At 68.3% G+C, this 57,671-nt stretch carries 40 protein-coding genes and 1 pseudogene (1 of these 41 running past the window's edge); 23 read left to right on the forward strand and 18 right to left on the reverse strand.

Translation table 11 applies throughout. The features are described 5' to 3' along the window. The coding region (locus VGP60_RS37865) for an amino acid adenylation domain-containing protein (protein WP_327553029.1) at positions 1–2,688 on the forward strand (2,688 nt) is incomplete at its 5' end. After that, positions 2,681–9,931 carry a non-ribosomal peptide synthetase/type I polyketide synthase gene (locus tag VGP60_RS37870; protein ID WP_327553030.1) on the forward strand — a complete coding sequence of 2,417 codons (7,251 nt, stop codon included), beginning with the start codon at positions 2,681–2,683 and terminating at the stop codon, positions 9,929–9,931. The genes VGP60_RS37865 and VGP60_RS37870, both read left to right, overlap by 8 nt. A 183-nt stretch (positions 9,932–10,114) precedes the next feature. On the opposite strand, the gene VGP60_RS41855 is transcribed toward VGP60_RS37870, so the two are convergent. Further along, positions 10,115–10,705, reverse strand: a complete 591-nt coding sequence (locus tag VGP60_RS41855; RefSeq protein WP_414640467.1) for a transposase — start codon at positions 10,703–10,705, stop codon at positions 10,115–10,117. On the opposite strand from VGP60_RS41855, the gene VGP60_RS41860 reads away from it, so the two are divergent. Next, entirely contained in the window at positions 10,692–10,967 is a 276-nt protein-coding gene (locus VGP60_RS41860) for a hypothetical protein (RefSeq protein ID WP_414640468.1), read from the forward strand. The two genes, VGP60_RS41855 and VGP60_RS41860, sit on opposite strands and share 14 nt — an antisense overlap. A gap of 126 nt (positions 10,968–11,093) precedes the next feature. Next, on the forward strand, positions 11,094–11,306 hold the full coding sequence (locus tag VGP60_RS41865; RefSeq protein WP_414640469.1) for a hypothetical protein: 213 nt from the start codon (positions 11,094–11,096) through the stop codon (positions 11,304–11,306). 58 nt (positions 11,307–11,364) lie between these two features. Here VGP60_RS41865 and VGP60_RS37880 read toward each other — a convergent pair whose 3' ends face one another. The 8 genes from VGP60_RS37880 to VGP60_RS37915 all read right to left on the reverse strand — a co-directional run bounded on the left by VGP60_RS37880 (position 11,365) and on the right by VGP60_RS37915 (position 20,806). After that, complete coding sequence (locus tag VGP60_RS37880) at positions 11,365–11,583, reverse strand: MbtH family protein (RefSeq protein WP_327553031.1); 219 nt, start codon at positions 11,581–11,583, stop codon at positions 11,365–11,367. A gap of 2 nt (positions 11,584–11,585) precedes the next feature. Continuing rightward, on the reverse strand, positions 11,586–12,536 hold the full coding sequence (locus VGP60_RS37885; RefSeq protein WP_327553032.1) for a Gfo/Idh/MocA family oxidoreductase: 951 nt from the start codon (positions 12,534–12,536) through the stop codon (positions 11,586–11,588). A 28-nt stretch (positions 12,537–12,564) separates the two neighbouring features. Continuing rightward, positions 12,565–13,944 (reverse strand): NDP-hexose 2,3-dehydratase family protein, encoded by a 1,380-nt coding sequence (locus tag VGP60_RS37890; protein WP_327553033.1) that lies wholly within the window; start codon positions 13,942–13,944, stop codon positions 12,565–12,567. Positions 13,945–13,976: 32 nt separating this feature from the next. Then, positions 13,977–15,233 (reverse strand): class I SAM-dependent methyltransferase, encoded by a 1,257-nt coding sequence (locus VGP60_RS37895; protein ID WP_327553034.1) that lies wholly within the window; start codon positions 15,231–15,233, stop codon positions 13,977–13,979. A gap of 126 nt (positions 15,234–15,359) precedes the next feature. Continuing rightward, positions 15,360–15,962: a dTDP-4-dehydrorhamnose 3,5-epimerase family protein gene (locus VGP60_RS37900; RefSeq protein ID WP_327553035.1), complete on the reverse strand. Its 603-nt coding sequence runs from the start codon at positions 15,960–15,962 to the stop codon at positions 15,360–15,362. An 18-nt stretch (positions 15,963–15,980) separates the two neighbouring features. Continuing rightward, positions 15,981–17,270, reverse strand: a complete 1,290-nt coding sequence (locus VGP60_RS37905) for a nucleotide disphospho-sugar-binding domain-containing protein (protein WP_327553036.1) — start codon at positions 17,268–17,270, stop codon at positions 15,981–15,983. A 40-nt stretch (positions 17,271–17,310) separates the two neighbouring features. Beyond that, a complete protein-coding gene (locus VGP60_RS37910; protein ID WP_327553037.1) occupies positions 17,311–18,531 on the reverse strand; it encodes a DegT/DnrJ/EryC1/StrS family aminotransferase in 1,221 nt (406 codons plus the stop codon). Positions 18,532–18,625: 94 nt separating this feature from the next. Then, positions 18,626–20,806: a molybdopterin-dependent oxidoreductase gene (locus VGP60_RS37915; RefSeq protein ID WP_327553038.1), complete on the reverse strand. Its 2,181-nt coding sequence runs from the start codon at positions 20,804–20,806 to the stop codon at positions 18,626–18,628. A gap of 354 nt (positions 20,807–21,160) precedes the next feature. Here VGP60_RS37915 and VGP60_RS37920 point away from each other — a divergent pair, with 354 nt between their 5' ends. From VGP60_RS37920 to VGP60_RS37935, 4 genes are all read left to right on the forward strand, one after another. Beyond that, the gene (locus VGP60_RS37920) at positions 21,161–22,636 is read left to right on the forward strand and encodes a multicopper oxidase family protein (protein WP_327553039.1); all 1,476 of its coding nucleotides are present in this window, start codon (positions 21,161–21,163) and stop codon (positions 22,634–22,636) included. A 340-nt stretch (positions 22,637–22,976) separates the two neighbouring features. Beyond that, positions 22,977–24,551 carry a 4-hydroxyphenylacetate 3-hydroxylase family protein gene (locus VGP60_RS37925; protein ID WP_327553040.1) on the forward strand — a complete coding sequence of 525 codons (1,575 nt, stop codon included), beginning with the start codon at positions 22,977–22,979 and terminating at the stop codon, positions 24,549–24,551. 108 nt (positions 24,552–24,659) lie between these two features. Continuing rightward, positions 24,660–24,944 carry a phosphopantetheine-binding protein gene (locus VGP60_RS37930; protein WP_327553041.1) on the forward strand — a complete coding sequence of 95 codons (285 nt, stop codon included), beginning with the start codon at positions 24,660–24,662 and terminating at the stop codon, positions 24,942–24,944. Between the two features lie 33 nt (positions 24,945–24,977). Continuing rightward, positions 24,978–25,745 carry an FkbM family methyltransferase gene (locus VGP60_RS37935; RefSeq protein WP_327553042.1) on the forward strand — a complete coding sequence of 256 codons (768 nt, stop codon included), beginning with the start codon at positions 24,978–24,980 and terminating at the stop codon, positions 25,743–25,745. A 183-nt stretch (positions 25,746–25,928) separates the two neighbouring features. Here VGP60_RS37935 and VGP60_RS37940 read toward each other — a convergent pair whose 3' ends face one another. The 4 genes from VGP60_RS37940 to VGP60_RS37955 are packed head-to-tail and all read right to left on the reverse strand — an operon-like array spanning position 25,929 to position 33,091. After that, the gene (locus VGP60_RS37940; RefSeq protein WP_327553043.1) at positions 25,929–27,296 is read right to left on the reverse strand and encodes a condensation domain-containing protein; all 1,368 of its coding nucleotides are present in this window, start codon (positions 27,294–27,296) and stop codon (positions 25,929–25,931) included. A gap of 36 nt (positions 27,297–27,332) precedes the next feature. Further along, complete coding sequence (locus tag VGP60_RS37945) at positions 27,333–28,220, reverse strand: phytanoyl-CoA dioxygenase family protein (RefSeq protein WP_327553044.1); 888 nt, start codon at positions 28,218–28,220, stop codon at positions 27,333–27,335. A 57-nt stretch (positions 28,221–28,277) separates the two neighbouring features. Beyond that, positions 28,278–29,894 (reverse strand): tyrosine 2,3-aminomutase, encoded by a 1,617-nt coding sequence (cmdF, locus tag VGP60_RS37950; protein ID WP_327553045.1) that lies wholly within the window; start codon positions 29,892–29,894, stop codon positions 28,278–28,280. Between the two features lie 20 nt (positions 29,895–29,914). Beyond that, on the reverse strand, positions 29,915–33,091 hold the full coding sequence (locus VGP60_RS37955; protein ID WP_327553046.1) for an amino acid adenylation domain-containing protein: 3,177 nt from the start codon (positions 33,089–33,091) through the stop codon (positions 29,915–29,917). Between the two features lie 260 nt (positions 33,092–33,351). Between VGP60_RS37955 and VGP60_RS37960 the strand changes: the two genes are divergently transcribed. The 9 genes from VGP60_RS37960 (at position 33,352) to VGP60_RS38000 (ending at position 46,643) form a co-directional block, all read left to right on the forward strand. After that, positions 33,352–36,459 (forward strand): amino acid adenylation domain-containing protein, encoded by a 3,108-nt coding sequence (locus VGP60_RS37960; protein ID WP_327553047.1) that lies wholly within the window; start codon positions 33,352–33,354, stop codon positions 36,457–36,459. 127 nt (positions 36,460–36,586) lie between these two features. Then, positions 36,587–38,185 (forward strand): methyltransferase domain-containing protein, encoded by a 1,599-nt coding sequence (locus VGP60_RS37965; RefSeq protein ID WP_327553048.1) that lies wholly within the window; start codon positions 36,587–36,589, stop codon positions 38,183–38,185. Between the two features lie 239 nt (positions 38,186–38,424). After that, positions 38,425–38,988 carry a dihydrofolate reductase family protein gene (locus VGP60_RS37970; RefSeq protein WP_327553049.1) on the forward strand — a complete coding sequence of 188 codons (564 nt, stop codon included), beginning with the start codon at positions 38,425–38,427 and terminating at the stop codon, positions 38,986–38,988. A gap of 227 nt (positions 38,989–39,215) precedes the next feature. Continuing rightward, positions 39,216–40,808 (forward strand): MFS transporter, encoded by a 1,593-nt coding sequence (locus VGP60_RS37975; protein ID WP_327553050.1) that lies wholly within the window; start codon positions 39,216–39,218, stop codon positions 40,806–40,808. A gap of 193 nt (positions 40,809–41,001) precedes the next feature. Beyond that, a complete protein-coding gene (locus VGP60_RS37980) occupies positions 41,002–41,577 on the forward strand; it encodes a YceI family protein (RefSeq protein ID WP_327553051.1) in 576 nt (191 codons plus the stop codon). Positions 41,578–41,783: 206 nt separating this feature from the next. After that, entirely contained in the window at positions 41,784–43,097 is a 1,314-nt protein-coding gene (locus VGP60_RS37985; RefSeq protein WP_327553052.1) for an extracellular solute-binding protein, read from the forward strand. 72 nt (positions 43,098–43,169) lie between these two features. Then, complete coding sequence (locus VGP60_RS37990; RefSeq protein ID WP_327553053.1) at positions 43,170–43,922, forward strand: SDR family oxidoreductase; 753 nt, start codon at positions 43,170–43,172, stop codon at positions 43,920–43,922. A gap of 61 nt (positions 43,923–43,983) precedes the next feature. Then, positions 43,984–45,204 (forward strand): acyl-CoA dehydrogenase family protein, encoded by a 1,221-nt coding sequence (locus VGP60_RS37995; protein WP_327553054.1) that lies wholly within the window; start codon positions 43,984–43,986, stop codon positions 45,202–45,204. Positions 45,205–45,248: 44 nt separating this feature from the next. Further along, entirely contained in the window at positions 45,249–46,643 is a 1,395-nt protein-coding gene (locus VGP60_RS38000; RefSeq protein ID WP_327553055.1) for an FAD-dependent oxidoreductase, read from the forward strand. Positions 46,644–46,957: 314 nt separating this feature from the next. Here VGP60_RS38000 and VGP60_RS38005 read toward each other — a convergent pair whose 3' ends face one another. Next, positions 46,958–48,139 carry an acyl-CoA dehydrogenase family protein gene (locus tag VGP60_RS38005; RefSeq protein ID WP_327553056.1) on the reverse strand — a complete coding sequence of 394 codons (1,182 nt, stop codon included), beginning with the start codon at positions 48,137–48,139 and terminating at the stop codon, positions 46,958–46,960. Between the two features lie 175 nt (positions 48,140–48,314). Between VGP60_RS38005 and VGP60_RS38010 the strand changes: the two genes are divergently transcribed. Next, complete coding sequence (locus tag VGP60_RS38010) at positions 48,315–49,433, forward strand: glycosyltransferase (protein WP_327553057.1); 1,119 nt, start codon at positions 48,315–48,317, stop codon at positions 49,431–49,433. A gap of 94 nt (positions 49,434–49,527) precedes the next feature. Then, complete coding sequence (locus VGP60_RS38015) at positions 49,528–49,710, forward strand: hypothetical protein (protein ID WP_327553058.1); 183 nt, start codon at positions 49,528–49,530, stop codon at positions 49,708–49,710. A 25-nt stretch (positions 49,711–49,735) separates the two neighbouring features. On the opposite strand, the gene VGP60_RS38020 is transcribed toward VGP60_RS38015, so the two are convergent. Both VGP60_RS38020 and VGP60_RS38025 read right to left on the reverse strand, forming a co-directional pair. Continuing rightward, positions 49,736–50,638 carry a putative sugar O-methyltransferase gene (locus VGP60_RS38020; protein ID WP_327553059.1) on the reverse strand — a complete coding sequence of 301 codons (903 nt, stop codon included), beginning with the start codon at positions 50,636–50,638 and terminating at the stop codon, positions 49,736–49,738. Between the two features lie 275 nt (positions 50,639–50,913). Continuing rightward, positions 50,914–51,474: a dihydrofolate reductase family protein gene (locus VGP60_RS38025; RefSeq protein ID WP_327553060.1), complete on the reverse strand. Its 561-nt coding sequence runs from the start codon at positions 51,472–51,474 to the stop codon at positions 50,914–50,916. Positions 51,475–51,571: 97 nt separating this feature from the next. On the opposite strand from VGP60_RS38025, the gene VGP60_RS38030 reads away from it, so the two are divergent. Continuing rightward, positions 51,572–52,057, forward strand: a complete 486-nt coding sequence (locus VGP60_RS38030) for a helix-turn-helix domain-containing protein (RefSeq protein ID WP_327553061.1) — start codon at positions 51,572–51,574, stop codon at positions 52,055–52,057. Positions 52,058–52,065: 8 nt separating this feature from the next. Here the strand turns inward: VGP60_RS38030 and VGP60_RS38035 are convergent, their stop codons facing one another. After that, positions 52,066–52,575: a helix-turn-helix domain-containing protein gene (locus tag VGP60_RS38035; RefSeq protein ID WP_327553062.1), complete on the reverse strand. Its 510-nt coding sequence runs from the start codon at positions 52,573–52,575 to the stop codon at positions 52,066–52,068. A gap of 16 nt (positions 52,576–52,591) precedes the next feature. Further along, positions 52,592–53,686: an acyl-CoA dehydrogenase family protein gene (locus VGP60_RS38040; RefSeq protein WP_327553063.1), complete on the reverse strand. Its 1,095-nt coding sequence runs from the start codon at positions 53,684–53,686 to the stop codon at positions 52,592–52,594. Positions 53,687–53,822: 136 nt separating this feature from the next. Between VGP60_RS38040 and VGP60_RS38045 the strand changes: the two genes are divergently transcribed. The 3 genes and pseudogenes from VGP60_RS38045 to VGP60_RS38055 all read left to right on the forward strand — a co-directional run. Next, complete coding sequence (locus tag VGP60_RS38045; RefSeq protein WP_327553064.1) at positions 53,823–55,052, forward strand: acyl-CoA dehydrogenase family protein; 1,230 nt, start codon at positions 53,823–53,825, stop codon at positions 55,050–55,052. 8 nt (positions 55,053–55,060) lie between these two features. Further along, positions 55,061–55,767 (forward strand): annotated as a pseudogene (locus VGP60_RS38050) (LLM class flavin-dependent oxidoreductase). A gap of 14 nt (positions 55,768–55,781) precedes the next feature. Then, positions 55,782–57,671: the 5' portion of a long-chain-fatty-acid--CoA ligase gene (locus VGP60_RS38055; RefSeq protein WP_327553065.1), read on the forward strand. It continues 144 nt past the right edge of the window; 1,890 of the gene's 2,034 nt are visible here — the first part of the coding sequence; it begins with the start codon at positions 55,782–55,784; the stop codon falls past the right edge of the window.

The raw sequence follows: 57,671 nt of genomic DNA on the forward strand, positions 1-57,671 counted from the left end.
CAGGACTCCCCCAGCGCGCAGTATTCCGCCTTCGCCCGTGCCCAGGTCGCCGAGCGGGCGAGCACCGCGCACGGCGAGGGTGTCGAAAAATGGGCGAGGGCGCTCGACGGCGCGCCGGCCTTCCTGCCGCTGACCCCGCCGCTGCGGAGCGGTCCGCCGGGGTCCGTCCCGATCCCGCTGGCGCCCGGCGCGCTCGAGCGGCTCCGGAGTGTCCAGATCGAACACGGCGTGTCCTGGTTCATGGTGGCGGCGACCGCGCTGGCGGCGTTGCTCCACCGCTGGACCGGGCAGCCGGACGTCACCTTCGGCCTGCCGGTGGCCAACCGCGACGGATTCGCCGACGTGCTGGGCCCGTGCCTGAACACCGTCGTGGTGCGCTCGGAACACGACGAGGGCGCCACGCTCACCGATCTCCTGCGCGCGATGCGGGGCACCGTGCTGGACGCCTTCGACCACCAGCGTGTGCCCTTCGAGGACGTCGTCGACCGGCTGAGGCCGCCACGCCGTCCCGGCTGGATCCCGTACGCCGACGTCACCTTGGCGGCCACCTCCGCGGCCAACGAGACCGCGGAAGTGGGCGGGTTGGACCTCAGCCCGATCCCCCTCGACCACGACGGTGCCGGGTACGCCGCCAAGTTCGCGCTGACCGTCGGCTTCGAAGAGAGCGACGGGCAGCTGCGCGGCACGATCCTCCACCGGGGCGACCGTTTCACCGGCGGCGAGGTCCAGCGGATGGCAGGCTGGCTCGGCAAGCTGGTCGACTCCTTCGCCGAGGTCGCCGACCAGCCGGTGCGGACCCTCGACCTGGTCGGCCCGGGTGAGCTCGCCGAGCTCACCCGCTTTGAGCAGATCGCCCCCGCCGGGGCGGTGACCTCGGCTCCGGCCATGTTCGCCCAGTCGGTCGCGGCCACACCCGGCGCCCCGGCGATCCGTCACGCCCACGGCGTCATCAGCTACGCCGAACTGGACCAGCGCGCGGAGACGATGGCGGCGGCGATACGGACTCACGTCCGCGGCGAACGCCCGGTCGTGGCTCTGCTGCTGCCCCGCGGCCCGGAGCTCGTGGTCGCGATGCTCGCCGCGTGGAAGGCCGGGTGCGTGTTCTGCCCGCTGGACCCGGTGTACCCGGCCGCGCGCGTCCGGTTCATCCTCGATGACCTCGAAGCCTGCGCGGTGGTCACCGACGATCCGGCGGCACTGCGCGAGGCGAATCCCGGTGGTGTCGCGGTGATCGACGTCGCCGGGATTCCCGCCGGGCACGGGTCGGCCCCGGCCGCGCTGCCCGATCCCGAGTCGACCGCGTACGTGCTCTACACCTCGGGCACCACCGGGGAGCCGAAAGGCGTGGCGTACAGCCACCGCAGCCTCGGGCACGTGACCCGGTGGCATATCGACACCTTCGGCGTCGGGCCCGCCGATCGGATCAGCCAGATCCACAGTGTCGCCTTCGACATGGCCGAGTACGAGATTTGGCCGGCGCTGTGCTCCGGCGCGGAACTCCTGCCGTACGAACCGCCGCTGGTCGTGCCCGAGCTCGTCGCGTGGCTCGGCGAGCAGGACGTCACCATGTTCTTCACCCCGACCCCGCTGGCCGAGACGCTGTGGGCCGACGGCACCGCGCTGCCTTCGCTGCGCTGGCTGATCTTCGCGGGTTCGCCGCTCACCGGGCAGCCACCGGCCACCGGCTACGGGATCTGTGACGCCTACGGGCCGACGGAAACCTACATCACCACGACCCATGTCCTGGACCGCTCGACGGCGACCGCGCTCAACTGTGTCGGCCGTCCGGTCGACGGCGTCCGGCTCTACGTTCTGGACAGTGCGGGAAACCGTTGTCCCATCGGCATTCCGGGCGAGATCCAGGTGGACGGCGCCACCGTGTCGCAGGGTTACTGGCGGCGCGAAGACCTGACACGGCAACGCTTCTCGGCACTGGGACCCGACGGCGAGCCCGCCTGGATGTACCGCACCGGCGACCGCGGCCGCTGGCTGCCGGACGGCACGGTCGAGTACCTCGGACGGCTCGACCGCCAGCTCAAGGTCCGTGGCTACCGGGTGGAGCCCCAGGAGATCGAGTCTCAGCTGCGGCGCGATCCCCTGATCCGCCAAGCCGTCGTGCGCACCTTCCCCGACGACACCGCGCAGCTCGTGGCGTACCTGGTCGCCGAGGACAGCGCGCAGGCCGATTCGTCGGTGGTGCTCGCCAGGATCAAGCAGCAGCTGCCGGAGTTCATGGTGCCCGACGCGCTGGTCTGGCTGCCCGAGCTGCCGATGAACTCCCGTGGCAAGCTCGACACCGGCCGCCTGCCGCGGCCCGGCCGCGACGACATGGCGGGCCGGACCGCTTTCCAGGCCCCGGAAGCCGGGCTCGAACAACGGATCGCCGGGGTGTGGGCCCGGGTGCTCGGGATCGGTTCGGTCGGCGCACACGACAACTTCTTCGACCTCGGCGGCAACTCCCTGCTGCTGGCCACACTGCATTCGCGGCTGCAGGAAGAGCTGTCGGTGTCGCTGCCCATCCGGGAGCTGTTCGAATACCCGACGGTGCAGGCCCTCGCCAAGGCGCTCGGTTCGCCACTGCGCGAGGAGAAGTCCACCGCGGCCGACGCCAAGGATCGTGCTTCACGTTCGCGGGCACGTAAAGCGCGGCCGACACGTTCGGCGAAGATGGGGACGAGCGATGAGTGACAACGACAGCACGGCGGTGGCGATCGTCGGCATGGCTTGCCGGCTGCCCGGCGCGAACAACGTCGGCGAGTACTGGCGGAACCTGCGCGGCGGCGTCGAGGGCATCAGCCGGTTCGCGCCGGAACAGCTCGTCGCGGCCGGGGTGGAGCCCGCGCTGGTGCGCCACCCGCGGTACGTGCCCGCCAGGGGGATCATCGAAAACGGCGAGCTCTTCGACCGGGCCTTCTTCGGCTACAGCCCCGCCGAGGCGGTCAACATGGACCCGCAGCAACGGGTCTTCCTCGAGTCCTGCTCGACCGCGCTCGACGACGCGGGCGTGGATCCGGACCGGTTCGGCGGGTGGATCGGGGTCTTCGCGGGCTGCGACATCGTGAACCCCGAACTTCCCGCGCCCGGTGGGGACGAATTCGCCCGGCTGGTGGGCTACGACAAGGATTTCCTCGCCACCCGGGTCGCCTACAAGCTCGGGCTGCGCGGACCGGCGATGACCGTCCAGTCCGCCTGTTCGACGTCGCTGGTCGCGATCCATCAGGCGGCGCAGAGCCTGCTCGGCTACGAGTGTGACGCCGCGCTGGCGGGCGGTGTCGCGTTGTGGCTCCCGCAAGCCACCGGCTACCTCTACGAAGAGGGCTACATCCAGTCCGAGGACGGACACTGCCGCCCGTTCGACGCGCGCGCGACCGGGACCGTCGGCAGCAGCGGGGTCGGCGTGATCGTGTTGCGGCGCTTGGAAGACGCGGTACGCGACGGTGACCGGATCGTCGCGGTGCTGCGCGGCTCGGCCCTGAACAACGACGGCCGCGAGAAGATCGGCTACAGCGCGCCGTCGATCGCGGGCCAGCGTGAGGTCATCCAGTTCGCGCACGCCCAGGCCGGGGTCGACGCGGCGGACATCGGCTATGTGGAAGCGCACGGCACCGGGACGAAGGTGGGCGACCCCATCGAGGTCGCCGCCCTCACCGCGGCCTTCCGCGAGTCCACCGAGCGCACCGGTTTCTGCCTGCTCGGCGCGGTGAAGAGCAATATCGGGCACACCGGCTCGGCGGCGGGCGTCGCCGGGGTGATCAAGACCGCGCTGATGCTGCGGCACCGGGAGCTCGTCCCGACCCTGCACTACGAAACGCCCAACCCCGGGCTGGAGCTGGAGACCTCGCCGTTCCGGATCGCCACCGAACTGCGGCACTGGACACCGGAAGGCCCGTTGCTGGCCGGGGTCAGCTCGTTCGGCGTCGGCGGCACGAACGCCCACGCGGTACTGGAATCACCCCCTTCATCCACTGTGGACAGAGACAGGAGCGGGCCGCGTGTCTTCTGCGTTTCGGCGGCCACCCCCGTCGCGCTGCGCGAACTGAAGGAGAACCTGGCCACCCACCTCGAGGACAGCGGTGACGCCATCCCGCTCGACGACGTCGCGTGGACGCTGGCCGCCGGACGAAGGCGTTTCCCCCACCGCAGCACGGTCGTCGCCACCGACCGGGCCGAAGCCGTGGAGGCATTACGCGCCGGCACTCCGGCGACACGGGTGGCGACCGGCAACGACGTCGCGTTCCTGTTCCCCGGCACGAGTGTGCTCAAGTCCGGTTTCGGCGGCGCGGCACACCGGCTGCTCCCGGTCTTCCGCGAGGTCTTCGACGAACTCGCCGCGGAGGCGCGAAGCCGGCTCGGGATCGACCTGTCCACCGTGCTGCGCCCGGACGCCGATCCCGCCTGGCTGAAGGAGATGACCCACCAGCAGCTGAGCCTGTTCGCGCTGGGATACGCCCTTTCCCGGCAGTTCTGGGAGTTCGGCCTCGAACCGGTCGGCATGCTCGGGCACAGCGCGGGCGAACTCGTCGCGGCGACCGTGGCCGGGCTGTGGACCCCGTCGGACGCGCTCATGCTGACCCACGAACGAGGACAGCTGCTCAAGGCGGTCGCTCCGGGGCTGATGCTGGCCGTGCCGGGCGCGCCGGAGGAGGTCCGCGAACTGCTCGCCGAGCGGGCGGATCTCGCGCTCGCCATTGAGACACCAAGTTATTCGGTGGTCGCCGGGCCCGCCGAGACCATCGAGGAGCTGCGTGCCGAGGGGATCAGCGACAGGCTGCTCGACCTGGACGGCGCCTACCACACCGCGGCGGTCCGCCCGGCCGCCGAACAGCTGGGCCACGTTGTCCGCGCGACCCCGAACACCCGGCCGGTATTGCCGTTCCTGTCCAATTTCACCGGTGGCTGGGCGAATCCCGACCGGGTCGTCGAACCCGGCTACTGGGTCGACCACGCCAGCAGCACCGTCTGGCTGTCCCGGTGCATCGACACGCTGCTCGACGGTTCGGCGCGCGTGTTCCTGGAGCTCGGGCCGGGCCAGACGATGACACGGATGCTGCGTGGCCACCGGGCGTGGACCGCGGAGCATCTCGCCGTGCCGCTCGCGGGACGCACCGGGGAGACCGAAGAGGCCGGCTTGCTCGCGGCGCTGGGACGGTTGTGGGAGCGCGGGATCGACGTCGGCCTCGAAAACCTGACCACCGGCACCCCGCGACGCTGCGCGCTGCCCACCCATCCCTTCGCCAAGACCGACTGCTCGCAGCCACGCCGGAACCCGCGATCCACCGGTGACGGCCGGAAGTTCGACGCGCTGGTCACGATCGGCGCGGCCGAAGGCTGGACTTCGCGGCTGGCGGAGGACGGCGTCGAAGTCGTGTCGGTTGCCCAGTCCGAAATGGACAATGCGGTCGACGAAGTCGTCCAGGACGCGGCTCTGGCGCCGGGCATCGCGGTCGTGGTTCCGGACAGCCCCGGTGAAGACTTCGCCGCGGCTCTGGCACGGCTGACCGAACGCTGCGGCTCCCACGGGGTACGGCTTGTCCTGATCGGTGCCGAATCCGGCTTGGCCGGACAGCTGCGCGCACCCGGGGTCACCGTGCTCGACGTCGGTGCCGGGCCCTCACCCGAGCGGCCGCCGGCGATACCGGCGCGAGGCGGGGTGCACGCCTGGACCGGCGGCCGGTGGTGGGCGCTCGAAGAAGAGGAAGCCGCGTATATCACCGAAATCCTCGCCGCGGAAGAACCCGGCGAGGACTTGGACGACACCTATTCGGCGCCGCGGAACGACGCCGAAGCGGAGATCGCCGGGCTCTGGCAGGAGCTCCTCGGCATAGCGCGGATCGGGATCCACGACAACTTCTTCGAGCTGGGCGGTCATTCACTGCTCGCCACCCAGCTCGCGGCGCGGCTGCGGGCGCGGTTCGACACCGAGATCCCGATCGACGCCGTCCTGGACAACCCGACCGTGGCCGAGATGGCCGTCGCGGTGCTCGACAACACCGTCACCGGACGGACCACGATCGTCGCGCGACCCGTGTCCGAGGCTCCGTTGCCCGTCGCGTTCGTGCAGCGGCGGCTCTGGTTCCTCGATCAGGTGGATTCCCAGTCGGCGTACCTGGTCCCGCTCGCGTTGCGGCTGACCGGCGAGCTCGACGAGCATGCGATGGCCGCGGCGTTCACCGAGATCGTCCGTCGGCATGAGGTGCTCCGGACCGCCCTGCCGGAGGTGGACGGAGGCCCGGTCCAGGTGGTGCTGCCCGCCGCGCCGGTGGAGCTGCCGGTGGCCGAGGTTCCCGGCGGGAGCGAGGAGGCGTTGTGGCGACTGGTCGACGAAGACCTGGCGCGGCCGTTCGATCTCGCGGGCGGACCGCTGTTCCGGGTCAACCTGTTCCGGCTCGACGCGACCCACCACATCCTGCTGATGTGCGGGCACCACATCGTCTTCGACGGCTGGTCGCTCGACGTCATCAGCTCGGAGCTCAGCGCGCTCTACGAGAGCTTCAAGCACGGCCTGCCGTCACCCCTCGGTGAGCTTCCCCTGCAGTACGGCGACTTCGCGGTGTGGCAGCACGAACAACTGGCGTCCGCGATCGACTCGGACATCGACTACTGGCGCACCCGGCTGGCCGGTGCGCCGCCGAGTCTCGACCTGCCTGCCGACCGGCCCCGGCCCCGCGTGCAGACCTACGCCGGGGCGGCGGCCACGCGGCTGCTCCCCCCGGAGCTGGCCGAGCGGCTGCGAGAGCTCAGCCGGGAGAACCACGTCACGCTCTACATGACCCTGCTCGGCGGGTTGCAGGCCCTGCTGCACCGCTACAGCGGCGCGGAGGACATCTGCGTCGGCACGCCGGTGGCCGGGCGCACGCAGGTCGAGCTCGAGAACCTGGTCGGGTTCTTCGTGAACACCCTGGTGCTGCGGACCGGACTCGACGGCGGCACGCCGTTCACCGAGCTGCTCGCCCGGGTGCGGGAGACGGCGTCCGGCGCCTTCGCGCACCAGGACCTGCCGTTCGACCGGCTGGTCGAGGAGCTCAACCCGCCGCGTGACCCCAGCCGAAACCCGCTGTTCCAGGTGATGTTCAACCTGCTGAACATGCCAGACCACGAACTGCGCATGGACGGGCTGGACGTGGAATTCCCGCAGCTGGGGACCAGCGCGTCGCAGCTGGACCTGGCGCTCGACGTCCACGACACCCCCCGCGGCCTGGACTGCCGGCTGGAGTACAACACCGACCTGTTCGACGGCGAGACCGCGGACCGGTTCCTCCGGCATCTCGAGACCCTGCTGTCGGCCTTCGCCGCGGCGCCCGGGCAGCCCATCGGCCAGGCCGATCTGCTCTCGGCCGCCGACCGCCACCAGCTCCTGATCGGCTGGAACGACACCGCCGCCGACCTGCCGACCGGCACCGTGGTGGAGCTGTTCGAGTGGCAAGCCCGGCAGACGCCGTCCGCGCTCGCCGTCGTCGCCAAGGACGCGACGCTGACCTTCCGGGAGCTCGACGACCGGGCGAACCGGCTCGCCCGGTTGCTCGTCTCCAAAGGGGCACGGGCGGAGCGGTGTGTGGCGCTGGCTTTGCCGCGCTCGGCGGACTTCGTCGTGGCGATCATGGCCGTGCTGAAGACCGGGGCCGCCTACCTGCCGATCGACCCGGACCTCCCAGCGGACCGCATCGCCCACATGATCGGCGACGCCTCCCCCGTGCTGGTCGTCACCACCGCCGCTTCGTCCGGCGGGATTCCGCTCGAAGGCGCGGCGCGGCTGTTCCTCGACGACGCCGAGACCGGCTCGCGGCTGGGCGCGCTCGCGTCGCACGATCTCACGAACACCGAGCGGCCCATCCCGTTGTCCCCGGAGAACCCGGCTTACCTGATCTACACCTCGGGGTCCACCGGCGTCCCCAAGGCGGTCGTTGTCGAGCACCGCAGTGTGGTCAACCTGTTCCACGCCCACCGGCAGACGCTGTTCGAGCCGGCCGCCGTGGGCGGGGCGCAGGTCCATGTCGCCATCACGGCTTCGTTCTCGTTCGACACCTCGTGGGACGAGCTGCTGTGGCTGGTGGGCGGGCACGTGCTGCACGTCATCGACGAGGACACCAGGGCCGACACCGACGCGCTCGTCACCTACGTGACCGAGAACCGCATCGACTTCCTCGACCTGACCCCGTCCTACGCCGAGCCCCTGATCGCGGCCGGCCTGCTCGACGAGCACCGGCGTCCGCCGGCGATTCTCTCCGTCGGTGGTGAGGCGATCGACGCGAAGCTGTGGGAAACCCTTGCCGCCGCGCCGAAAACCGCGGCGTACAACTACTACGGGCCCACCGAATGCACGGTCGACACGCTGTACAGCCCGATCGTCGCGGGAAGCCCGGTCTCATTGGGCACCCCACTGCTCAACACGGCCGCCTACGTCCTCGACGCCGGTCTGCGCCCTGTGCCCCCCGGCGTGGCCGGTGAGCTGTACCTCGCCGGCGCGGGGTTGGCCCGCGGCTACCTCGGCCGCCCGGAGCTCACCGCCGCGCGGTTCGTCGCCGATCCGTTCGGCGAGCCGGGTACGCGGATGTACCGGACCGGAGACCTGGTGCGCTGGCAGAACGGCGGCACGCTCGACTACCTTGGCCGCACCGATCACCAGGTGAAGATCCGGGGCTTCCGGATCGAAACCGGCGAGATCGAGGCCGTGCTGGCCCGAGACCCGTCGGTGGACCAGGTTTCGGTGATCGTGCGGGAGGACCGGCCGGGAGATCCGCGTCTGGTCGCCTACGTGGTGCCCACCACCGGAGCGACCGTCACCCCGGGTGTGCTGCGGGAGTCGGCGCGGGAATCCCTGCCCGGCTACATGGTGCCCGTCGCGTTCGTCTCGATGGCGGCCATGCCGTTGACAACGAGCGGGAAGCTCGACCGCAAAGCCCTGCCCGCGCCCGAATTCACCGCGGAGGCCGCTTCCCGCGAACCGCGGACCGTGCGGGAAGAAGCGCTGTGCGGTCTGTACGCGGAAGTCCTCGGCCTCGAACGCGTCGGCGTCGACGACGGCTTCTTCGAGCTGGGCGGGCATTCCCTGCTGGCCGCCAGGCTGGTGAGCCGGGTCCGCTCGGTGCTCGGCGTCGAACTCGCGGTGCGGACGCTGTTCACCGCGCCGACGCCGGGAAGCCTCGCCGCGGAGCTCGACCGCACGACCGGCTCGGACATCGGCATCGAGGTGCTGCTGCCGCTGCGGGTCTCCGGGAACTCGGCCCCGCTGTTCTGTGTGCACCCCATTTCCGGGCTCGGCTGGTGCTACGCGTCCCTGCTGCCGTATCTGCCGGACCGTCCGGTGTTCGCCCTGCAGGCCCGCGGCACCACCCGGCCGGACCAGCGGCCACAGGACCTCGACGTGCTCGTGGAGGACTACCTGGCACAGATCCGCGAGGCCCAGCCCGAGGGCCCGTACCATCTGCTCGGCTGGTCGGCGGGCGGGAACATCGCCCACGCCATCGCCTGCCGTCTCCAGGCCGGCGGGGAACAGGTGTCGTTCCTGGCGCTGCTGGACTCCTATCCCCGGCTCGGCGCCACGTCCTGCCGGTCCGAAGACCTGGACCGGCAGGACATCGTGCTGACCCTCGCCGAAGACCTCGGCGTCGACCTGGACGAGCCGTCCGCCGCGGAGCTCGCCTTGAAGTCCACAATGGACGAAACACTGGTGCTGTCGCTTGTGGACACGGCCGTGCATACCCAGCGACTCATCGCCGAGGCTGAGCCGGGACACTTCGACGGCGACGCCGTCCACCTCACCGCGACCCGCGGGCGCCTGCCCGGCTGGCCGGAACCCGAGGCGTGGCAACGTCATATCACCGGCGACTTCACCGAACACCACGTCGACTGCGCCCACCCGGAGATGCTGCGCCAGGGCCCGCTCAAGGAGATCGGCCCGCTCATCGCCACCACCCTGAAACGCATCCGCTGAGGCCAGCGTGCCGCTAGCTGCCATGAACGACGCGTTACGGTCATTGAGCCTGGATCCACCGGTGGTTTGTGTGGTGGTCTTGCTGGTGTGGTGTTGATCTTGTGTGGGTGTGTGGGCGTGGGTGGGTGACCCGGCGTCGCACCGGGGTGTCCACTGTGGTCTCCGGGTCGTAGGGGCGGTGGGTCAGGCTGTTCGGGCTGTGGCGGTGAATAGGTCTTGGTAGTGGTGTTGCCAGGGCCAGTTCGTCGGTAGTCGCAGGGTGATCCGGCGGGCGGTGCGGGTGACGCGCGCGGGCACGGTGATCAAATGCCGGCGCAGGGTCGCGGTGCGGGCTTTGGCGTGAAACGTGCTGGCCAGCACGCCTGCGGCGCGCAGCAGGTTGTGGGTGAGGACCGCGAGGGTCAGCCAGGCCTGGTTGGCGGCGAACCGGCCGGAGGGGAAATGCGCCAGCGCGGAGTCGTGCAGGTCGGCGAAGACCTGTTCGACGATCGCGTGTCCGCGGTGCTGTTCGTCCGCGGTCATCAGGTCGAATCCGGTGTCGGTGAACACCGCCTGGTAGATCCAGGTGCGGAACAGTTCGCCTTGGTCGTTGGTGGTGAATCGGGGGGTGCGGCGCACCAGCAGTCGTGCGGTGACGGCCCGTCCGGGGTTCTCGGTGGTGTTGGTGAACGCGGTGTGGGTGATCAGTTCCCCGGTCTGCGGGTCGGGGATGGGGTGGCGGTAGTCGACGTGGCTCCACGCGTCCTCGTCGATCGTGGCGATGGCGGTGTTCACTGCGGTGTTTTTCTGGGCGGTGACGGAGAAATACGCTCCTGCGGTGCGGATCGCGGTGATGTTGCCGCGGCAGTTGCGCGGTGAGGATCACCGGGGCGCAGATCGGGCTGGACAGGGTGGCGATGAGGTGGTTCAGGCTGCGGATCCCGTTGTAGGCGAACCCGGCGCCGTCTTTGTGGTGGCCGTAGATTTCGGTGATTTTGGCGTCGATGTCGAGGAACGCGAGCTGGTCGGCGCCGGGCAGCAGCGGCATCTGCTGTGAGAGTCGGACGAGGGCTTCTCCTGCGACGGAGGTGAGCTGGCGGGTGTGGCCGTGGGTGAATCCGCGTAGCCAGGATCCGCAGGTTGAGGGTGCGCGGAGTCGGTGGAACAGTCGTGGCATGGCGCCGTGGCGGATGAGGTCGAGGTCGTCGATGCTGTCGGCGCCGGCGGCCATGCCCGCGATGATGGACAGGGCTTTGGCGTCGCTGTTCGCGCCGACGGGGATTCCCAGGTCGACGCGGTGGTTGATCAGGTCGGGCAGGTCGATGTTTTCGGTCAGCCGGATCAGGGGGACCAGTCCGGCGCAGGACACGAGAGTGTCGTCGGTGAACTGTGCTGATACCGCGTTGGTGAGTGACACGAACGCGCCGTTCAGGGCAGCATTCCGAGACGAGCCATCAATAGTGCGTGGCGTCCATTCGGACGGAGAGGGAGCGCGGGCGCGGGTCGGTCCAGTGGGTGCCGATGTAGTCCACACAGGACTCCCGGCCGGACGCGCCGTGGGCGACGGCCCAGCCCGTGGGGACATCGATCGCGGACGGCCACAGGCTGTGCTGGCCTTCGTCGTTCACGAGGACCAGGAAGGTCCCGGTCTCGTCATCGAAAACGTTCGTCATCTTCAACTCCCGTGGTTTGACGCGGCTTGGATGAGACGGGCGAGGGTCCGGGCGTCGCTGAGCAACGGGGCGTCGAACTCCCGTGATCCGGTGTTCACCGCGTGAACGACTCCGGAGAGGAATATCCGCATGCTGTCGGCGGGGAGCACACTCCTGATCTCGCTCTCCCCCCGGGAATCGACCCGGATGTCCACGATCATGTCCGGCAACGCCGAAAAGGGACGTTCGAACTCGACGACGACACCGCGCCCTAGCAACTGAAGCGAGTTCCGATAATGGGTCGTGAAGCCGAACTGCCCGACGATGGTCTTCCCTCCCGGATAACCCGCCAACACGCTGTAAGAGGTCTCAAGACCGTCAGCGGTGCGATCTCCCACGATCACGTCCACCCGTTCCGGCTCCACGCCCCACAGAATCCGGCCCAGTGACGCCATGTACGGCCCGGTGTCGAGCAGGGCGCCCCCGCCTTTCTCGCGATCGTGCCGAAAGTCGCCGGTGGGCACGGGCGGGGTGAACACCGCCACGACCTTCGTGATCTCCGTATCGAGATCCTCGACGAAGGACGAAGCCGCGGAAAACATCGGGTGGAACGTATAGTTCGTCGCCTCCGCGAGCACGCGGGAATGCGACCGGGCGAGTGCCACCATCTCCTCGGCCGCGTCCAGGCTCAGGAAACCCGGCTTGTCCACGACCACGTGGTGCCCGCGATCGAGCGCGTACCGGACAGCGGGCGCGTGTTCGCCGTTCACCAGCGAAACGTAGACCAGGCAAGGGTCCTCGACGTCCAGGGCCGCACGCCACTCGGCGTGTACCCGTCCCAGCTTCGGAAGCGAGCCGGCGGATTCGGCATGAGAGCTCGCGAGGTTCATCGTCTTGATCTCGTCCATGGCCGCGACAGCGGGCAGCACCCGGCGCCGCGCGAATCGTGACAGGCCGATCAGAAGTAGTTCCATGGCTCTCGTGGGTTCGCTGGTGGCCTTCTCAGAGAAGGCAGGCCATGAGGCTCCGCGCCTCGACGTTGACGTAGTAGCCGAAATGCGTGAGCCGGTTGAGCAGACCGAGCGTCATCCACCGGTAGTTGTCCGGCGCGTTGACGGGGTGGCCTTCGGGGATTTCGATCACGACATGCCTGGTGTCCGCCCGCTGGAACCGGCCGCCGTCCTCCGACTGCACGGACTCCAGCCGCACCCGGGAAACCGCCGCGGTGAGGTACTCCACGAGCGGTGGAAGAGCCACTCCCCGCGTGTAGCCCGGTGCGAGCTGGATCGTCGCGGCGAGTTCGAGCCGGTCGGTGGAGCCCGGCTGGACCATCGCCTGGACCAGGAACTGGAGCACGCCCGAACGACGCTGGCAGACGAAGGCGACGAGGTTGCCGGGAACGGGTTCGAGCATCGGCTGCGACCACGTGCCGACCTCCCGGCTCGTCGCCTCCACGGAGAGGCCGATTATCCGGAAGTAGTCACCGTCGCGATGCCGGATACTTCCGCCGTCGCAGACCCAGCCGTCCATCTCCCGCAAGCCGATCCGCTTGACGTCCAGCGTGAAGTTCTCCTTCTGGTCGATGATCCAGGTCATCTCGGCGGCGAAGTCGGCGTCCGAACGCCGCGAGCGGTGTGACTCGATGACCTGGGCGTGGAACTCGTCGTCCAGCGGGCCGTTGCCCTGAGGGACCTCGGCGCCCGCGTAGGAGATGCACGCCAGCACGGTGCGGGCGTTCATGTTCACGTTCCCGAGCGCGAGTTGACGCCGCACCTGGCCGAGAGTGAGCCACGCGAAGTCGTCCCCGATCGGGAACTCCTCGTCCGGCGGGAGCTCCACGATCATGTTGCGGTTCCGCTTGTGGAGATACCAGGACGCGTGCTCCGAAAGCAGTCTGTCCACGAGGACGCGTCCGCGGGTGGGCTTCAGGAAGTACTCCAGGTACGGCGTGGACCGTCCACCGTGGATCCGCTGGTAGTTGCTCTGGGTGGCCTGCACGGTCGCCGCGTACTGGACCAGGCTGGTGTTGCCCGGCTCCATCTTCACCTGCATCAGGAAGTGGTGTACCCCGTTGATCCGTTTTACCAGGATCCCCAGTATCCCGATGTCGGGTTGCACGATGATCGGCTGGCACCACCGCGAGGTCGGCCCGAAGTTCGTTCGAACGGACAGCCCCTCGATGGTGAAGAAGCGCCCTGAGGAGTGGACGAGACGATCGTCCACCCGCCAGTCGGCCAAGCTCTCCAGCGGGACTTCCTCCACCTTGTACGACGAGGATTCGTACCGTTCCTTGAGAAAGAAGTCGGGATCAGGGGTCTCCGGGCTGATCGCCGCCAAGGCCGATGCCAAGAAGTCGTCAGCGTGGCTTGCCGAACTTGACATGCTGTTCCTCTCCTCGGGTGGGCGATCCGGGGTCAGACCGCGGAGATGGACGGCAGCGGGAAGACCAGTTTTCCGCCGCCCGCCAGGAACTCCTGCTCCCGCTCGACGAACCCGCCACTGTGGACCCACGGCAGCACCAGCAGCTGGTCGGGCCGCAACGCCTTGGCGTCTTCCTCGGAGACGATCGGGATACCGCTGCCGGGAGTGGTGGCCCCGTGCTTCTCCCGGCTGACCTCACCGACGCAGGGCAGGTCGTCGGTGGTGATCCCGCAGTACTGCAGGATCACGTTGCCCTTGGTCGACGCGCCGTAGCCGACGGTCAGCTTGCCGGCCGCGCGCGAATCGTCGAGGAAGGTGCGCAACTTGTCGCGGTGTTCGCCGACGCGGCGGGCGAACGCCTCGTACGGTGCCGGGGTCTCCAGTTCGAGTTCGGCCTCCCGCCGGCGGATCCGCTCGATCTCGGCGGTGTCGACCTTGTGCCCAGCCGGGTCCTTGACCAGCGTGACGCACAGGCTGCCGCCGTTGACGTCGGTGATCTCGGCCGTGGTCAAGGTGAGCCCGACGCGCTGCGCCATCCACTCGATCTGGCGCAGCGTGTAGTACTCGAGATGCTCGTGGCACACCGCGTCGTAGGCGGGGATCTGGAGCAGCGGAAGCGCGTAGCTCATCTCGATCATCCACACACCGTCGTCGGTGAGGACGTCGCGCACCTCGGCCATGAACCCGAGTGGGTCGGGCAGGTCGTAGAACATCGCGATCGAGGTGACGATCTTGGCCTTGCGCTCGCCGTACTCCCCGGCGAACGCCGCCTTCGAGAAGAAGTCCGGGATCAGGCCGATGTCGTCGGGGTAGTACTCGCGCCACTTCTCCCCGGTGGGATCGATGCCCACCCTGGTGAGGCCGTCGGCCGGGTACGCGCGCAGCAGGGTCGCGTCGTTGCTGCCGATGTCGAGGACCAGGTCGGTGCGGTCCAGGTCGACCAAGCCGGTGAGCTGCTCGACCTTCCGGCGCAGGTGGTTGATCATGAAGGGCCGGACGCTTGAGCGGTAGCCGTAGTGTTCGCCGTACATGAGCGAGAGGTCGGCGGTGTGCCGCATCTGAATCAGTCCGCAGCCGCCCGGGCCGCACCTGACGAGTTCCAGCGGCGCGGTCGGCACGTTCTGGCCGGGGCGGGGGAAAATACCGGTCAGCGCCTGCGTTCCCAGGTCCAGCACGGACAATAGGTCGCGATTCCCGCAAATGCGGCACTCGGTGCACTCGATGACGGCCGTATCTTCGGTGATGGTCACAATGCCTCCGCTTGGTTACCATTCGAGTTCGGCCCCGAGACGTCAGCGGCTCACTCGAGACGACACTCGCTACTGAGCATGGCCTCGAACGAGACCGCGGTCACCTTCTGAATTGCGTGCCTGAGGTCAGCGCCACAAAGCCGCTTCCACTTCTTTGCACTTCTCGTACACCGGGAGCATTCCCCGTTCTTCGGCCTCGGCGAGAGTGGGCGCCACCCGGTCCCGCTCGGACATTATCGGCTCGACATCCCTCGGCAGCGGGAGTCCGAGATACGGGTCCAGCATGGAGAGCGCGAGCTCGTTCTCCGGCATGTACTCCCCCGAAATCATGTAGGACATGACGGTGCCGTCCCGGTAGGAGACGAACGCGTGTCCGACGCCGACCGGGAAGTAGACCGAACGGAAATGCCGCGGACCGACCTCGACTGCGTCCCATTTACCGAAGGTCGGCGAACCCACGCGAATATCCACCACGATATCGAGCGCCGCCCCCTGCGGGCAGTAAACGTATTTGGCGCAGCCCGGTGGCGCCACCGTGAAATGGACGCCCCGGACCACGCCCCGGCGGGATCGGCTGTGATTGGTCTGTGCCACCGCGAACAACGGCCGGCCGGTCGCCTCCAGAAAGGGGGTCTGCTGGAAAGGGGAGACGAAGAGCCCACGATCGTCGCGGGAAATGTCCGGGGTGATTTCGAAGGCACCGTCGACGGAAAGCTCACGTATGCGCACCAGGTCTCCAAGGACGAATCAGCGGCGTCCACGATGTTCGACGGTCAGTTTCTCGATGGCCACGACGATGTCGTTCGGCGTCGGTATCGCAGCGGCCTCCGCACGAAGGCGAGCGGCGTTCTCGCCGAACTCCGGATCCTTCAGCACCCGCAGGAGACTCTCCCGCAGCACCTCCGGCGTCAACCGCCCCGGATCGCTCACGTACACGCCCGCGCCCTGCTCCTCCAGCCCGTTGGCGACAGCCAGCGGGCCCCACCACTTGTCCTTCCCGACCTTGCCTGGCACCAAAAGCTGCGGGACGCCGTGTTCGAGCGCCGAGATGAACGTGCCGTGGCCGCCGTGGTGGACGATGGCCGAACAGGTGGGCAGCAACGCCGTCATCGGGACGAAGTCGATCGCGCGGACGTTGTCCGGCAGGCTCGGCAGCGCCGCCAGCTGCTCCTGGCTGAGGGTGACGACGACCTCCACGTCCAGATCGGCGACCGCCTGCAGGAGGTTGCCCGCCGACGGACCGGCGTTCAACTCCCGGTACGACAGGCCGAGGGTGATGCAGACGCGCGGGCGTTCGGGCTCTTCGAGCAGCCAGGCCGGCAGCATCGCGGGGCCGTTGTACGGCACCGGGCGCATCCTGAGGTAATCGATGCCGGGCGGCTGCCAGGTCCACGACGGCATGTCGCTGATCGACCACTGGCCCAGCACCATCTCCTCGTCGTAGTCCAGGCCGTACCGCTCGAGGATCGGCTGCAGGCAGTCCCGGATCGGGTCGCCGAGACCCTGTTCCCTGGCCGCGGTGCGCAGCTGGACCAGCGCGTCCGTGCCGAACACGAAGCGGGCGTGCGCGGCACCACAGGCCCGCGCGACCAGCGGACCGACGAAGGCCATGGTCATCCCGTCCCAGATCACCAGGTCCGGTTTCCAGCCGCGCGCGTAGCGCACCGCGTCTTCGATCAGGGAATCCGGGCTGAAGCTCAGGAAGTGGTAGCGCGCCAGCAATTCGAGCTCGGTGTACACATCCGCGTCGGTGTATTCACTTTGGACCGATTTCCGACGCTGCTCGAACGGACTGTCGACGGCCACCGGCTGCGTGCTCTCGGCCACCGCGTCGGCCACCATCGCGCCCACGTCGAGCTCCTCGCCGATCGACACCGCGGTGAGGCCGGTGCCCGCGATGTCGTCGGCTGTCAGTCCCACGGGGTCGAGCTGACCGGCGACGCGCACGTGGTGCCCCGCCGTCTGAAGCGCCCAGGCCAACGGGGCCATCGCGTACAGATGGGTCTTGCTCGGACAGGTCAGAAAGAGGACTCGCATTGGCTTTCTCCCAGTTACGGCGTTCTGATCCGGCGGCGGCTCAAGCGGCACGGCGGTGCGTGCGGCGCTCCACGGCGACCCGGAGTTCCCTGGCCACCCGTCGCACGTCCTCTTCGCTCAGCGCCTGATGCAGCGGGAGAAGCAGGATGGTGGCCGCGGCCTCGTCGGTTCCCGGCAGGACGACGTCCGCTCCGTAGAGCGGGACTTCGTGCAGCGGCGGATAGCGGAAAGTGGTGTAGACGCCTTGCGCCAGCAGGTCTTCGGCCACCGCGTCCCGGATTTCGGCGTCGAGCCGCACCCAGTAGAAGTAGTTCGTCGAGACGTGGCCGTCAGGCGGCTCCGGCGGGAGCAGGACGCCCTCGCAGCCGGACAGCAACCGGTTGTACTCGGCCGCGATGGCCCCGCGCCGGGAGATGAAGTCGGGCAGGCGGCGGAGCTGGACGCGGCCGATGGCGGCGGTGACGTCGTTGCCGATCAGCCGACGGCCGAGGTCGTGGACGGTCAGGTCCCACCACCGGCGCGGGTCCTTGGCCGCGGTGGCGAAGGCGCCTCGATCCTCTAAGCCGTGGTAAGCGAGGCGGTGGGCCCGGCGCGCCAGCTCGGGGTCGCGGACGTAGATCATGCCGCCGTCGCCGGTGGTGATGATCTTGCGCGAGTCGAAGCTCCAGATCCCGATGTCACCGAAGCTGCCGCAGGCCTTGCCGTCCACACTCGAACCCACCGAGCAGGCGGCGTCCTCGATCAGCGGTATCCCGCGCTCCTCGCACAGCGCGGTGATGGCGATGATGTCGCCCGGCTGACCGCCGTAGTGCAGCACCGTCACCGCCTTCGTCCGCGGCGTCAGTGCCGCCTCGATGTCGGCGACGGAAGGGTTGAGCGTGTGGGGGTCGACGTCGAAGAAGACGGGGCGCGCGCCGCGGGCGGCGACGGAGTTGGCGTTGGCCACGAAACTCACCGAAGGCAGCAGGACGTCGTCACCGGGCCCGACGTCGAGCAGCTCCATCGTGAGATGCAGCCCGGAGGTGGCGGAGTTGATGAAGAGGACCGATTCCGGCGGCACGCCGAGATGGTCGGCGAACTCCTTCTCGAACGCCTGCGTCCGTGGCCCGTATCCCAGCCAGTTGCTGTCGAACACCTCGCCGATGGCTTCGAGTTCTTCGGCACCGACGCTCGGCTGGAACATGTGGATCATCGTGCGTCCTTTCAGCCGGGCGGATGCCTGGTCGTTCTCCGTTTTCATCTTCTCGGACAAGCGTGTCATAACGGCGATCACCCGAATTCCTCAATCATGCTCGGTGTTCCGGCACCGCCATCCATTCCGAACGCGGACGTCGGCCTCCTCCGTCACCGCCGAGTCAGTCAGTGTCGGAGACAGCGAAGAGGGTGACCGCCACTCCGTTGAACACCGCGTTACCCGACGGGACGTCCACGACCGTTTCGTCGGTGAGCGTGTTGGCGTTGACACCGGCGTGCGCCGCCGCGACGGACTGCGCGGTGCCGGCGTGGCCCCAGCCGTGCGGCAGGCTCACGACGCCGGGCATGATCGTGTCCGTGGGCTCGACCGGCACGGTGAGCTCACCGGCGGCGGACCGGACGGTGACGCGGTCACCGAGGCCGAACTCGGCCACGTCCCGCGGATTGACGTGCAGGGTGCACCGATTGCTCCCGCCGACGAGGGCGGGCACGTTGTGCAGCCAGCTGTTGTTGGACCGCAGCTGTCTCCGTCCGATGAGGACGGTCTTGGGCGCGGGGTCCGCCATCCGCCGCCGCAGGCGTTCGACGTCCTCGATCAGCGCCGCGGGCGCCAGCTCAACCTGGCCGGACTCGGTGGTGACCAGTTCCTTCGCCCGCGGTTCCAGCGGGCCGAGGTCGATACCGTGCGGTTCCGCCCGCAGTTGCGCCAGCGAAAGGCCGTAGGGGCCCAGTTCGAGCAGCGCGTCCAGCAACAGCTCCGGTCCGCTTTCGCCTTCGAGACCAGCCCGCAGCTCGGCGACGTCCCGGCCCTCGAAGGGTGAACCGGGCGCCTCGGTCGCCCCGCGCAGGATGTGGTCCAGCATCATCTCGTCGAACATCGCCGGATCGGCGTCCGCGCCGGCACCGGTGGCGATCAGGATGAGCTTCGCCATGATCTCCGCCTCGGAGCGCTGGTCCGGTCCCAGCGGCAGGATCTGTGGGGAGAACCTGGTGTAGTTGCGCACCATGATGGTCTGCACCAGAAAGTCGTAGTGCGGCATCTGCAGCATGCGCGGCGGCGGCAGGATGACGTCGGCGTGCCGGGTCGTCTCGTTCAGGTAGGGATCGACGCACACCATGAAGTCGAGCTCGCCCAGCGCCCGTTCCAGCCGCGGCCCGTTGGGTGCCGACAGCGCGGGGTTTCCCGCCACCGTGATCAGTGCCCTGACCTGTCCCTCACCGGGGGTCTCGATCTCGTCGGCGAGAGTGGCCACCGGCAGCTCGCCGAGCGCCTCCGGGAGCTCGCGTACCCGGCTTTTCCAGTTCCCCTGGGTGTAGGGCTGTCCGGTGCGGAAGATCTCGAGCGCGGCGGTCTTGGTGAACATCACCCCACCCGGGCGGTCGAAGTTGCCGGTGAGGATGTTGATCACGTCGACGAGCCACTGCCCCAGCGTGCCGAATTCGACGGTACTGGTACCGATACGGGCGTAGACCGCGGCGGTGGGCGCGGCCGCGAGCTCACGCGCCAGCCGCGCGATGTCGCCGGCCGGGACTCCGCACACCCGCTCGACGGCGGCCGGGGTGAACTCCTCGGCGACACCCCGCAGCTCCGCCAAACCCGCCACGTCGATGCCGATGGTGGTGAGGTTCTCGGCGAACAGGGTGTGGACGATGCCGAACAGCAGGCAGACGTCGGTGCCGGGCCGGACGAACAGGTGCTCGTCGGCGAGCGCGGCTGTCCTGGTCCGGCGCGGGTCGACGACGACCAGCTTGCCACCGCGGGCGCGTAAAGCCTTGAGGCGCTTGGGAAAGTCGGGGGCCACGCACAGTGAACCGTTGGATTCCACCGGATTCGCGCCCAGTACAAGCAGATAATCCGTGCGGTCGAGGTCGGCCACGGCGACCGCCATCGGGTCGCCGAGCATCAGCCCGGACGCGACGTGCTTCGGCATCTGGTCGATGGTGGCGGCGGAGTACACGTTGCGGGTGCCCAGCACTTCGGTGAGGGGACGGCGATAGGCGAACCCGGCCATCGTGTGGAAGGTCGGGTTGCCGAAGTACACCGCCACCGCGTCACGGCCGCGGGCTTCGAAGACCTTCTTCAGTCCCTCGTCGACCAGCCGGAAAGCCTCGTCCCAGTCCGCCTCGCGCCACTCGCCGTTCTCCCGGACCATCGGAACGCGCAGCCGGTCCGGATCTTCGTCGAGTGCCCCGAGACTGGCGCCCTTCGGGCAGAGGAATCCTCGGGAGAATGGATCTTTCTCGTCACCCCGGATCGACGAAACCAGCCCGGAATCGTCGAGTTCCAGTCGAAGACCGCAGGCGGCCTCACAAAGTGGACACGTACGGTGCGCTGTTCGCATGGGTGCTCCCCGAATTGGCCGAGCGGCCATCATGTCGGGCCTTCACGACAAAGGGGAATATCGAGAAATGCTCTTTACTCACTGTCCCCTTTCAACCGCAAAGGGTAATGAGCACAAACAGAGATAGCCCTGCATACCGCCACCATGGCAGGATCGACGGGCCTCACGCGAAAGGCGTGCGGCAACTTCGTGGAACGATGTCCGGCACTGGGGCTGTAGTGGACGTCGCTACCTGACTACCCATTACACACGCCGCATCACCCTGAGCTTCTCCTGGATTTCGCGTGTGTTTGGAAAATCTCCACCGTTGGTTTTTTTCTGGATTACACGCGTATTTGGAGAATGGGGGCTTCAATGCTGAACAGACGTAAGGCACTCACGCTCGGCGGCGGTCTGCTCGGTGGGGCGTTGTTCCTGCCTGCCTGCGGGACGAGCCAGGCGGCGATGATCCGCCCGGCGGGACACGCCACTCAGGGCACTTTGCTTCAGCAGCACCACGGATCGGTGCTGTACACCGGTGCCGACGCATCGACCGGTGCCGCTTACTCGGTGCCGATGCCGGTACCGCAGGTACTGACCCCGTTGGAGAGCAAGGACAACACCGACATCTACCGGATCGCCATCGAGCAGGCGAACGTCCAGATCCTGCCCGGTCTCACCACCCAGATGCTCAGTTACGGCGGCCGGTTCGGCGGGCCGACCATCCGCGCGAGGACCGGGAGGCGCGTGCTGGTCACCTACCAGAACCGGCACACCGAACCGGTCAACGTCCATCTGCACGGCGGACACGTGCCCGCCGCCAGTGACGGCCACCCGACGGACCTGCTCCAGCCCGGCCAGTCGCGGACCTACGAATATCCGAACAGACAGCAGGGCGCCACGCTGTGGTACCACGATCACAGCCATCACACCGAAGCCGAGCACGTCTACCGTGGCCTGCACGGTTTCTACCTGATCGAAGACCCGGCGGAGGCGTCGCTGCGCCTGCCGGACGGGGAGTTCGACGTCCCGATCATGCTCCGGGACGCCCAGTTCGACGAACGGGGCACCTTGGTCTACGGGGACCCACGGCTGCGCAACGTCATCCTGGCCAACGGGAAACCGCAGCCGTACTTCCAGGTCGCCGCCCGCAAGTACCGCTTCCGGTTTCTCAACTGCGCCAACGAACGGACCTTCCGGTTGCGGCTCGGCGGGGCGGAGATGATCCAGATCGGTTCCGACGGCGGTCTGCTGCCGGCCCCGGTGATCCGGAGCGACATCGGGCTCGGGCCCGGTGAGCGAACCGAGATCGTGGTGGACTTCTCCCGCAACAAACCGGGCGATCAGCTCGTGCTCGCCGACGAAACCGGGCCGGTGCTGCGGTTCGACGTGACACGTCCGGTCGCCGACCACAGCCGGGTGCCCGCCGCGCTCCGCCCGCTGGCCGCGCTCCCGGCCACGAAGACCAACCGGGAGGTATCGCTGAGTTTCGACCTCTCGGGCGACCCGGTGGGTCTGGTGAACGGCAGGCCGTACGACCCCGACCGGGACGACTTCGTGATCAGGCGGGGCACTTCGGAAATCTGGCGGGTCACCAACGGCGATGGTTCCTTCGGTTTCGAGCACAACTTCCACCTGCATCTCGTGCAGTTCCGGATACTGGATCGCGACAGCCAGCCACCCACCCTCGACGACGCGGGCCTCAAGGACACCGTGCCGATCCCGGCGGGCAAATCCGTCCGGCTACAGGCCACGTTCGACAGCGACTACCTCGGGAGATACGTGTACCACTGCCATTTCCTGGAGCACTCCTCGGTCGGGATGATGGCCCAGATGAAGATCGTCCCCTAGGTCGTGTCTGGTGAATCTGTTCGATGGGCTTCGTGATCCAGGTGGTTCCTGGCGGTGCGGGGGATTTGCCCTCGTACCGGGTCCGTGCCGTCAGGGGCCGCCTGGGCGCGGAGACCGCGAACTTGATTTGCCAGACACGACCTAGATCGTGAAACCGGCGCGGGGGCGGCGAGTACTCCTCGCCGCCCCCGTTTTTCCGTTCGCACCAAAGGATATCGGCCGCCGCTCCGGGTAAGCATCTTCGCACCGGAGGAGATGCCACCTGGAGGCCGCGGTGAAAGGCTGGACGTCCGAGGAACTTCCACGTGCGTGCTGTTGGCAGGAATGAGGGAACAATCTCGTGACGGGCGAACAGGACATCCCAGCCGGGACCCGGCCGTTGAACGGCGCCGAATACATCGAGAGCCTGCGTGACGACCGCGAGATCTATCTCTACGGCGACCGCGTCAAGGACGTCACCACCCATCCGGCGTTCCACAACCCGGTCCGCATGACAGCGCGCCTCTACGACGCCCTGCACGACCCGGAAACGCGGGACGTGCTCACCACCCGGACCGACGCCGGCACCGGCGGCTACACCCACCGGTTCTTCACGACCCCACATAGTGCCGAGGACCTGGTGGCCGATCAGCAGGCCATCGCGAAATGGGCGCGGATGAGCTACGGCTGGATGGGCCGGAGCCCGGACTACAAGGCCGCCTTCCTCGGCACCCTCGGCGCGAACGCGGAGTTCTACGAGCCGTTCGCGGACAACGCGCGCCGGTGGTACCGCGAATCGCAGGAGAAGGTCCTGTACTGGAATCACGCGATCGTGCATCCCCCGGTCGACCGGAACCGTCCGCCGGACGAGGTCGCCGACGTGTTCATCCACGTGGAGAAGGAGACCGACTCCGGGCTGATCGTCAGCGGCGCCAAGGTGGTCGCGACCGGGTCCGCGCTCACCCACTACAACTTCATCGCCCACTACGGTCTGCCGATCAAGGACCGGAAGTTCGCGCTGGTGGCCACGGTCCCGATGGGCGCGCCGGGAGTGAAGCTGATCTGCCGCACCTCCTACTCGGCGACAGCCGCGGTCATGGGCAGCCCATTCGACTATCCGCTGTCCTCCCGGCTGGACGAGAACGACACCATTCTCGTGCTGGACAAGGTCCTCATCCCGTGGGAGAACGTGTTCATCTACGGCGACCTCGGCAAGGTGAAGATGTTCACCGGGCGCTCGGGGTTCGTCGAGCGGTTCACCTTCCACGGCTGCACCCGGCTGGCGGTGAAGATCGAGTTCATCGCCGGGCTGCTGGCCAAGGCACTGGAGCTCACCGGCACCGAGGATTTCCGCGGGGTGCAGAGCAGACTCGGCGAAGTGCTGGCCTGGCGCAACCTCTTCTGGGCGCTTTCCGACGCGTCCGCGCGCAACCCGATCGAATGGAACAACGGCGCGGTGCTGCCCAATCCGCAGTACGGGCTCGCCTATCGGTGGTTCATGCAGATCGGCTACCCCCGGATCCGCGAGATCATCATGCAGGACGTCGCCAGCGGCCTGATCTACCTCAATTCCAGCGCCGAGGACTTCAAGAACCCGGAGATCCGGCCGTACCTGGACAAGTACGTCCGCGGTTCGGGCGGGGCCACCGCCGTCGACCGGGTGAAGCTGATGAAGCTGGTGTGGGACGCCGTCGGCACCGAATTCGGCGGCCGGCACGAACTGTACGAGCGCAACTACTCCGGCAACCACGAGAACACCCGGCTGGAGCTGCTCTTCTCCCAGATCGCGGGCGGCCAGGTCAACGGGTACAAGGCGTTCGTCGACGAATGCCTCGGCGAGTACGACCTCGACGGCTGGACTGTGCCGGATCTCGCCACCTTCCCCGACCTGACCCGGCTGCGCGAGGACCTCCTCGGCGGCGGCTTCGCTGCCTGAGCCTTGCTTTGTCAAGACACGGCGTCGAACCGCAAAGGTAGAGACGTGAGCCCGGACGTTTCGCCGGGATCATAAATCCCAAGAACCGGCGAGGAAAAGGATTCCGACATGACGAACGAAGATCGGCGAGGCGACCTCTCCACCGCGGCCGAGCACATCGAGCAAATCTGGAAGGACGTGCTCAAGGTACGGGAGATCCCGACCGACGCGACCTTCTTCGAGTTGCGGGGACAGTCGATCTCGGCTGTCCGGATCGCGGCACGGATCGAGGACGAGCTCGGCGTGCAGATCGACATGGGCGACCTGTTCGAAGACCCCGACCTGGCTACCTTCACCCGTGACGTGGTGGCGAAGCTGGCGGGTTCGGCGATCCCGGACAGCCGGACGGCCTGACGCGGTGAGCGTCCCCAATCCGAGGAGATGAAGATGGCACTGGTGCGGCGGCGACTGCCGAACGGCCTTGAAGTGACCCAAGTGGACCCCGGCGAAGCCGCACTGCTCTATCGGGAGATCTTCGTCGAGGAATCCTATCTGTGGAACGGTTTCCCGTCCTCGGTCCCCGAGGTCGTCTTCGACATCGGCGCGAACATCGGGCTGGCCTCGATCTTCTTCAAGCAGCGTTACCCGGACGCCCTCGTGGTCGCCGTCGAACCGGGCCCCGACACCTTCCTCGCCCTGCGGCAGAACATCGAGCAGCACGTGCCGTCGGGTGTGGTCCGCAATGTCGCGGTCGCCGACCACGACGGTGTCGCCAAGTTCGGCTACTACCCCGGCGCCTCCGCCGAATCCGGCCTCTACCCCGACCAGGCCGGGGAAACCGCGCTGGCGAAGAAGCTGCTCCTGCAGAGCGGTTTCGCCGAGTCCGACGCCGAGCGGTTCTCCCAGGACCGGCACCGGCTGTCCTATGTGGAATGTGAAACGGTCACGCTGTCGACACTGATCCGCGAGACCGGGGTCGACCGGGTGGACCTGCTGAAGATCGACGTCGAGAAGTCCGAGATGGATGTCCTGGCCGGCATCGAGAAAGCCGATTGGGCCAAGATCCGGCAGCTCGCGCTCGAGGTCCACGACATCGACGGCAGGCTCGCGCAGGTGTTGACCATGCTCCGCGGGCACGGCTTCCGGGTCGACACCTGCCAGGAGAACCGGCTCGCCGATACCGACATGCACATGCTCTTCGCCACCCAACCCTGACCGGCCCCCGTTTCCCGGCAATGCGCTGAAGGCCACTATGACGGCGTCCCCACGCGAGGGACTCTAATGCCCCCATGGTGGCCTTCAGCGCATTGCCATGGGGGAAGAACGCTATGAAGGGTCCCTTCCTCTCGAAAATTAGAGGAAGGGACCCTTCATAGCGTTGTCCCACCAAGGGGACGCTCAGTACAGCGGTGCGTCCGGTGCGGTGACGATATCGTTCAGCACCTTGAAGAACTCCCCAGCCATCTCGCTCATCCGGCCGTCGCGGAACAGGCCGCTGGTGAAAGCCAGGTTCGCCAGGATGTCCTCGGCCGGGCCGAGATGCAGGCACCACAGCATGCCGTCCGGCACGTAGGAGCCCACGTCCTGCGAGAGCTCCCGGCGCCAGATCGCGGTGTACTCCAGGTCGCCGATGAGCTCCCGCTCCATCACCAGCGGCGGCTGCACGACCTGGAACACCACGGGGGCGCGGTCGTCCTCCATCGCCGACGCCATCAGCTCCGGCACGTCCTGCAGGAGCAGCAGGAGCGGCAGTTCCCGCGAATACGCCTCCAGGCAGGTCTTCCTGACCCGGCCGACGACGTCACGGAAGCTTTCGGCGCCGGCGAGGTCGGTCCGCAGCGGGACGAAGTTGAAGAACGAACCCACTGTCTCCTGGAACCGTGCCTTGTCGCGGCCCGGCATGAACGTCGGCACGACGATGTCGGTCTCGCCCGTCATCCGGTGCAGCAGTACCGTGAAGGCCCCGAGCAGGACCATGAACGACGAGCTGCGGGTGGCGGCGGCGAGCTCCTCGGTCTTGGCGCGCAGCCCGGCGTCGGTGGCGAACCGGTACCACGAGGTGTCCGGCCAAGAGTCCGCCGAGCACGGCAGATCCGTTGGTACACAAGTGATCCGTGCGCCGCTCAGCTTGGTCCGCCAGTATTCACGGGCCGCCTGGACACTCTCACCGGTCGAGCCTGCCAGCTGGTCGGCCGCGTATTCCCGGTACTGGCGGAACTCGGGCAGGCTCTGCCCGAGGTGTCCTTTCCGCGCCGCGTAGCCGGTAGCCAGGTCGCGGATGATCAGCTGCATCGACCACGAGTCGATCGCCGCGTGATGGGCGTCGAGGATCAGCACTGAGTCCTCGTCGTCGAAACGGCCGAGAATCGCCTTCAGCAACGGGTTCTCGCCGCTGCCGAAGGTTTCGGCCTCCAGTTCGTTGAGCAACTCCTGGATGGCGAGCTCACGGGCGTCGGGGGCGATACCCGTGAGCTCGCGCACCTCGAGCCCGGGTGGGCTCGGTGGCAGGATGTCCTGGTAACGCACTTCGGTGGCGCGGACGATCGTGGTACGGAGCGCTTCGTGCCGCACGACCACGTCGTGCAGCGCCCCCCGTAGCGCCTCGATGTCGATGCTTCCCCGGATTCGCCAGCCGTCGACGTGGTGATAGCGGGGACCGAACGGGCCCACCTCGTCACCCTTGTCGAACAGGCACAGGAACTCCTGTTGCAGGGAAAGCGGAGCTCGGTCCGTGACGCCGGGCGCCACGGTTTCGGTGATACTCATGACCCTCGACCGTCCTTTTCGGATTTTCGACCGTTTCTAGTTGAGCCTGCTCGACCCGTGCCGGTCGGCCGCGGCGCGCGCCTGCTCCAGGTCGTCGTACTCCAGGACCATGTGCGGGTCCTGCATCTCGTACCAGCCGAGCCCCGGCGGGCAGCTGTCGTAGCCGAGCAGCCGCCGCACCTCCTCCGGGAGTTCCAGCACCGTCTCCTTGGGTACCGCGAGGTACTGGTTCTCCTCCTGGCGCAGGTTGCCCAGGTCGTACGACACGGTGAGGCTGAGCCGCGGCTCGTCGGTGGTGTTCGCCCCACCGCTGTGATAAACGCCGCCCAGCCAGATGAGCGCCGACCCGGCGGGCATCGCCGACGGGAAGCTGTCCGAGTACTTCGGCGGCGTCTCGTCGTCCCAGTGGTGGCTGCCCGGGATCACCAGTGTGGCGCCGTTTTCGGCGGTGAAGTCGGTCAGCGAGAGCATCAGCTGCACTCGGCTGGTGGGGCCGGGGTGCCGGCGCAGGTGGAGCCAGTCGTCCCGGTGCAGTGGCTGCTTTCCCTGCCCGGGATCGATCTGGATCGCCTGCGTCGCACTGATCTGGATGGTCGGGGTGATCTCGATCCGGGATTTCCCGACCCACATGTGCACCGGTTTCTGCATGACCGCCCGTGCCGCCCCGAGGTAGAGCGGCTGGGTCACCACCGGCGTCAGATGGCGGGTCCGGGCGAACAGCGAGTTCACCCGCCGCGTCCGGTGGCCGTCGTAGCCGGTTTCGCAGTGGTTGGCGCCTTTCAGCGCTGGCGCGAGGTCGTTCCTCAGCCCTTCGAGGGTGGCGTCGTCGACGAAGTTCTCGATGATCACCGCCCCGTCCCGCTCCAGGATCTCGACCACTTCACCGAGATCCGTGCCGGGCGTAACCCTGGCCAGACCTGCCATGTTCGTCACCTTTCCCTTTCGAATCCCTGGCGGATCCCGGTTCGGACCCGGCGGGCCTCAGCGCAGCTCGAGGTCGTTGAGGCCCGCGGCCTGGAGGAACTCCCCCCGCGCGATCGCGGCCGCGACCCGCTCGATGTCGTCCGACATGTACCGGTCCTGGTCCAATGTGGACACCTGCTTCCGGATGAGATCGAAGGTCGCCTTCGCCACCGGGCTGAGCCGGTCGTAACGTCCGGAGAGGTCGACGGCCTGTGCTGCGGCGAGGAACTCCACCGCGAGGATCACGTTGTTGTTCTGCAGCACCCGGCGCGCGTTGCGGGCCGAGATGAGCCCCATGCTGACGACGTCCTGGTTGTCGCCGTTGGACGGGACGCTCTGGGTGCTGGCCGGGCCGATGGTCCGGTTCTCCGCGACCAGTGCCGTGGCCGGGTACTGCGCCCCGGCGAACCCGCTGTTGAGCCCCGGCTCGCCCTTGACGAGGAACTCGGGCAGCCCGTAGCTCAGGTGCCGGTTCAGCAGGCGGTTGGTCCGCCGCTCGGACAGCACACCGAGCTGGGTGAGCGCGATCGTCACGAAGTCCATGGCGAAGGCGATCGGCTGGCCGTGGAAGTTCGCGCCGTGGAAGATCTCCTTGCCCTCGAAGAACAACGGGTTGTCGTTGGCGGAGTTGAGCTCCGTCTCGATCTTGCTCACCGCGTGGTACAGGGTGTCGCGGACCGCGCCGACGATCTGCGGGATCGCGCGCAGCGAGTACGCCTTCTGCAGGTAGGTCTGCGAACGCTCCACACTGGACTCACCCTGCTTGCCGTCCTGCACCTGACGGCGGAGGTCGACGTGGTCCACGGTGAGGCCACTGCCCTTCATCAGGGCCCGCATGTTGGCCGCGGTGTCGATCTGGCCGACGTGCGGTTTCGCGATGTCGTGCCCTTCGGCGAGGAACGGGCTGTTGGAGCCCTGCAGGGTCTCGATCACCAGCGCGGTGACGATCTCGGCCTGCCGGACCTGGTTCAGCGCCCGGCCCACGACGAGCGCGCCGAGACCGGTCATCGCGGAGGTGCCGTTGATCAGCGCTAGACCTTCCTTGAACCGCAGTTCCAGCGGCTCGATCCCGTGCTCGCGCAACACCTGTCCGGTCTGCACCCGCGCGCCGTCACGCAGGATGTAGCCCTCGCCGATGATCGTCGAGGCGATGTGCGAGAGCTGCGCGAGATCGCCACTGGCGCCGAGCGAGCCGATCTCAGGGATCGCGGGCGTGATGCCCAGGTTGAGGTACAGCGCCAGGCGCTCCAGCACCTCCGGGCGGACGGCCGAATGCCCCTTGGCCAGCGCGTTGAGCCGCGCGGCGACGATCGCCCTCGACTCGTCTTCGGCGAACAGCGGGCCGACGCCGGCGCTGTGGCTGCGGACCAGGTTCGTCTGCAGCTCGACCTCTTTCGAGATGTCGACCTGCATGTAGATCATCTCACCGTAGCCGGTGGTGACCCCGTAGATCGGGATGTTCTGCTTGGCGATGTCCTCGAACATCGCGCGGCTGGCCGCCGCCCTCGTCAGCGCCGCCGGGGTCAAGCCGACCTGTGCCCGGTCCTCGGCGACTCGCCGAACACCCGGGATGTCCAGGCTTGCGCCATCGAAGTTAACCGGAGATCCGGTCTCGACCTGAGTCAATTCGTTCACCTCGTCATGTTGGGGTTGAGTTACTCAAGCGGCTTGCGTTCCCCGGCCCGGACGGAAAGGCCGGCGAGTGTGGGGTTGGCGAGCAGTTCCCCGAGCGGGATCCTGACGCCGAACCGCTCTCTGACCCGCGTGGCGAGCAGCGGGATCAGCAGGGAATGTCCCCCGGCTGCGAAGAAGGTGTCCTCGGTGCCGAACCGGTCGGTGCCGAGCAACTCCGCCCAGATCGCGGCCATCCGCTGTTCCGCCTCGGACCGCGACGCGACGGGCTCGGCGGCGGGCGCCGGTCCCGAATCGGGCAGCCGGCGCCGGTCCACCTTGCCCGCGACGTTGCGCGGCAACGGGGTCTGCCGGATCCGGAAGGTCGCGGGCAGCCGCACCGTGCCGAAGCTGCGGCGCAGCAGGCCGCGCCAGACCCGGGCGTCCGCGGCGGTTTCTCCCGGAGGCGTGGGTCGCGGGACGACGTGGACCACCAGACGCGCGGCGAGGCCCTGTTCGTCGGTGAGCGCGACGACGGCGCATTCAGCCACCGAGTCGTGCGCGGCCAGCACCGTCTCGATCTCGCTCAGCTCGACCCGGTTCCCGGCCAGTTTGACCTGGAAGTCCTTACGCCCACGGAATTCCAGCACACCGTCGGGGCGACGGCGGCCGAGATCACCGGTGCGGTAACAGCCACCGCCCTCGACACCGAACTCCCGTAGCCGCGGCAACGGCAGGAAGGCCGCGCGGTCCCCCGCCCTCGCGCCGGTGTAGCCGGGCGTCACGTACGGGCTGCGGACGACGATGTTGCCGGTGATCCCGGCCGGGCAGGGACGGTCCAGGTCGTCGAGTACCAGCACCTGCCTGCCCGGGATGGGCCTGCCGATGGGTGCCGGGCCGTGGACGGTGCCGTCGATCTCGTGCCAGGTGGCCGCGACGGTCTCGGTCGGGCCGTACAGGTTCACCAGCCGGGCCCCGGGAAGGATTTCGCGCAGACCGTTGGCCAGGCCCGCCGGCAGTACCTCGCCCATCAGCAGCACGTGACCGAGTGAAGCGGGGCGTTCGGCCGGGGCGCGCTGCGCGATCACGCGCAGCAGTTCCTTGGCGAAGCTGGGGACCAGCTGGATATGCGTGATCCGTTCGTCGCGGAGCCAGTCGGCCAGCCGCTCGGGGTGGGCCCGAACCCGTTGGGGCGGCGGGCAAAGCGTCGCGCCCGAAGTGAGGGCGGCGAAGACCTCGGCCAAGGCCGGGTCGTGTTCCGGCGCGACCCATTGCGCCACCCGGGCGTCCGGTCCGATGTGGAACTCCGTCGCCATCCAGGTGGCGAACTGTGCCAGTGCGGCCTGCGTCTGGGCGATGCCCTTCGGCTTGCCCGTCGAACCCGAGGTGTAGGCGATGTAGGCGAGCTCGCCGAGGTCAGTGCTCGCACGGAACGGATTCCCGGTCTCGTCCGCCGCGGTGATATCCAGTACCCGGCCGTGTAGCTCGGTGCGGTACCACTCGGCCAGTACGTCCGCCGCGGGATCGCCGTCGAGCAGCAGGCAGGCCGGGCGCAGATCCTCGAGGACGGCGTGGCCCCGCTCGCCGGCGTCACCCGTCCCGAACCAGACAAGGTGCGCGCCCGCCTTGAGCACCCCGAGCAACGCCGCGTACTGGCCAGGCCCCGGCGCGACCCGGACTACGACGGCCCGGCCCTCCACGCCATGCCCTCGCAGCATTTCGGCGATCGACGTCGCGTGCCGGTCGATGTCCCGATAGGACAGACAGGCACCGTCCCACAAGACCGCGTCCGACTCCGGCCGGTTCTCCGCGTGCCCGCGCACCAGCTCGTGAACCGGCAAGGCGGGCTCGGCGGCGGTCACGACCCGGTCCGCTTCCCGCACCGCGGCGCGGGTCCGGTCCGGGCTTTCCAGCGCCAGTGCGCCGATCAGCGTGTCCGGTTCGGCCAGCGCGGCGCCGAGCAACGTGTGCAGCTGGCCGACGAGGTGCTCCACCGAGCCGTGGTCGAACAGGTCGGCCCGGTAGCGCAGCGTTCCACTGACCGAGGGCTTGACCTGCTCCACCGTCAGCGCGAGGTCGGCGAAGACCGCGCTGTCGACAGCCTGCCGCGAAACGACGGCGCCGGGGACGGTGAGCTCGGTGACCGGCTGGTCCCAGCAGTCGAACAGCACGTCGGACACCGGCAGCCTGCCGGGCTGCCGGGAAACGTCCAAGGCACGGACCAGATCCCCGAAGGGCAGCTCACCATGGGCGAACGCCCCCGTCGCCCGTGACGCCACCTGTCCCGCGATTTCGCGGAACGTCTGGCCACCGGAGAAGTCCGCGCAGAGGACCAACGGGTTGGTGCACGGCCCCACGAGCCGTTCGAACTCCGGACTCGGCCGTACCGGGGCGGGTACCACGACCGCGACCCGGTCGTCGTCGCCGTAACGCCACAACAGCGACTGGAAGGCGGCCAGCAGGACAGCGGACGGCCGTAGTCCCTCCACATCGGACAGTGAGGCGAGGCGATCGGCGACCGCCCCGTCCCAGTCGAACCGCACCACACCGCCGTGTTCGGGGAACCCGGCGGGCCGGGAACGGACGGCGGGCAAGGCGGGCGGCGACGGAACCGGGCTGAGCTCCGAGATCCACCACTTCTTCAGGTCACGCTGATCCCGCGCACGCTGCCACCGCGCGTAATCCGCGTACTGGACCCGCGGAGGCGGAAGGTCCTCTCCGGCCGGACGGCCGGAGACCGCCGCGGCATAGCAGGTCGACAGCTCGTCCATCAGGATCGACATCGACTGCTCGTCGACGACCGCGCGATGGGCCGCGACGACGATGCCGTGATCGGCCGGGCCGAGCCGGGCGCAGACCAGTCGTGCCAACGGCCCGCACCCGAGGACGAACGGGGTGTCCGCCCAGGTCGAGAAGAACTCCTCCGGCGAAGTGCCCGTCGCGGTGAGATCGCATTCCACAAAGGACGGTCCAGGCCCGCCTTCCGCGTGGATCTCCTGCACCGGCAGACCCTCCGGTGCCACCAGGACGGTGCGCAGGATCTCTTGCCGGGAGCGGAGTTCACCCCAGGCGGCACGCAACGCGCCGAGATCGAGTTCCTCGGAGACACGGTACGCCCGGCACAGAAGGTGCGCCGTCGATCCGGGTGCCAGTTGGTCCATGAACCAACTGGCGTCCTGAATCCGCGACGACGCGGCGCGCTTCACAGGGGGTCCGGCCATGGGAACCAGCGTCGCCGCAGCGGTGTCGCCGGTGCGTCTCCTCGACTGCTGCGGCCGGCGGTCCGCGGCGTGCGGTAAGGCAGCAAGCGCGGAGATGCGACCGCCGACAGCGGCAACCAGTATGAATCGAACAGGTGCTGTCGCCCATTGCCGAGGCGGAGATGGCGAAACCGATGCGGGAACCACCCGGAGAGCCCACGATCGGCGACCCGTCCAGAAGTTGACGGCCGACGTCCGCGAGCGAATCGACAGGAGACACGATGACGAACGAGATCAACCGCGCGGTGCTCGGCCCTGATGCGATGCGCGAAGTATGGATCGCATTGGCGGCGGAGGTGATCGGGTGCTCGGTCGAGACGGTCCGGGACGAGGCGGACACGGAGTCCTTCATCGATCTGGGCGGTACCTCGTTGCGTGCGGCCGACTTCGCGGCCAGGGTCGAGCGCCGGCTGGGCATCTCGGCGCCGCTGCGCGCCCTACGCGGGCCGGTTCCCCTCGCGCAGGCGATGGCGCAGGCGACCGAATACCGGCCGGTACCTGCCAGCGCGCCGACGACGTCGGTGTATCGACCGCTGCTGCCGAGCCAGGACGGCATGCTCATGGCCGAGAGCCTGCTCGGTGGCCGTGGTGTGCATGTGCTGTTCACCGCCGCGAGCACCACCCCGTTCGAACTTGACCGGCTGCGGGCGACGCTGGCCGACCTGACCGGGAGCCACGAGGCTCTGCGTACCGTTTTCACTCGTACGGACACCGGCTTCGCCAGGCGGGTACTGGACACCTGGCAGCCGCGGCTGATCGAACAGCGGCTGACCTCGCCTGCCGGCGTGGATCCGGTGACGACCGTGCACACCCAGCTCAGCGCGGCCAGCCCCGGCCTGCTCGCGCCGTTCACCGAGCCACCTGTGCTGTTCGTGCACAGCCGGGTCGACGGTGGGCCGGACCTCCTTTCGATACTGGTCCATCACGCGATCTTCGACGGGTGGGCGCTGTGCCAGTTCTGGCGCGCGTTCGCCCGTGCGTACTCCGCCGGTACCGCCGAGCCAGGCCCGTCGCCGGAGCTGATCGCGTCCCGGTATCAGGAGCTCACCGAGAGCGGCAAGCTCGCCGAGCTGACCCGGATCGCGGTCGCCGACCTCACCGACCTTCCCGACACCGTCAAGCTGCCCGTCGACCGGCCCCGGCCGGAGACCCAGGACGTCAGCGGGGTACGGCTGCCGTTCGCGCTCAACGCCGCACTGCGGGACCGGGTCATGACGACGGCGCGGCAGCTCGGAGTGACCCACACCGTCGTGCTCTTCACCGCTTGGGCGATGGCGGTGGGGCGGCGTGCCGGGATACAGGACTTCGCCGTCGGAGTCGCCATGTCCGGCCGGCAGGTCGCCGAGCTCCAGGACGTCCTCGGGTTGTGCGTGCGCATCGTGCCGGTACGGTGCCGGCTCGACGACACCCTCACCGTCGCCGAGCAGCTGAGCGCCTGCGGCGCCGCCTGGGCCGGCGCCGCCGAGCGGGCCGAGCTGCCGCTGGAGCTGATCATCCCGGCGCTCGGCCAGGCCGAGGTCACCGACCGGATGCCGATCATCCAGGCCGTGTTCGAGGCACACGACGAACTGCTGGGTGAGCCGGTGCGGGAGGACGGGCTGGAGCTGACCCTGCACGAGGGGTACTGCGGGGCCTCGATGATGGAGGCCACCCTCTTCCTCGCCGAGTGGGGCGAGCGGCCGGTGATGCGGCTGGAGTACCAGCAGGCGGTGTTCGGTCCGGGCGAGGCTGTCGATCTGGTCGAAGGGTTCACCGCGGCGCTGGAAGAGCTCGTCGCGGACGCGGACGCGCCGCTGTCGTCGGTACGGGCGATCTCGGCGGGGCAGCGGGAGCGGCTGGCCGCGCTGTCCGACGGGCCGGCCACCGACTGCGCGGCCGGGCTGTGGCAGTTGTTCGAGGAGACGGCCGCGCGCCACCCGGACGCGGTCGCGGTCGAGACGTCGACGTACGCCGAACTGCTCGCCGCCGCACGTACTCACGCGGCCGCACTCGTCGACGTGTCCCCTGGCGACAGGGTCGTCCTCGCCGCACCGCGCGGCGCCGCCGAGGTGGTGGCCGTGCTCGCGGTCCTGCACCGGGGTGCGGCGTATGTCGCGGTCGACGCCGCCGCCCCGCGGGAGTACCTCGCCGAGATCCTGCGCCAAGTTTCGCCGCGCATGGTCATCGGCTCGCCCGAGGTGGCCGAGTTGGCCTCCTGCCCGGCGGTTCCACTGTGGACACCGGCCGACCCGCTGGTACCCGGACCGGACCCGGCGCCCGCCGACCCGGACCGGACCGCGTACATCGCCTTCACGTCCGGCTCGACCGGCCGGCCCAAGGGCGTGATGGTGCCGCACCGCGCGGTCGTCCGCCTGGTCCGCGACGCCGGATACGTCCGCCTCGGCCCGGACGAGCGGTACCTGCGCCTCGCGCCGCTGGCGTTCGACGCCTCCACGCTGGAGCTGTTCGCGCCATTGCTGTCCGGCGCCGGCCTTCAGGTCTTCCCGGACGGGCCGGTCGGGCCGACCGAGCTGGCCCGGTTCCTCGTCGAACGCCGGGTGAGCGTGCTGTGGCTGACCGCCGGGCTGTTCCGGCTCGTGGCCGACCACCGGCCCGAGGCGTTCGCGCACGTACGGCAGGTGCTCACCGGCGGCGACGTGGTACCGGCGGCCCAGGTACGGCAGCTGCTCGAGCAGTACCCCGGGCTGCGGGTCACCAACGGGTACGGCCCGACCGAGAACACCACGTTCACCACCGTCCACCACGTCGACTCGGTGGCCGAAGTGAGCGACCCGCTGCCGATCGGCAAGCCGGTCCCCGGCACACGGGTGTTCGTGCTCGACGAGACCGGCCGGCAGGTACCGCCGGGCGCGGTCGGCGAGCTGTGCGTCGGCGGTGCCGGTCTTGCCGACGGCTACCTCGGCGCACCCGAGGAGACAGCCCGCGCGTTCGGTTGGCGGGCACCGGACACCGGTGAGCGCTTGTACCGCACCGGGGATCTGGTGCGCTGGGACGGACGCGGGTGCCTGGTGTTCCTCGGCAGGCGCGACGACCAGATCAAGGTACGCGGGTTCCGCGTCGAGCCGGACGCGGTGGCGCGGCGGCTGCGCGAGCACCCGAAGGTACGGGACGCGGTCGTGGCGGGCGACGGTGCTCCCGGCACCGACCGGCGACTGCTCGCCGGTGTCATCGTCACCGACCCGGCCCTGTCCGTGGCCGAGCTGCGGGCCTGGGTCGGCGAGGCACTGCCGTCCTGGTCGGTACCGGAGCTGTGGTCGCTCACCGACGCGTTCCCGTTGACCGTCAACGCGAAGGTGGACCTCCAGGCGCTGGCCACGCGCGCGGCCTGAACCGTTTCCCGGCGCCGTTCACGAACGTCGCCGGGAAAACCGCCGAACGGGCCGATTCCACAAAAAACGCAATTCCGCCTAGGAAGCCACGCCGGCCAGGCCGGTGGTCATCATGGATTGGTGAGAGATGACAGACAAATCTGTTTCGCAGTTGTCCGCCGGTCAGGTCGACGAGATCGAAGCCGTCGTCACCGCGCATCCACAGGTACACAGTGCCGTGGTGATCACCCGCGAGGACCGTGCCGGAGATCGCCGCCTGGTGAGCTATGTCATCCCGGCGGACAATGTCCCGCACGGCGATTCCGGACCCGCCGAGAACGCCGGGGTGGGTGATCTGGTGGCGCAATGGCGCCGGGTGTACGACGACATGTACACCGATACGGAATTCGCCGACGACTCCCAATTCGGCAGGCTCGAATCGGATTTCACCGGCTGGAACAGCAGTTACACCGGGACGGCGATTCCCATCGACGACATGCGGCAGTGGCGGGCGGCCACGGTGGAACGGATCCGGGCACTGAAGCCTTCCCGAGTGCTCGAGATCGGTATCGGTTCGGGATTGCTGATGTCGCACCTGGCTCCGGATTGCGAAGAGTACCGGGGCACGGACTTCTCCCCGGTGACCATCGCCAATCTGCGGGCCCGGTTGAAGCACGCCGATGTGCCGTGGGCCAACCGGGTCCACCTGCGCGTGGCCGAAGGCACCGACACCACCGGGATGCCCGACGAGTACTTCGACACGGTGATCATCAACTCGGTGGTGCAGGCCTTCCCCGGCCACGCGTACATGCGCAAGGTGATCGAGCAGGGGCTGCGAGTGCTCGCGCCGGGTGGCTCGTTCTACATCGGCGACGTCCGGAACCTGAGTCTGCTCGAGGAGTTCCGCACCGCGGTGCAACTCGCACGGAACCCTTCCGCGGAGCCGGGGAAGGTCCGCACCCGGGTACGCCGCGCGGTGGCGGCCGAGCAGGAGTTGCTGCTCGCCCCGGAGTATTTCCTTGCCTCAGCTCAGGAGTTGACCGGTATCGCGGGGGTCGATATCCAGCTCAAGCGTTCCACCGTGGTCAACGAGCTGACCCGCTACCGCTACGACGTGGTGCTGCACAAGGCGCCGCATCAAGCGCCCTCGCTCGCCGACGTGCCCCGGGTCGCGTTCGCCGACTTGGCCTCTCGCGACATCAAGGACTTCGGCGACCATCTCGAACGGATCCTGGGCGAGCAGCCTGACGCGAGCCTGCGCGTCACGGGCATCCCGCACGGCGGGCTGGCCGGTGAAGTCGCCGCGGCACAGAGCATCCGGCGCGGACAACCGATCCCGGTCTTGGCCGCGCCGGGCGGTGGCACGCGGACGGACGCGGGGTGGCTTCCGGAAGACCTGCACCTTCTCGCCCAGCGCCTGGGCCTGACGGTCGCGGTGACCTGGTCGGCACAGCCCGACCGCATGGACGCGGTCTTCCTCGGCCCGGGAGCCCCCGCCCAGTCGCCGGACACGGGCAAACGCGTGTTGACGGACGTGTTCGAGGCACGGGAACCGGTGGCGGCGGCGTCCCGGTACGCGAACTATCCGAAGGCGTCGCTGCTGGCCGCGGACGTGCGCCGGTTCGTCGGGGAGCGAGTTCCCGGCGACTTGGTTCCCGACGAGGTCGTCGTCGTCGACGAATTCCCGTTGACAGTGGACGGCCAGCTCGATCATGCGGCGCTGCCCACGCCGCAATTCGCCGCCTGACGCAGGCTGCCCCTGCCGGTATCTCCGATCGAAAACCTGAATCCTCGCGGAATTGATGGCGAGCATCGATTCCGCAGGCACACCGAGGCGATCGGCGAAACTGTTTCTTCGATCGTGCGGTTTTGTGGAGCCGGCTGTCGCGCCTTCGGCGGAGATCGCCTGCTGTTGCTACCTTTGGGCAGGCTCGAAGCGACCCTCCCGTCGGCGAGGGCGGCTTTCACACGATGAGGAGCAGGAAAATGACGGCGAAGGTGATCATCGGGATGACCACGTCACTCGACGGTTTCGTCAATGGCCAGGACGACACCATGAATGGGATGTTCGCCGATATCGAGACACTCGCGGCGTCCGCCCAATGGAAGTCCATGATCGAGCAAACCGGTGCGGTGATCATGGGGAAGAGAACCTTCGAGATGGGTGATCCGGACTCGTACGTCGGCAGTTACGAATTCCAGGTGCCGATTTTCGTGCTGACCCACGAACCGCCGGAGGTGGCGCCGAAACAGGACGAGAACCTGACCTTCACCTTCGTCACCGACGGCATCGAATCGGCGGTCGCACAAGCGAAGCGCGCCGCCGGGGACAAGGTCGTCCAGGTGGTCGGCGGCCCCGACGTGACCCGGCAGGTGCTCAAGAGCGGCCTGGCCGACGAACTCACCCTCGACGTGATGCCGGTGTTCTTCGGCACCGGCAGCCGGCTCTTCGACGACCCGGATCTCGCGCACATCCAGGTCGAGAAGATCGACGTGCGGGAGGTGGCGGAAGGCGGCCCGCGAACGATGATGAGGTTTCGCGTCAAATAGCCGGCGAGGCTCCGCGGCACCGTCCATCCACAATGGATGGTGCGCCTGCGCCACCTTCGCGCCGCCGGGGCCTTACCGTCTCGCGGCGCGAAAGTCGGCATACCGTGCTCAGCCGGGCTTTGAGCACGTTGGGAGATGCCCGCGTACAGCGTGCCGTGGCAGCCTGCATCCCTGCGTGCTTTCGTCTCGTTCCACGCCCGCAGCCATGACTCGGAAAGGAGCTGTCGATGGACAGCATCGTCCAACCCGGCGCCGACCAGAGAGCCGGCCTGCGGAGCTGGCTGGGGCTGGCGGTACTGGCCCTGCCCACTCTGCTGCTGTCGGTGGACATCACCGTATTGTTCCTGGCTCTGCCGAACCTCAGCGCGGATCTCGGCGCGAGCGGCACCGAGCAGCTGTGGATCATCGACATCTACGGATTCATGATCGCCGGCATGCTGGTCACCATGGGAAGCCTCGGCGACCGTATCGGACGTCGTCGGCTACTGCTGATCGGTGGCACCGCCTTCGGCCTGCTATCCATACTGGTCGCCTTCTCGACCAGCCCCGAAATGCTGATCATCGCCAGGGCACTGCTCGGTATCGCCGGCGCGACCATCATGCCCTCCGCGCTCGCGCTGATCATGAACATGTTCCCCGACCCCAAACAGCAGGGCACCGCCATCGCGGTGTTCATCAGCTGCTTCATGGGCGGCGCCGCGGTGGGCCCCGTCGTCGGCGGGGCGATGCTGACGAACTTCTGGTGGGGCTCGGTCTTCCTGCTGAACGTCCCCATCATGCTCCTGCTCGTGATCACCGGTCCGATCCTGCTGCCGGAGTCCCGCGACCCCGAAGGCGGCCGGCTGGACCTGGTCAGCGTCGTGCTGTCCCTCGCGGCCGTCCTCCCGGTCATCTACGGCCTCAAGCAACTCGCCAGCCACGGATGGGCGCTGGTGCCGGTACTGGTGCTCGCCGCCGGGATCGCCTTCGGCGTGATCTTCGTCCACCGCCAGCACACCCGGCCGGACCCATTGCTGGACCTGAAGCTGTTCAAGAGCCCCGCGTTCAGCGGCGCGGTCGCGATCATGACCCTCGGCTCGGTCATGATGGCCGGGGTCTCCATGTTCTTCACGCTGTTCCTGCAGCTGGTCAAGGGCTACAACCCCCTGCAGGCCGGACTCTGGATGGTGATCTCGGCGGTCACGATGGTCCTCGGCAGCATGATCGCCCCGCGCCTTACCCAGCGCCTGCGACCCGCTGTCGTCCTGGCCGGCGGGTTGACGATCAGCGCGGCCGGGTTCTTCATGCTCACCACCATCGGCGCCGACACGGGAATCGCCGTACCGATCATCGGCGTCGCCGTCGTCTCCACCGGTGCCGGCATCTTCGCGACCCTGACCACCGGACTGGTCATGACCGCCGCCCCACCGGAGAAGGCCGGTGCCGCCGCCGGACTGTCCGAGACAGGCGGTGAGCTCGGGGTCGCACTGGGCATCGCCGTCATCGGCAGCGTCGGCACGGCGGTCTACACCGCCCTGCTCGTCGTTCCCGACGGTGTCCCCACGCAGGTGGCCGACACCGCCCGCGAGAACATCACCGGCGCCGCCACCGCTTCCCACGGACTGCCCGCGGACCTCGGTGCGGCCCTGCTCGGCAACGCCCAAACCGCCTTCACCTCGGCGCTGAACGCCGTCTCCGGCGTCTCGGCGGGTGTCGCCATCCTCCTCATCGCCGTCGCACTCGTCGCACTCCGCAAGGCACCCCCCACCGGTGCGGCCACACCGGAACCCGCCGCCACCGAAACCCCGGAAAAAGCCACCACCTCCGTCACCGCCGAGTAGCCGCCGGCACCGGCAAGACAGCACCCACCGGACGCGCGCAGCCAAGAGCTGCGCGCGTCCGTTGTCATACAACGATTTCCAACCGTCCACATCGGACTCCGAAGAAGAGAGCACGGACGGAGATGCCCGGCCCCCGGCGCGCGTGCCAAGGTCGGATAACAGGCATGGCAACGGTTTTAGGGAGAGAGAACTCATGAGCGAGACCACGACGAACTCCGTGGCGGAAACCACGATTCCGGGGTGGATCGCCGGCACCTGGACCGTCGACCCGACCCACTCCGTGGTGGGCTTCTCGGTGCGTCACCTGATGAGCAAGGTTCGGGGCCGGTTCACCGACTTCACCGTGCAGATCGTGACCACGGACGACCCCGCCCGGTCGTCGGTCACCGCGGCGATCGAACTGTCGTCGGTGGACACCGGCGTCACCATGCGCGACGACCACCTGCGCTCGTCCGACATCTTCAAGGTCGAGCAGAACCCGACCATGCGGTTCGCCTCCACCGGGTTGCGGCGCGACGGTGAGGCCTGGGTGCTCACCGGCGACCTCACGATCGGCGAGACCACCCGGCCGGTCGACATCGAACTCAGCCTGCTCGGCATCGACCCCACCGGCATCCAGGGCGAGACGCGCATCGGCTTCGAAGGCCGGGCCACGATCAAGCGCTCGGACTTCGGGTTCGGCTTCGGTCTCGCGGTCGACGGCAGCAAGATCGTCATCGGCGACAAGATCGAGGTCTCCCTGGACATCGAAGGCGTTCTCGAGGCGTAAGGGCGAGATGCCTGTCGGCCGAAGGCCACCGCCGTGAAGGGCTCCTTTCCCCGCGCCGAGCGCAGGGAAAGGAGCCCTTCACCGGATAGACCACAAAGAAGAGGATGTCCGGATCGGGAGTAGAGGTGAAGCATGGACAACGGACCACGCCGCGCCCGGTGGCCGCGACCGCCGCCGGAACCCTCACGGAATTGAGTGAAACGCCCATGGCTGAAGAAGATTCCGGCAAGATCGTCCTCGACGTCTGGCTCAACGACTGGCCGCTCTGGCCGGAGTTGACCGACGTGGCCAGGGAGCACGCCGCGGAGTTCGGGAGGAAACACCCCCGGTACACGGTGAAGATCCACCCCATCACCATGCCGACGATGCCGGCCGAAGTCGCCAAGGCGGCGCGGGCAGGAGCCGGCCCCACCATCGCCGCCTACCAGTACACGGTCACCCAGAACGCGAGGGACGCGGTCGCCGCGGACGGCACACCGCTGTTCACCTCCGTCGAGAAGGCCGTCGGTGGCCGGACGGAGATCCTCGGCGAGCCGGTGGTCCTTGACGACATCCTCACCAACGCCCGCCATTACTACACCTTCGACGGCGAGCTCACGTCGATGCCGAGGAACACCTCGACGATCCTGCTCCACGCGAACCTGACGCTGCTCGAGGCCGCCGGGATCGAATCCGTGCCGAAGACGTGGGACGAACTCGAGGCGGCGGGCAAGGCGCTCCTCGCGCTGCCCGGCGGCCCGGCGCACGCCGTCACGTGGCCGAACTTCGGCTGGTTCTTCCAGCAGTCACTCGGCCAGCAGGGCGGTCTGCTCGCCGACCACGACAACGGCAGAACGGGCCGGGCGGGAAAGGTCGACCTCGCGTCACCGGAGATGCTGGCCTACGTCCAGTGGTGGCGGCGGCTGCACGAAAGCGGAATCTACCGCTACACCGGCAAACCCACCGACTGGCCGGGAACCTTCGCCGCCTTCGCGGCGCAGGAGGTCGCGTTCCTGCTGAGCTCGTCGGCGGAGACCGGGCGCATCGTCCAGGCCGGGCAGGACGGCGGTTTCCGCGTCGAAGCGGGTCCGATGCCCTACAACAACCGCGCCCCGTACTACGGAAACCAGGTCGCCGGCGAATCCCTCTGGCTGGCGACCGGTCTCGACAAGTCCACAGAGGACGGTGCGCTCGCCTTCCTGCAGTACTGGACCAACGCGCGGAACGCGGCGAACCGCTACGAGCACGGTCGCAGCTTCGTCCCGACCACCGAGGCGTCGATCGCCTTTCTGGAGTCCGAAGGCTGGTTCGAGCGGAACCCGCACCTGCGGACCGCGATCGACCAGCTGCGCACGACGACCGACACACCGGCGACCCGGGCGGCCGTCTTCGGCAACTTCTCCGAGATCCAGAACCTCACCGCCGCCGCGATGCACGACGTGCTGACCTCGGGTGCCGACCCGGCCCTTCGCTTCGCCGAAGCCACCGCGGACGCGCAGGCCCTCCTGAACGCCTACAACGCCGAACACGGGCCGGAATAGCCTGACGGGCGCCGTCTCCCCCGCGCAAACAAGGAGACGTCCGCTCGGCCGGCGTGGTGCAAATCTAGTGGTATGGCTGAATTCGAGGGTAAGACCGTACTGATCACCGGCGGCGGCAGTGGCATCGGCCTCGGCACCGCGCAACGACTGGTGGCGGCCGGGGCGAACGTGGTACTCGCGGGCCGCAGCCGCGAGAGGCTCGCCGTGGCCGCGAAAGAACTCGACGCGGGCGAGCGCGTCCTGACCGTTCCGGCGGATGTGTCCAGCATCGCGGACCTGGACAACCTGATCTCCGAAGCGGGCGACCGCTTCGGTCATCTCGACGGGGTGTTCGCGAACGCCGGCGCCGGGGTCTCCGGCCGCGTCGCCGATCTCACCGAGGCCGACTTCGACCTGGCGATCGGGACGAACGTGAAGGGCACCTTCTTCACCGTCCAAAAAGCACTCCCCCTGCTCCGCCCCGGCAGCTCCGTGGTGCTGAACGCCTCGTGGACCGTGCACCGCGGCATGGCACCCGCTTCGCTGTACGCGGCCAGCAAGGCTGCCGTGCTCAACCTGGCGCGGACGTTCGCCGCAGATCTGGCCGCGGAAGGCATCCGGGTCAACGCGATCACCCCCGGCCACATCGTGACCGACATGTTCCAGGCCATCACCGGCGGCTCCGAGCAGGTGCAGGGGTTCTTCCGCTCCCAGGTCGCGCTCGGCAGGCTTGGACAGCCGGAGGACATCGGCGACGCCGTGACGTTCCTGCTCTCGTCAAAGGCTTCCTACATCACGGGTCAGGAACTCGTGGTCGACGGCGGCCTCTGCACCGTCAGTGCCTGACCCGCCGACGCGAGGGGAATCTCGAACAATGTCAGTCACAGGTTCCGGACAGAGACACCGGTTGCCACCCGAGCCGGAGCTGACCCCGGCCGAGATCGTCACGCGGGCCGAGGCCATCGCGGCGACGCTGGTCGAGCGCCAGGCCGAAGTGGAAGAGCGCACCTTCTACGCCCAGGACATCCACGAGGAATTCACCAAGGCGGGTTTCTACCGGATCCTGGTGCCCCGGCGCTACGGCGGCTACGAGTTCGGCGCGGACACCTTCATCCGGGTGACCATGGCGCTGACCCGCGGCTGCTCGTCGACCGGCTGGATGTACTGCCTCGGCGCGGCGCACGCGCTGCTGGCGGCCACGCTGTTCGACGAGCGCGCGCAGGACGAACTGTTCGCCGCCGGTGACTTCATCGCGCCCATGCCGCTGGCCCCCGGCGGCACGGCCGAGCGGACCGACGACGGGCACTGGGTGCTCAACGGCACCTGGCACTACTGTTCCGGCGCGCCGTACGCCACCCATCTCATCGGGCACGCCATGGTGTCCAAAGAGGACGGTGCGCCGCCGGAGCCGCTGCTGTTCATCGCTCCGCGCGCCGAATGGGAGATGCTCGACAACTGGGGAGAGCAGCTGGGCCTCAAGGGCAGCGGTTCACACAGCATCACCATCCGGGACGGCCGGATTCCCGACTATTTCACCAAACCCCTGCACCTGAGCGAAGTCACCATGGCCGACGGCGAAGCGGGCCGCCTGTTGCACGGCAATCCCCAGTACGGCGGGTCACCGCTCGGCTTCATGTCGCTGGAAGGCGCGGCCATCGCGGTGGGCATGGCCAAGGGCGCGCTCGACACCTACGAAGAGCTGCTCCGCACGAAGACCACCGGCACGCCACCGTTCGCCGTCCGCTCGGAAGACCCGGACTACCAGCTGTGGTACGGCGAAGCCTCCGCCCTGATCGCGACCGGGGAGGCCGCGCTCCTCAACGCCGTCCAGCAGTGGGACGAACTCTGCGCCGGCGGCGCGGCGGCGTACACCCCGGACCGCGACCTGATGATCGCCCTGATCTGCCGCCAGGCCGCGACGATCGCCTGGCAGGCGGTCGAGAACCACATTCTGCCCACCGCCGGTTCGAGCGCCCTGCGCAGCGGTGAGCGCCTCGAACGGGTTTGGCGCGATCTCTCCACCGGCCGCAGCCATACCGGATTCGGGGTTCTCCTCTCCGGAGAAGGAAACCGCTCGTACACCCGGTCCCGCGTCAACGGCGAGCGGTTCGCCGCCGGCGCGGCCTGAACCCACCAGCCCGGATTCATCCCAAGTTCGAAGGAGTGACGGCCATGGGCAACGAGCCCAAGACCCGGGCAGTGGTGCTCGGCGGCAGTATCGCGGGGCTGTTCGCGGCCAGGGCGCTCTCGGAAGCCTACGACGAGGTCGTCGTGGTGGACCGCGACGCGCTGGTCGGGGTGACCGGTCCGCGCCGCAGCCGCCCGCAGGGACGCCACATCAACGCCATGCACGCCCGTGGCCGGGTGGTCATGGAGGAACTGTTCCCGGGGATCACCGACGAGCTCATCGCCGACGGCTGCCCCAGTGGTGACTTCGCCGGCGCCTGCCGCTGGTTCTTCAACGGCGTGCCCCTCAAGCGTGAGGACATCGGCTACATCGCCGTCCCGGCCACCGCGCCGTTGATGGAACGCCACATCCGCGAACGGACCCAGGCACTGCCCAACGTCCGGTTCGCCGAGGAACGCGACATCATCGGCCTTCGCACGACCGCCGACAACAGCCGGGTGACCGGGGTGCGCGTACAGGCGGCGGGAGCCACCGAGGAAGAGGTGATCGACGCCGATCTGGTGGTCGACGCGACCGGCCGCGGTTCCCGCACCCCCGTCTGGCTGGAGGAGCTCGGCTACCCGCGGGTCGCAGAGGAGCGCAAGAAGATCGGCCTCGGCTACACCACCCAGCATTACCGGCTGCACGACGACCCCTGGGACGGTGACCTCGCCTTCATCCCGGTGGCGTTCCCGGACTCGCCGCGCGGCGCGATCTTCACCAAGACCGACCACGGCAACGTCGAACTGACCGCCTACGGCCTGCTCGGCGACCACCCTCCGACCGACCAGAAGGGCTTCCACGAGTTCGTCGAATCGTTGGCGGCCAAGGACATCCACGAAGCGCTACGGCACGCCGAGCCGCTCGACGAGCCGGTCGCGTTCCGCTACCCGACGACGTTGCGACGCCGCTACGAGAAAATGAAGCGCTTCCCCGAAGGGCTCCTTGTCACCGGTGACGCCGTCACCAGCTTCAACCCGGTCTACGCCCAGGGCATGACGGTCGCCGCGCTCTCCGCGCTGACCCTGCGCGATCACCTCGCCGAGGGCGCACCCCGGCCACTGCGGTACTTCCGCGACCTGGCCAAGGACGTCATCGACCCGCCATGGGAGATGACCAACACCGTCGACCTGAGCTTCCCCGGCGTCGAAGGCAAGCGCACGCTGAAGGTCCGGATAGGCCAGAAGTTCCTCAAGCGGGTGCAGATCGCCGCGACCCGGGACGCCAAGGTCACCACCGCCTACATGCGGTCGGCGGGCATGATCGACCGGCCGGAGGCGCTGATGCGGCCGGGCATGATCCTCCGCGTGCTGTGGGGCTCCCGGGGTGGCCCGGCCGTCCCGCCGCCACGGGTACGGACCAGCCAGCCGGTCGAGACCGATCTCCGCCGGGCGGCGTGACGTCCCTGGCGGCGTTCGAGACCAGCTGAGACCGTCAGCGGGAGCCCAGTTCACCGAACTCGGCTCCCGCTGGCGGTCGCGGCTCGTCCTACTCGACCTGGTTTGCGCACCCCGGCCGACCGGCGGTGTCATGGCCCCCCGGACGCCCTGAGTGCCAGGGTTCCCCAACGCTATGAAGGGGTCCCTTCCTCCCATTTTTTGGGAGGAAGGGACCCCTTCGCGTTGTTGTCGAGGAGATGGCGAGGGTCGTCCACACAGCGATCGGCCGGGTGGACTTGTGGGTCCACCCGGCCGATCGCTTGCTCAGCTCACGCTCAGATGTAGTGCGTGTTGGGCTCCAGGCCGCACAGGATCCGGCCGTAGAGCTCCAGGTTCGTGTTCGGGTGCATGATCGCGTGGAGGTTCACCGTCTGGATGTCGCGCTCGATCCGCTGGATCGGCACACTGTTGTAGACCGACGAACCGCCGCTCGCGGTGTTGAGGATGTCCACGGCTTCCTTGGCACGCAGGCAAACCGCACCCATGTCGAGCCGGACGCGGGCCCGTTCCTCGATGGTCCACTCCTCGCCGGAGGCGCCCTTGGCGTCGACCAGGTTCGCGGCGCGGTAAGCGTGGAACTCGGCCTCGTCGATCTTCGTGATCGCCTCGGCCACCTGAAGATGCGTGATGGGCGCGTCCTTCTGCGACTCATAGGCGGTGTAGGTGATCTTGCGACCGGGGAGGCGCTCGAAGAACGCGTCCTTGGCGGCCTTCGCCAGGCCCAGCGCGACGGCGGTGACGGTCGTGCACGCGGTCGGCATGAACAGTGACCGGTACAGCGCGGAATCCGCGTTCAGCACTGAACGGTGGTGCCCCTGCAGCACCGGGCCCATCGGCAGGACACGGGCGTCCGGCACGAAGACGTCCTTCGCGATGGTGGTGACACTGCCGGTGCCCCGCAGGCCCGAGGTGTGCCAGTCGTCGACGATCTCCAAGTCGGACAAGGGGATCGCGACCATGATCGGCTCGAAACCGCCATCCGGCGTCGGCCGCACGGCGGCATTGGTGTTCCAGTGGCTCTGCTGCGAACCGGTGTTGAACGACCACTTCCCGTTGACGACGATGCCACCCTCGGTGGGCACGCCGACCGCGGTGGGGCTGAGTATGCCGCTGACCCGCACGTCCGGGGTCGAAAAGATCTCGTCCTGTACCTCGTCCGGGAACAGCCCGACCATCCACGAGCTGATCGACCACACCGCGACGGTCCACGCGGCCGACCCGTCTCCCCTGGCGAGCTCGGAGATCACATCGACGACGGTGTTCATGTCGGACTCGTAGCCGCCGTAGCGGTGCGGCACCCGCATCTTGAGAATGCCGTTGTCCAGCAGCGCACCGACCGTGTCCTCGGGCAGGCGCCGGTTCTCCTCGGTGATCAGCGCGTTCTTCTTGAGCAGTGGGGCAAGCTCGGAAGCGCGTCGGGCGAGCGCAGCCCTCGACGGTGCTGGCGTCGTGTCCATTCGCAGGTCCTCCTCGAAAGATGTTGCGGCTACGACAACCCTCGCACCGCGGCACCGGCGGCAACGTCTTCCCGATTGCCGGACAAAAGGGGAAACGGTCGACAGGTTCAGGAGAAGGGAATCCTGGATCCGGCCGCACAATCAGGGGGCAAGGCGTGACCCGAAGGAGTGCACCATGCGGATCCTGTTCACCACTGTGGGCCTGTCGGGGCATTTCTTCCCGTTGGTCCCGCTGGCCTGGGCCTGCCGGTGTCTCGGTCACGAGGTGATGGTCGCGACGACGGAGAACGCCGTTCCCGAGGTGCTGCGCACCGGGCTGCCGGCATACGCCTTCGGACCGCCGGGCGGGATGGCCGACCTGGCTGCGAGCGACGAGGGCATCGGTCCGTCCCCAGCCGCCCAGCGGGCAGCGCACGGCAAGGCGTTCGCCCGTATCGCGCACCGCAACCTGGCGGGGATGCGGAACCTCGCCCGGGACTGGTCCCCGGACCTCGTGGTGAGCGAACGCGCCGAACTCGCCGGGCCGATCGTGGCGCTCGCCGAGGACATCCCCCGCGTCGAGCTGCATTGGGGGGTGGCACCGCTGAGCGAATATCACGACGCCGCGCGTTCGGAGCTAAGTGACCATCCACTGTGGACCGGACTCGGGCAAGCGGACCTCTCGCTCAGCCCGTGGCCACCCAGCCTGCGCCCGGCCGGGTCGATCATCCACCAGAGCATCCAGCACGTCTCCTACAACGGCGACGCCCGTTTACCCGGCTGGCTCTTCACCGAATCGGAGAGGCCCCGTATCTGCGTCACACTCGGCACCGTCCTGCCGCATCTAGGCTCCCGTGACGTCACGGGTTTTGTGTTGCCGCTACTGGAAGAACTCACCGTTCTCGACGCCGAGATCGTGGTGGCCGTCGACGACCGGATCGCGGCGGGCTGGCCCGAGCTCCCCCCAGCCGTGCGGTACGCCGGCCGGCTGCCGCTGGCACAGACACTGGCCACCTGCGCCGCGACGATCCACCACGGTGGCCAGGGGACCACGCTGACCGCGCTGGCGGCTGCCTGTCCCCAGGTGGTGCTGCCTCAGCTCGACGACCAGTTCGACAACGCCGACGCCGTGGTGAAGGCAGGCGCCGGTATCCGCCTCCTGCCTGAGGAGACGAATCCGGCCGCGGTCGTGCGCGCCTGCTGGGAAGTCCTGGGCGACGACACCTACACCGCCGCCGCGACCGTCATGGCCGACGAGATCGCCGCCCAGCCCGGCCCGACCGAGATCGCGATGCTGCTCGGCTGGCTCGTCTGAGCCGTCACGAAAACGGAAATCCGCGCTGGATGTTTGGGAATCCGCAGGCCGGGGCACTTATTCGGCAACACCCAAAGCTTGTCAGGAGTCCACCATGAACAACGCCATTGGCCTCTCCGCCCGCCGCCGCACCCAGCGCGCCCTCGCCCGCCGCGCCGCCACCAATTCCGGTGCCTGCATGTGCGCCAAGTTCGCCAACGGTTCCTATCGCTCGGTACACAACTGGGGTCAGCCCGGGTGCCGGTACGAGGAACCGGTCATCGCCCAGGCCTCCTGACTCGCTTCGCCTCTCGCCAGGCGGGCTATACCTTGCCGAAAAGGGCCTGCCAGTAGTGGCTCCACGGCGGCGCCCACCCGTCGGCAACACAGGTCCACCCCGGCCCGGGTCGGTACGCGTCGACGAATTCCGCCCCGTGGGACTCGACTGCGCGGCTGTCGTGGATGTCGATGACGTCACGCAGTTTGCCCGCGCTCAGCGCGAATTCGATTACCTCGGGTAGTTCGGAATGACCGTTGAGGCTGCCGTCCACGTATTTCCCGACCGCGTCCCTGATGTAGAAGTAGCGGCTCCGCGCGTCGATCATCGCCAGGTAGTTGTCGACCGTCTCCGCGTTCATTTCGGAGAACGAACTGATGTTGATGGTGAGATCGAAGTCGGTGGCGGCGTACCGCTCGTCCACGTCACCGATCGAGGTGAACCGGACCTTCACGAACTGCTCCTCGCTGAGCACGGCGCGGAGGTACGCCTCGGCCAGCTTCAGTGAATTCGGCAGGTCGATGATGTGGTACTCGAGCAGGTCGTGATTGGACAGCAGAGTGTGGCCGGTACGCCCATACCCCGCGCCGATCTCCAGGACCCGCGCGCCGTCGAGCTCGACGTTGCTCGCGATGAAGTCCAGTTCGAGCACCGAGCGCAGGTAGTCCATGCATACCGGCTCGCCGCCGTAGGTGATCGTGATCGGGTCGCCCACGGTCCGGTTCTCGATACGCCGCAGCCGTTTCCAGTTTTCGTCGCTCAGACCGGCGGCGAGGTTGTACATCAACGTCTTCATGTACCGGAGCCCGTTCTTTTCCGGGTCCCAGAAAGCGATCTTGAAATTGATCGCCTTGGATTTGAAGGACGAGATTTCCGTCGCGGCTTCGTCGGTGACGTGGTCTTGGTCGTGGCGTGCCCGCAGCAGGCTTGGGCCGTATTTGTCATGCATTCGGCGTTCCCATCGAGTCACGGAAGCGAGGGCACCTCGCCTGACCGTAAACATCTTGCCCACGTGCGGCGCCGAAGTCGTCTCCGTGAGTGCGCTCGCCCGCCGAAATTCCAACCAGCTGGACCCTCTTTTCGCGCAGAGTCCACTGTGGACATAAACAAACGGGACAATTCCGTCAGTGTAGTGCGGACTCCACGGGTGGCGACCAGCCGGAACTGGTCACCACAACCGAAAACGGACCGGGCCAAACCGCCACCGAACTACTGTCCCAGCACTCAGCCGTTCTTGACGGGCCGGAACCGCACGTTCACGGCCGCCGTGGAATCGCCGTCACCGACCTTGTGGAGACGGACCGGCACACTGCCGGGGTTGTCGTACAGCCGGATACCCTGGCCGAGCAGGACCGGCGCGATATGCAGGTCGATCTCGTCGATCAGGCCGAGGTCGAGAAGCTGACGGCCGATACTGGGCGAGAACACCTCAAGGTTCTTTTCGCCGGCCGCCTTCAGTCCGATCCGCACCGCCTCGGCCGGGTCACAGCTCAGGAACGTGACCCCGTCGACGGGCTTCGCGTCCTCGGGGTGGTGGGTGAGCACGAAGATCGATCCATCCCAGGCTCCCCCGTACGGACGGTGACCTCCCGCGACGTCCCAGCCGTCCCGGCCGCCCAGCACCGCGCCGGTGGACTTGACGTACTCGTCGACCAGGCCCGGACGGCCCGTGCTCCCGGCCATCCAGCCCATGTCGTGGTTCGGCCCCGCGACGAAACCGTCCAACGACATCGTGAAGTGCCAGAGCACCTTCCCGCCTGCGGTCTGTGGCTCGGTATCGGTCATGAGTCGCCTCCTGCGATCTGATTGCAGTTCGCAATCGGTGGACCCAAACTAAGGCATCCGATGGTAGATTGCAACCAGTTCGGAGGAGAGGTGCGCGATGACGGAATCGGCGCGGTCGGGTTGTCCCATCAACGCCGCGGTCGAGGCGTTCGGTGACCGCTGGAGTCTGCTCGTGCTGCGCGAGGTGATGTTCGGGAATCGGCGCTACTTCAGGGAACTGCTCGCCGGCTCGGAGGAGGGGATCGCCTCCAACATCCTGGCGGACCGGCTGAAGCGGCTGGTGAACGCCGGCCTGCTGACCCGCGATGACGTGGGGCCTGGACGGCGGGCCGCCTACAGCCTGACCGAGGCGTCGATCCAGCTGGTGCCCGTTTTCGCACAGCTCGGCGAGTGGGGGCTGCACCACCGCCCGACGACGAAGCGGCTGCGGGTACGGGCGGAACTGCTCGCGGCCGGCGGCCCGGAGCTGTGGGCCGAGTTCATGGCCGAGCTGCGGACCACCCATCTGGGCGGTCCGGCGCCGGAACGCGACGGCCCGAGTGTCATGGAGCGACTGGCCGACGCATACGCCGCCACCCTCTGACTAGCGCACTAGTCGAGGCGCTGGGCGTCGAAGCGGGCTTTCACCTGGGGCAGCTCGGCGATCCTCGCCGGGTACCCCGGCCCTATCCGATGCTCGACGCCGTCGGCTTCCAGCGGTTCCTTGCAGTGCGAGCACACCACCTCGGCCGTGACGTCGTGATCGCAGGACCGGTGGTGGAACACGATCGGCGGCCCGGCGCCCTTGTCGAGCCAGCGGTCACCCCAGGCCGACATCGCGGCCAGTACCGGATAGAAGTCCTTGCCCTTCTCCGTGAGCACGTATTCGTAGCGCACCGGGTCGACCTGGTACTGCTCCTTGCGCAGCAACTCGTACTCCACCAACCGGTTGAGCCGGTCGGTCAGCGTGTTGCGCGCGATGCCCAGTTCGCCCTGGAACTGGTCGAACCTGCTGATGCCGTAGAACGCCTCGCGCAGCACGAGCGGTGTCCACCAGTCGCCGAGCAGGTTCATCGTGCGGGCGACGGAACACGGCCAGTTCGCGAACGACGTGCGTTTCATGGGGGGATCGTATTCCTCATGCCGGGGCCAGGACATGGTCGGCGACGAGGTCGAGCTGCCTGGCCGGTGAGCCGAGCAGGCTCCGGCGGGCCCGCGCGCGCCGCAGGTACCGGTGCGCGGACTGTTCCCAGGTGAAGCCGATGCCGCCGTGGGTCTGCAGATTGTCGGCCGCGGCGGCCAATGCGGCCTCCGAGGCGGCGGCCAGCGCGGTGCGGGCGGCGAGTTCCGCGCCGGGTTCGCCGTTGTCGGCGGCCCACGCGGCGTAGTGCACCAACGCCCGCGCGGCGTCGAGCTGGACGTGGCGATCGGCGAGCAGATGCTTGATCGCCTGGAATGAGCCGATGACCCGGCCGAATTGTTCGCGCTGCTTGGCGTACGCGACGGCGTTGTCCAGCGCCCGCTGCCCGGTGCCGACGAGTTCCGCCGCCAGCGCAGTGAAAATGCCCGGGGCGACGCGCTCGACCACGGTCGCCGTGCACACCGGGGTGCCGACGAACAGCGGCCACGCCTGGTCGAGCACGATCGTCGCGACGGGTTCACTGAGATCGAATCCGTTGGCACTGCGGCGATTCACCCCGTGACCGCTCAGATCGGCGAGCGCGGTGGCGAGGCCGTATTCGGTGTGGACGAAGACAAGCAGGTAGTCGGCGTCGGCGCCGAACGGGACGGCGGGGATCTCACCGGTGACGCCGCCGTGGTCGAGGCGCAGCGTCAGGGCCGACCGGCTTCCCGAGTTCAGTCCGGCCGGGAAGGTACCCCACGCGGTGGTCGACGTCGCCGAGCCGTCGACAAGCCTTCGCACGACAGCTTGCGATTCCGGCTCGGTGTGCGCGGCCAGGAACAGCGTGCTCACCACGGAACTCGCCGCGAACGGCACCCGCGGCAGCGCGGCGCCGATCTCCTCGGCGAGGACAGCCAGTTCCAGCACTCCCGCGCCCGCTCCCCCGAGGCTCTCGTCGACGGACAGCCCGAGCAGGTCGAGTGAGCCGAGCGTGGCCAGCAACTCGCGGTCGATCCCGTCGCCCGGCGACATGCGCCCGGCGGTGTCGGCCAGGAGTTTCCGCGCGCTCGAGGCGAGCTGATCGTGCTCTTCGGTCAGTGAGAACTGCATCGGCTCTCCCGGCTTCCACGACGGAGGGGTGTCCGGCATTCAGCATTGACTATTCAGTCTATCTACGCAACCCTGCTGCTCAGAAGCCTTTTCAGCGCCGTGCCTCGGAGTGGCAGCACGGGGAAGTGAGACGATCATGGACCTTCGGGACGGCCAGGACGCCGAGCGTTTCCGCGCCGAAGTGCGAGCCTTCATCGCCGATCTCGTCCCGCCCGGCTGGCGTGGTGTCGGCGCGCTGCCCGCGGCCGAACGCCAGGGATTCGCTGCACGGTCCCGCCGCGCACTCGCCGACGCCGGCTGGCTCGCCCCCGCCTGGCCGGTCGCTTACGGCGGTGGCGGGCTCAGCCCGGCCGAGCTGGTCGTGCTTGTCGAAGAACTGACCGGCGCCGGGATCCCGTTCGGCTCGGACAACGATTCCTTCGGGATCAGCATGCTGGGCAACACCATGCTGCGCTGCGCCCGCGAAGAACTGACCGAGCGGTTCCTCCCCCGGATCCTGTCCGGGGAATACGTGTTCGCCCAAGGGTTTTCCGAGCCCGGCGCCGGATCCGACCTCGCCTCGCTCGCTCTGCGCGCCCAGCGCGACGGCGACCTCTGGGTCCTCAATGGACAGAAGCTGTGGTCTTCGGGCGCCCACAAGGCCAACTGGATGTTCGTGCTCGCCCGGACGAATCCCGGCGCGCCCGCGCACCGCGGCATCAGCATGCTGCTCGTGCCGCTCGACCAGCCGGGCGTCGAGGTCCGGCCGATCCGCAACATCACCGGCGACACCGACTTCAACGAGGTCTTCTTCGACGACGCCGTGACCGACGCGCATCTCGTCGTCGGCGAGATCGACGGCGGCTGGCCGGTCGCGATGACACTGCTCGGGTTCGAACGCGGCGAAACCGCTTTGCACGCCCCGATCCGCTTCCGCAACGAGCTCGACCGGCTCATCGAACTGGTGCGGGAGCGAAATCTCACCGGCGATCCGGATATCCGCCGCCGGGTCGCGTGGTGCCATGTGCAGGTCGAGCAGCTCCGCTGCCACGGCCTGCGCACCGCGACGAAACTCATGGCGGGCACCGCTCCCGGCCCCGAGGCCGCCGCGTTCAAGCTGCTGTGGAGCGAATACCACCGGATCCTCACCGATCTCGCCGTCGACGTCCTCGGCGCGGACGCCCTCGCGCCGACCGGCGACACGTCGCCGAACTGGTTCCACACCGACGATCCCGGCGCGGCCAACTCCTCGGCGTCGTGGACGAGCGTGTACCTCAACGCGCGGGCCGGGACGATCTACGCCGGGACGTCCCAGATCCAGCGCAACATCATCGGCGAGCTGGTCCTCGGCCTGCCGAAGGAACCCAAACCCGTACCCACCCGCTAAGGAACGCGATGCGCATCGGGGTCCATCCCAGCTACAGCCAGGACTTCCTCACCACCGTGGAGGACGTCGTCGCCTACGAAAAGGCCGGCGCGGCCATCGCCTACGTGCCCGAGGTGTACACCTTCGACGCCGTCAGCCAACTCGGTTACCTGGCCGCGAAAACCGACCGGCTGGAGCTCGGTTCGGGCATCGTGCCGTTCTACACCCGGACGCCGACCCTGCTGGCGATGACCGGCGCCGGGCTCGACTACGTCTCGGGCGGGCGGTTCACCCGCGAGATCGTCGACATCAGCCGCCAGATGTGGCGGCGGGAACGTGTTGTCCACCATGGAAAGCATTACCGGATCCCGCTCCCACCGGGCGAAGGCACCGGGCTCGGCAAACCGCTGAAGCTGATCAACCACCCCGTCCGGCCGCGGATCCCGATGTGTGGGGCGAGGCATTTTCGGACTGCGCCGCCAAACGGGACACCGAACTGCCACCGCTGGACATCCAGGAGCTCTACCTGGCAGGAAAGAAGGACGAAGCCGCGGCCTTGCCGAGGGAACTGCTCGAGCGGATTTCGCTGATCGGCCCGGAAGGCCATATCCGCGAACGGCTCGCCGCGTTCAAGGAGGCCGGGGTCACCACGGTGACCATCACCCCGCTGGCCGAAACCCGCGCCGAACGCACGCGGTTGGTGGAACGCGCGCGCGTGCTGGCCGACGAAGCTTGACGAGAGGAAGCCCGATGTACCTGACCCAAGCCCTGCACCGCGCGGTCCAGCAGCACCCGGACGCCCCGGCCGTCATCGGTCCCGCCGGGACACGGTCCTGGCGCGAACTCGTCACGCGGGTCGCGAAATTCGCGGGAGCGTTGCGCGGCCTGGGGGTGACGACCGGTGACCGGGTCGCGATCCTGGCGCCGAACTGTGACGAGTACGTGGAGTTCCTCTACGGCGTCCCCTGGGCCGACGGCGTGCTCGTGCCGCTCAACAGTCGTTGGAGCGCAACGGAAATCGCCTACGCGCTCAACGACGCCGAAGTCGGCACGCTCGTCGTGCACGCGATCTTCGCGCCCGCGCTCGGCGAAATCCGCGCGCATAGCCCGATGCTCCGCAAGATCGTCGTCATCGGGGACGCGGACATCCCGGACTCGGTGGGCTATGAGTCCCTTGTGGACACTGCGGCGACTCTTGAGGACAGTCGCCGCAGTGGCTCGGAGCTCGCCGGGATCTGGTACACCGGCGGCACTTCCGGCGTGCCGAAGGGCGTCATGCTCAGTCACGCCAACCTGATGACGGCCGCGTTCGGCTGGCTGGCGGAGATGCCGATCCCGGCCGCGACCACCCGGCTGCTGCACACCGCGCCGATGTTCCACATCGCCGACTTCGCCACCCTCATCACGCACACCATCGCCGCCGGAGCTCATGTCACGCTCCCGAAGTTCGAGCCGGGTGCGGTACTCGACGCCATCAGGGCCTACGAGGTCACCGAAGTCCTGCTCGTGCCGTCGATGCTGCAGATGGTGCTCGACGATCCCGGCGACAAGGACGTCCCGAGCCTGCGGCTGATCAGCTACGCCGGGTCGCCCGCCGGTGAACAGACGATCCGCACCGCGCAGGAACAGTTCCCCACCACGGGTTTGCGTAACGCCTACGGCATGACCGAGTTCGCCCCGGCGATCACCATGCTCCGGCCGGAGGACAACCACGGCGAGCGCCTGCGTTCGGCGGGCCGCGCGCTGCCGCACGCCGAACTCCGGATCGTCGGCCTCGACGACAACCCGGTCGAACCCGGCGAGGTCGGCGAGATCCAGCTGCGCGGCGGCAGCGTAATGCTCGGCTATTGGCGTAAACCAACGGAAACCGCCGAAACCCTGCGCGACGGCTGGTTGCGCACCGGCGACTGCGGCAAGCTGGACGACGAGGGCTATCTCTACCTCGTCGACAGGCTCAAGGACATGATCCTCAGCGGCGGCGAGAACGTCTACTCGGTCGAGGTGGAGAACGCGATCACGCGTCACCCGGCCATCGCCGGCTGCGCGGTGATCGGGGTGCCGCACGACCGGCTCGGCGAGAGCGTGCACGCGGTGATCGTCACGCGCGACGGCGTTCGGCTCAGCCGCGACGAGGTCCGCGACCACGTCAAGCAGTACATCGCCGGGTACAAGGCCCCTCGCACCGTCGACGTGGTGGACGCACTCCCGACGACCGCCGCCGGGAAGATCCGCAAGGCCGAGCTGCGGGCCCGGCACGCGGCCGAGAAAGCGAAGGAGAAGACCATGCGGTACGCCGACACCCCGACCGTCGAGGTGGACACCTACATCGACGCCGCGCCCGAGCGGGTGTGGAGCCTGGTGAGCGACATCCACCTGATGGCGGAGATGAGCGGTGAGGTGCTCGACGTCGAATGGCAGGACGGCGCGGACGGCCCGGCGCCCGGCACGAAGTTCGTCGGCCGCAACTTCCACAAGGATTTCGGCGAGTGGAAGACGACGTCGATCATCATCGACTGCGAAGCGCCGAAGGTGTTCGGCTGGGCGGTGTCCGATGTCGACTACCCGTCGTCGATCTGGCGGTTCACCCTGCGCCCGGAAGGCGACGGAACCGTGCTGTCGCAATGGATGCAGATGGGACCG

Origin of the sequence: Amycolatopsis sp., from assembly GCF_036008905.1 — a bacterium.
Classification (GTDB): Bacteria; Actinomycetota; Actinomycetes; order Mycobacteriales; family Pseudonocardiaceae; genus Amycolatopsis.

Coding starts and splice junctions, on each gene's coding strand:
- VGP60_RS37905 (WP_327553036.1), bottom strand. CDS start 17,270: ATGCGAGTCCTCTTTCTGACCTGTCCGAGCAAGACCCATCTGTACGCG.
- VGP60_RS38025 (WP_327553060.1), bottom strand. CDS start 51,474: ATGACCGATACCGAGCCACAGACCGCAGGCGGGAAGGTGCTCTGGCAC.
- VGP60_RS37885 (WP_327553032.1), bottom strand. CDS start 12,536: ATGGAACTACTTCTGATCGGCCTGTCACGATTCGCGCGGCGCCGGGTG.
- VGP60_RS38020 (WP_327553059.1), bottom strand. CDS start 50,638: ATGCATGACAAATACGGCCCAAGCCTGCTGCGGGCACGCCACGACCAA.
- VGP60_RS37965 (WP_327553048.1), top strand. CDS start 36,587: ATGACAGACAAATCTGTTTCGCAGTTGTCCGCCGGTCAGGTCGACGAG.
- VGP60_RS38015 (WP_327553058.1), top strand. CDS start 49,528: ATGAACAACGCCATTGGCCTCTCCGCCCGCCGCCGCACCCAGCGCGCC.
- VGP60_RS37990 (WP_327553053.1), top strand. CDS start 43,170: ATGGCTGAATTCGAGGGTAAGACCGTACTGATCACCGGCGGCGGCAGT.
- VGP60_RS38010 (WP_327553057.1), top strand. CDS start 48,315: ATGCGGATCCTGTTCACCACTGTGGGCCTGTCGGGGCATTTCTTCCCG.
- VGP60_RS37880 (WP_327553031.1), bottom strand. CDS start 11,583: ATGACGAACGTTTTCGATGACGAGACCGGGACCTTCCTGGTCCTCGTG.
- VGP60_RS38000 (WP_327553055.1), top strand. CDS start 45,249: ATGGGCAACGAGCCCAAGACCCGGGCAGTGGTGCTCGGCGGCAGTATC.
- VGP60_RS37955 (WP_327553046.1), bottom strand. CDS start 33,091: ATGGCCGGACCCCCTGTGAAGCGCGCCGCGTCGTCGCGGATTCAGGAC.
- VGP60_RS37935 (WP_327553042.1), top strand. CDS start 24,978: ATGGCACTGGTGCGGCGGCGACTGCCGAACGGCCTTGAAGTGACCCAA.
- VGP60_RS37980 (WP_327553051.1), top strand. CDS start 41,002: ATGAGCGAGACCACGACGAACTCCGTGGCGGAAACCACGATTCCGGGG.
- VGP60_RS37870 (WP_327553030.1), top strand. CDS start 2,681: ATGAGTGACAACGACAGCACGGCGGTGGCGATCGTCGGCATGGCTTGC.
- VGP60_RS38035 (WP_327553062.1), bottom strand. CDS start 52,575: ATGAAACGCACGTCGTTCGCGAACTGGCCGTGTTCCGTCGCCCGCACG.
- VGP60_RS37890 (WP_327553033.1), bottom strand. CDS start 13,944: ATGTCAAGTTCGGCAAGCCACGCTGACGACTTCTTGGCATCGGCCTTG.
- VGP60_RS37910 (WP_327553037.1), bottom strand. CDS start 18,531: ATGACACGCTTGTCCGAGAAGATGAAAACGGAGAACGACCAGGCATCC.
- VGP60_RS37940 (WP_327553043.1), bottom strand. CDS start 27,296: ATGAGTATCACCGAAACCGTGGCGCCCGGCGTCACGGACCGAGCTCCG.
- VGP60_RS37920 (WP_327553039.1), top strand. CDS start 21,161: ATGCTGAACAGACGTAAGGCACTCACGCTCGGCGGCGGTCTGCTCGGT.
- VGP60_RS37970 (WP_327553049.1), top strand. CDS start 38,425: ATGACGGCGAAGGTGATCATCGGGATGACCACGTCACTCGACGGTTTC.
- VGP60_RS37930 (WP_327553041.1), top strand. CDS start 24,660: ATGACGAACGAAGATCGGCGAGGCGACCTCTCCACCGCGGCCGAGCAC.
- VGP60_RS41860 (WP_414640468.1), top strand. CDS start 10,692: ATGGCGGTGTTCACTGCGGTGTTTTTCTGGGCGGTGACGGAGAAATAC.
- VGP60_RS38005 (WP_327553056.1), bottom strand. CDS start 48,139: ATGGACACGACGCCAGCACCGTCGAGGGCTGCGCTCGCCCGACGCGCT.
- VGP60_RS38045 (WP_327553064.1), top strand. CDS start 53,823: ATGGACCTTCGGGACGGCCAGGACGCCGAGCGTTTCCGCGCCGAAGTG.
- VGP60_RS38030 (WP_327553061.1), top strand. CDS start 51,572: ATGACGGAATCGGCGCGGTCGGGTTGTCCCATCAACGCCGCGGTCGAG.
- VGP60_RS37915 (WP_327553038.1), bottom strand. CDS start 20,806: ATGCGAACAGCGCACCGTACGTGTCCACTTTGTGAGGCCGCCTGCGGT.
- VGP60_RS38040 (WP_327553063.1), bottom strand. CDS start 53,686: ATGCAGTTCTCACTGACCGAAGAGCACGATCAGCTCGCCTCGAGCGCG.
- VGP60_RS37985 (WP_327553052.1), top strand. CDS start 41,784: ATGGCTGAAGAAGATTCCGGCAAGATCGTCCTCGACGTCTGGCTCAAC.
- VGP60_RS37960 (WP_327553047.1), top strand. CDS start 33,352: ATGACGAACGAGATCAACCGCGCGGTGCTCGGCCCTGATGCGATGCGC.
- VGP60_RS37945 (WP_327553044.1), bottom strand. CDS start 28,220: ATGGCAGGTCTGGCCAGGGTTACGCCCGGCACGGATCTCGGTGAAGTG.
- VGP60_RS37975 (WP_327553050.1), top strand. CDS start 39,216: ATGGACAGCATCGTCCAACCCGGCGCCGACCAGAGAGCCGGCCTGCGG.